The 52867-nt window shown below is 68.9% G+C and carries 60 protein-coding genes, 2 tRNA genes and 1 pseudogene (1 of these 63 cut by a window edge); 24 read left to right on the top strand and 39 right to left on the bottom strand.

Translation table 11 applies throughout. The features are described 5' to 3' along the window. The 4 genes from acs to Q0Q47_RS23115 form a co-directional block, all read right to left on the bottom strand. A protein-coding gene (gene acs / locus Q0Q47_RS23130; protein WP_293865450.1) for an acetate--CoA ligase crosses the window boundary here: on the bottom strand, window positions 1-787 show its 5' portion. Its footprint begins 1157 nt before the window's first position; the window shows 787 of its 1944 coding nt (coding positions 1-787); it begins with the start codon at window positions 785-787; its stop codon lies beyond the left edge, outside the window. A 204-nt stretch (window positions 788-991) separates the two neighbouring features. After that, on the bottom strand, window positions 992-1885 hold the full coding sequence (folD, locus tag Q0Q47_RS23125; protein ID WP_293865447.1) for a bifunctional methylenetetrahydrofolate dehydrogenase/methenyltetrahydrofolate cyclohydrolase FolD: 894 nt from the start codon (window positions 1883-1885) through the stop codon (window positions 992-994). A 10-nt stretch (window positions 1886-1895) separates the two neighbouring features. Continuing rightward, complete coding sequence (locus tag Q0Q47_RS23120) at window positions 1896-2225, bottom strand: DUF167 family protein (protein WP_293865444.1); 330 nt, start codon at window positions 2223-2225, stop codon at window positions 1896-1898. Continuing rightward, window positions 2225-2515: a YggT family protein gene (locus tag Q0Q47_RS23115; RefSeq protein WP_293865441.1), complete on the bottom strand. Its 291-nt coding sequence runs from the start codon at window positions 2513-2515 to the stop codon at window positions 2225-2227. The genes Q0Q47_RS23120 and Q0Q47_RS23115 overlap by 1 nt, the downstream gene beginning before the upstream one ends. 213 nt (window positions 2516-2728) lie before the next feature. Between Q0Q47_RS23115 and Q0Q47_RS23110 the strand changes: the two genes are divergently transcribed. Continuing rightward, window positions 2729-2804 (top strand) — tRNA-Ala (locus Q0Q47_RS23110). Window positions 2805-2837: 33 nt separating this feature from the next. Here the strand turns inward: Q0Q47_RS23110 and Q0Q47_RS23105 are convergent. The 4 genes from Q0Q47_RS23105 to Q0Q47_RS23090 form a co-directional block, all read right to left on the bottom strand. Continuing rightward, window positions 2838-4052: an MFS transporter gene (locus Q0Q47_RS23105; protein WP_293865438.1), complete on the bottom strand. Its 1215-nt coding sequence runs from the start codon at window positions 4050-4052 to the stop codon at window positions 2838-2840. A 67-nt stretch (window positions 4053-4119) separates the two neighbouring features. Next, window positions 4120-5205 carry an ionic transporter y4hA gene (locus tag Q0Q47_RS23100; RefSeq protein WP_293865435.1) on the bottom strand — a complete coding sequence of 362 codons (1086 nt, stop codon included), beginning with the start codon at window positions 5203-5205 and terminating at the stop codon, window positions 4120-4122. Window positions 5206-5547: 342 nt separating this feature from the next. Then, window positions 5548-6384: a universal stress protein gene (locus tag Q0Q47_RS23095; protein ID WP_293865432.1), complete on the bottom strand. Its 837-nt coding sequence runs from the start codon at window positions 6382-6384 to the stop codon at window positions 5548-5550. Window positions 6385-6481: 97 nt separating this feature from the next. Continuing rightward, complete coding sequence (locus Q0Q47_RS23090) at window positions 6482-6616, bottom strand: hypothetical protein (RefSeq protein WP_293865429.1); 135 nt, start codon at window positions 6614-6616, stop codon at window positions 6482-6484. A 204-nt stretch (window positions 6617-6820) separates the two neighbouring features. On the opposite strand from Q0Q47_RS23090, the gene Q0Q47_RS23085 reads away from it, so the two are divergent. After that, the gene (locus Q0Q47_RS23085) at window positions 6821-7258 is read left to right on the top strand and encodes a hypothetical protein (protein WP_293865427.1); all 438 of its coding nucleotides are present in this window, start codon (window positions 6821-6823) and stop codon (window positions 7256-7258) included. Between the two features lie 33 nt (window positions 7259-7291). Here the strand turns inward: Q0Q47_RS23085 and Q0Q47_RS23080 are convergent, their stop codons facing one another. The 6 genes from Q0Q47_RS23080 to epmA all read right to left on the bottom strand — a co-directional run bounded on the left by Q0Q47_RS23080 (window position 7292) and on the right by epmA (window position 11781). Further along, entirely contained in the window at window positions 7292-7630 is a 339-nt protein-coding gene (locus Q0Q47_RS23080) for a hypothetical protein (protein WP_293865424.1), read from the bottom strand. A 42-nt stretch (window positions 7631-7672) separates the two neighbouring features. Next, window positions 7673-8467, bottom strand: coding sequence for a glutamine amidotransferase (locus tag Q0Q47_RS23075; RefSeq protein WP_293865420.1), 795 nt, complete (start codon window positions 8465-8467; stop codon window positions 7673-7675). A 146-nt stretch (window positions 8468-8613) separates the two neighbouring features. Beyond that, window positions 8614-8802, bottom strand: a complete 189-nt coding sequence (locus Q0Q47_RS23070) for a hypothetical protein (protein WP_293865416.1) — start codon at window positions 8800-8802, stop codon at window positions 8614-8616. A 67-nt stretch (window positions 8803-8869) separates the two neighbouring features. Continuing rightward, window positions 8870-9460 carry a L,D-transpeptidase gene (locus Q0Q47_RS23065; RefSeq protein ID WP_293865413.1) on the bottom strand — a complete coding sequence of 197 codons (591 nt, stop codon included), beginning with the start codon at window positions 9458-9460 and terminating at the stop codon, window positions 8870-8872. Between the two features lie 140 nt (window positions 9461-9600). Then, window positions 9601-10656, bottom strand: a complete 1056-nt coding sequence (locus Q0Q47_RS23060) for a lysine-2,3-aminomutase-like protein (RefSeq protein ID WP_293865471.1) — start codon at window positions 10654-10656, stop codon at window positions 9601-9603. A 66-nt stretch (window positions 10657-10722) separates the two neighbouring features. Continuing rightward, entirely contained in the window at window positions 10723-11781 is a 1059-nt protein-coding gene (gene epmA, locus Q0Q47_RS23055) for an EF-P lysine aminoacylase EpmA (RefSeq protein WP_293865410.1), read from the bottom strand. Window positions 11782-11888: 107 nt separating this feature from the next. Here epmA and efp point away from each other — a divergent pair, with 107 nt between their 5' ends. Then, entirely contained in the window at window positions 11889-12455 is a 567-nt protein-coding gene (efp, locus tag Q0Q47_RS23050; RefSeq protein WP_293865407.1) for an elongation factor P, read from the top strand. Between the two features lie 168 nt (window positions 12456-12623). Here efp and Q0Q47_RS23045 read toward each other — a convergent pair whose 3' ends face one another. Next, a complete protein-coding gene (locus tag Q0Q47_RS23045; RefSeq protein WP_293865403.1) occupies window positions 12624-12884 on the bottom strand; it encodes a hypothetical protein in 261 nt (86 codons plus the stop codon). A gap of 240 nt (window positions 12885-13124) precedes the next feature. On the opposite strand from Q0Q47_RS23045, the gene Q0Q47_RS23040 reads away from it, so the two are divergent. The 10 genes from Q0Q47_RS23040 to groL all read left to right on the top strand — a co-directional run bounded on the left by Q0Q47_RS23040 (window position 13125) and on the right by groL (window position 22247). Beyond that, complete coding sequence (locus tag Q0Q47_RS23040; RefSeq protein WP_293865400.1) at window positions 13125-13691, top strand: TetR/AcrR family transcriptional regulator; 567 nt, start codon at window positions 13125-13127, stop codon at window positions 13689-13691. Further along, entirely contained in the window at window positions 13688-14452 is a 765-nt protein-coding gene (locus Q0Q47_RS23035) for an ABC transporter ATP-binding protein (RefSeq protein WP_293865397.1), read from the top strand. Before Q0Q47_RS23040 ends, Q0Q47_RS23035 begins: the two co-directional genes overlap by 4 nt. After that, a complete protein-coding gene (locus tag Q0Q47_RS23030; RefSeq protein WP_293865394.1) occupies window positions 14449-15171 on the top strand; it encodes an ABC transporter ATP-binding protein in 723 nt (240 codons plus the stop codon). The genes Q0Q47_RS23035 and Q0Q47_RS23030 overlap by 4 nt, the downstream gene beginning before the upstream one ends. A 25-nt stretch (window positions 15172-15196) precedes the next feature. Then, window positions 15197-16402 (top strand): ABC transporter substrate-binding protein, encoded by a 1206-nt coding sequence (locus Q0Q47_RS23025; protein WP_293865391.1) that lies wholly within the window; start codon window positions 15197-15199, stop codon window positions 16400-16402. Window positions 16403-16408: 6 nt separating this feature from the next. Continuing rightward, a complete protein-coding gene (locus Q0Q47_RS23020) occupies window positions 16409-17278 on the top strand; it encodes a branched-chain amino acid ABC transporter permease (protein WP_293865388.1) in 870 nt (289 codons plus the stop codon). Beyond that, window positions 17278-18183, top strand: coding sequence for a branched-chain amino acid ABC transporter permease (locus Q0Q47_RS23015; RefSeq protein ID WP_293865385.1), 906 nt, complete (start codon window positions 17278-17280; stop codon window positions 18181-18183). The genes Q0Q47_RS23020 and Q0Q47_RS23015 overlap by 1 nt, the downstream gene beginning before the upstream one ends. After that, window positions 18180-18680 (top strand): GAF domain-containing protein, encoded by a 501-nt coding sequence (locus tag Q0Q47_RS23010; RefSeq protein ID WP_293865382.1) that lies wholly within the window; start codon window positions 18180-18182, stop codon window positions 18678-18680. Before Q0Q47_RS23015 ends, Q0Q47_RS23010 begins: the two co-directional genes overlap by 4 nt. A 16-nt stretch (window positions 18681-18696) precedes the next feature. Next, on the top strand, window positions 18697-19929 hold the full coding sequence (locus tag Q0Q47_RS23005; RefSeq protein ID WP_293865379.1) for an amidohydrolase family protein: 1233 nt from the start codon (window positions 18697-18699) through the stop codon (window positions 19927-19929). 329 nt (window positions 19930-20258) lie between these two features. Next, a complete protein-coding gene (groES, locus tag Q0Q47_RS23000; protein WP_293865376.1) occupies window positions 20259-20573 on the top strand; it encodes a co-chaperone GroES in 315 nt (104 codons plus the stop codon). Between the two features lie 45 nt (window positions 20574-20618). After that, complete coding sequence (gene groL, locus Q0Q47_RS22995; RefSeq protein ID WP_293865373.1) at window positions 20619-22247, top strand: chaperonin GroEL; 1629 nt, start codon at window positions 20619-20621, stop codon at window positions 22245-22247. Between the two features lie 60 nt (window positions 22248-22307). Here the strand turns inward: groL and Q0Q47_RS22990 are convergent, their stop codons facing one another. The 3 genes from Q0Q47_RS22990 to Q0Q47_RS22980 all read right to left on the bottom strand — a co-directional run bounded on the left by Q0Q47_RS22990 (window position 22308) and on the right by Q0Q47_RS22980 (window position 23979). Further along, window positions 22308-22994, bottom strand: a complete 687-nt coding sequence (locus tag Q0Q47_RS22990; protein WP_293865370.1) for a transglutaminase-like cysteine peptidase — start codon at window positions 22992-22994, stop codon at window positions 22308-22310. Between the two features lie 207 nt (window positions 22995-23201). Then, window positions 23202-23606, bottom strand: coding sequence for a PRC-barrel domain-containing protein (locus tag Q0Q47_RS22985; RefSeq protein ID WP_293865367.1), 405 nt, complete (start codon window positions 23604-23606; stop codon window positions 23202-23204). A gap of 13 nt (window positions 23607-23619) precedes the next feature. Continuing rightward, complete coding sequence (locus Q0Q47_RS22980; protein ID WP_293865364.1) at window positions 23620-23979, bottom strand: hypothetical protein; 360 nt, start codon at window positions 23977-23979, stop codon at window positions 23620-23622. A 189-nt stretch (window positions 23980-24168) separates the two neighbouring features. On the opposite strand from Q0Q47_RS22980, the gene Q0Q47_RS22975 reads away from it, so the two are divergent. Beyond that, window positions 24169-24921 carry an SDR family oxidoreductase gene (locus Q0Q47_RS22975; RefSeq protein ID WP_293865361.1) on the top strand — a complete coding sequence of 251 codons (753 nt, stop codon included), beginning with the start codon at window positions 24169-24171 and terminating at the stop codon, window positions 24919-24921. On the opposite strand, the gene Q0Q47_RS22970 is transcribed toward Q0Q47_RS22975, so the two are convergent. The 4 genes from Q0Q47_RS22970 to Q0Q47_RS22955 form a co-directional block, all read right to left on the bottom strand. Continuing rightward, window positions 24903-25790: a MurR/RpiR family transcriptional regulator gene (locus Q0Q47_RS22970; RefSeq protein WP_293865358.1), complete on the bottom strand. Its 888-nt coding sequence runs from the start codon at window positions 25788-25790 to the stop codon at window positions 24903-24905. The two genes, Q0Q47_RS22975 and Q0Q47_RS22970, sit on opposite strands and share 19 nt — an antisense overlap. A 126-nt stretch (window positions 25791-25916) precedes the next feature. Next, window positions 25917-26192 carry a translation initiation factor IF-1 gene (gene infA / locus Q0Q47_RS22965; RefSeq protein WP_293865355.1) on the bottom strand — a complete coding sequence of 92 codons (276 nt, stop codon included), beginning with the start codon at window positions 26190-26192 and terminating at the stop codon, window positions 25917-25919. Between the two features lie 438 nt (window positions 26193-26630). After that, complete coding sequence (locus Q0Q47_RS22960) at window positions 26631-26879, bottom strand: hypothetical protein (RefSeq protein ID WP_293865352.1); 249 nt, start codon at window positions 26877-26879, stop codon at window positions 26631-26633. A 187-nt stretch (window positions 26880-27066) separates the two neighbouring features. Next, window positions 27067-27432 (bottom strand): response regulator, encoded by a 366-nt coding sequence (locus Q0Q47_RS22955; RefSeq protein WP_293865349.1) that lies wholly within the window; start codon window positions 27430-27432, stop codon window positions 27067-27069. Window positions 27433-27618: 186 nt separating this feature from the next. Here Q0Q47_RS22955 and Q0Q47_RS22950 point away from each other — a divergent pair, with 186 nt between their 5' ends. Beyond that, window positions 27619-28620: an MBL fold metallo-hydrolase gene (locus tag Q0Q47_RS22950; protein WP_293865346.1), complete on the top strand. Its 1002-nt coding sequence runs from the start codon at window positions 27619-27621 to the stop codon at window positions 28618-28620. 14 nt (window positions 28621-28634) lie between these two features. Here Q0Q47_RS22950 and Q0Q47_RS22945 read toward each other — a convergent pair whose 3' ends face one another. Then, on the bottom strand, window positions 28635-29330 hold the full coding sequence (locus Q0Q47_RS22945) for an HAD hydrolase-like protein (RefSeq protein ID WP_293865343.1): 696 nt from the start codon (window positions 29328-29330) through the stop codon (window positions 28635-28637). A gap of 17 nt (window positions 29331-29347) precedes the next feature. Continuing rightward, the gene (locus tag Q0Q47_RS22940; protein ID WP_293865340.1) at window positions 29348-30076 is read right to left on the bottom strand and encodes a GyrI-like domain-containing protein; all 729 of its coding nucleotides are present in this window, start codon (window positions 30074-30076) and stop codon (window positions 29348-29350) included. 197 nt (window positions 30077-30273) lie between these two features. Between Q0Q47_RS22940 and dapF the strand changes: the two genes are divergently transcribed. Next, window positions 30274-31143: a diaminopimelate epimerase gene (dapF, locus tag Q0Q47_RS22935; protein ID WP_293865337.1), complete on the top strand. Its 870-nt coding sequence runs from the start codon at window positions 30274-30276 to the stop codon at window positions 31141-31143. Then, window positions 31144-32394, top strand: a complete 1251-nt coding sequence (gene mtaB, locus Q0Q47_RS22930; RefSeq protein ID WP_293865334.1) for a tRNA (N(6)-L-threonylcarbamoyladenosine(37)-C(2))-methylthiotransferase MtaB — start codon at window positions 31144-31146, stop codon at window positions 32392-32394. A gap of 31 nt (window positions 32395-32425) precedes the next feature. On the opposite strand, the gene Q0Q47_RS22925 is transcribed toward mtaB, so the two are convergent. After that, window positions 32426-33154, bottom strand: coding sequence for an RluA family pseudouridine synthase (locus tag Q0Q47_RS22925; protein WP_293865331.1), 729 nt, complete (start codon window positions 33152-33154; stop codon window positions 32426-32428). A gap of 160 nt (window positions 33155-33314) precedes the next feature. On the opposite strand from Q0Q47_RS22925, the pseudogene ftsY reads away from it, so the two are divergent. Further along, window positions 33315-34271, top strand: a pseudogene (gene ftsY / locus Q0Q47_RS22920) (signal recognition particle-docking protein FtsY); the annotation flags it as partial. 10 nt (window positions 34272-34281) lie between these two features. On the opposite strand, the gene Q0Q47_RS22915 reads toward ftsY, so the two are convergent. Next, on the bottom strand, window positions 34282-34983 hold the full coding sequence (locus tag Q0Q47_RS22915) for a fumarylacetoacetate hydrolase family protein (protein ID WP_293865326.1): 702 nt from the start codon (window positions 34981-34983) through the stop codon (window positions 34282-34284). 133 nt (window positions 34984-35116) lie between these two features. Between Q0Q47_RS22915 and Q0Q47_RS22910 the strand changes: the two genes are divergently transcribed. Then, complete coding sequence (locus tag Q0Q47_RS22910; RefSeq protein ID WP_293865324.1) at window positions 35117-35731, top strand: septation protein A; 615 nt, start codon at window positions 35117-35119, stop codon at window positions 35729-35731. A gap of 6 nt (window positions 35732-35737) precedes the next feature. On the opposite strand, the gene Q0Q47_RS22905 is transcribed toward Q0Q47_RS22910, so the two are convergent. From Q0Q47_RS22905 to Q0Q47_RS22890, 4 genes are read right to left on the bottom strand one after another with little or no spacing between them, the layout of a single operon-like run. Further along, window positions 35738-36340: a DsbE family thiol:disulfide interchange protein gene (locus tag Q0Q47_RS22905; RefSeq protein WP_293865322.1), complete on the bottom strand. Its 603-nt coding sequence runs from the start codon at window positions 36338-36340 to the stop codon at window positions 35738-35740. Then, a complete protein-coding gene (ccmD, locus tag Q0Q47_RS22900; RefSeq protein WP_293865319.1) occupies window positions 36337-36495 on the bottom strand; it encodes a heme exporter protein CcmD in 159 nt (52 codons plus the stop codon). The genes Q0Q47_RS22905 and ccmD overlap by 4 nt, the downstream gene beginning before the upstream one ends. Beyond that, window positions 36495-37250 (bottom strand): heme ABC transporter permease, encoded by a 756-nt coding sequence (locus tag Q0Q47_RS22895; protein WP_293865316.1) that lies wholly within the window; start codon window positions 37248-37250, stop codon window positions 36495-36497. Before Q0Q47_RS22895 ends, ccmD begins: the two co-directional genes overlap by 1 nt. A 47-nt stretch (window positions 37251-37297) precedes the next feature. Next, complete coding sequence (locus tag Q0Q47_RS22890) at window positions 37298-38611, bottom strand: class I SAM-dependent methyltransferase (protein ID WP_293865313.1); 1314 nt, start codon at window positions 38609-38611, stop codon at window positions 37298-37300. 162 nt (window positions 38612-38773) lie between these two features. Between Q0Q47_RS22890 and Q0Q47_RS22885 the strand changes: the two genes are divergently transcribed. Next, window positions 38774-38848: transfer RNA gene (locus Q0Q47_RS22885), tRNA-Gly, on the top strand. 183 nt (window positions 38849-39031) lie between these two features. Next, window positions 39032-39763 carry a dienelactone hydrolase family protein gene (locus Q0Q47_RS22880; RefSeq protein ID WP_293865310.1) on the top strand — a complete coding sequence of 244 codons (732 nt, stop codon included), beginning with the start codon at window positions 39032-39034 and terminating at the stop codon, window positions 39761-39763. Window positions 39764-39788: 25 nt separating this feature from the next. On the opposite strand, the gene Q0Q47_RS22875 is transcribed toward Q0Q47_RS22880, so the two are convergent. The 3 genes from Q0Q47_RS22875 to Q0Q47_RS22865 all read right to left on the bottom strand — a co-directional run bounded on the left by Q0Q47_RS22875 (window position 39789) and on the right by Q0Q47_RS22865 (window position 41030). Continuing rightward, complete coding sequence (locus Q0Q47_RS22875; RefSeq protein WP_293865307.1) at window positions 39789-40010, bottom strand: hypothetical protein; 222 nt, start codon at window positions 40008-40010, stop codon at window positions 39789-39791. A 10-nt stretch (window positions 40011-40020) separates the two neighbouring features. Further along, window positions 40021-40284: a hypothetical protein gene (locus tag Q0Q47_RS22870; protein WP_293865305.1), complete on the bottom strand. Its 264-nt coding sequence runs from the start codon at window positions 40282-40284 to the stop codon at window positions 40021-40023. Window positions 40285-40361: 77 nt separating this feature from the next. Beyond that, on the bottom strand, window positions 40362-41030 hold the full coding sequence (locus Q0Q47_RS22865; protein ID WP_293865304.1) for a YggS family pyridoxal phosphate-dependent enzyme: 669 nt from the start codon (window positions 41028-41030) through the stop codon (window positions 40362-40364). 222 nt (window positions 41031-41252) lie between these two features. Here Q0Q47_RS22865 and leuS point away from each other — a divergent pair, with 222 nt between their 5' ends. Genes leuS through holA form a run of 3 tightly spaced genes read left to right on the top strand, consistent with a single transcriptional unit; the run spans window position 41253 to window position 45432 of the window. Beyond that, window positions 41253-43883, top strand: coding sequence for a leucine--tRNA ligase (gene leuS, locus Q0Q47_RS22860; protein ID WP_293865302.1), 2631 nt, complete (start codon window positions 41253-41255; stop codon window positions 43881-43883). Next, entirely contained in the window at window positions 43870-44412 is a 543-nt protein-coding gene (gene lptE, locus Q0Q47_RS22855; protein WP_293865299.1) for an LPS assembly lipoprotein LptE, read from the top strand. Before leuS ends, lptE begins: the two co-directional genes overlap by 14 nt. 3 nt (window positions 44413-44415) lie before the next feature. Then, window positions 44416-45432 carry a DNA polymerase III subunit delta gene (holA, locus tag Q0Q47_RS22850; protein WP_293865296.1) on the top strand — a complete coding sequence of 339 codons (1017 nt, stop codon included), beginning with the start codon at window positions 44416-44418 and terminating at the stop codon, window positions 45430-45432. A 21-nt stretch (window positions 45433-45453) separates the two neighbouring features. Here the strand turns inward: holA and Q0Q47_RS22845 are convergent, their stop codons facing one another. The 6 genes from Q0Q47_RS22845 to rho all read right to left on the bottom strand — a co-directional run bounded on the left by Q0Q47_RS22845 (window position 45454) and on the right by rho (window position 52506). Next, a complete protein-coding gene (locus Q0Q47_RS22845) occupies window positions 45454-46335 on the bottom strand; it encodes a ParB/RepB/Spo0J family partition protein (RefSeq protein WP_293865293.1) in 882 nt (293 codons plus the stop codon). Window positions 46336-46376: 41 nt separating this feature from the next. Continuing rightward, a complete protein-coding gene (locus tag Q0Q47_RS22840) occupies window positions 46377-47216 on the bottom strand; it encodes a ParA family protein (protein WP_293865290.1) in 840 nt (279 codons plus the stop codon). A 25-nt stretch (window positions 47217-47241) separates the two neighbouring features. Further along, window positions 47242-47892, bottom strand: coding sequence for a 16S rRNA (guanine(527)-N(7))-methyltransferase RsmG (gene rsmG / locus Q0Q47_RS22835; protein ID WP_293865287.1), 651 nt, complete (start codon window positions 47890-47892; stop codon window positions 47242-47244). Then, window positions 47892-49751: a tRNA uridine-5-carboxymethylaminomethyl(34) synthesis enzyme MnmG gene (gene mnmG, locus Q0Q47_RS22830; RefSeq protein ID WP_293865284.1), complete on the bottom strand. Its 1860-nt coding sequence runs from the start codon at window positions 49749-49751 to the stop codon at window positions 47892-47894. Before mnmG ends, rsmG begins: the two co-directional genes overlap by 1 nt. 120 nt (window positions 49752-49871) lie before the next feature. Then, complete coding sequence (mnmE, locus tag Q0Q47_RS22825) at window positions 49872-51176, bottom strand: tRNA uridine-5-carboxymethylaminomethyl(34) synthesis GTPase MnmE (RefSeq protein ID WP_293865281.1); 1305 nt, start codon at window positions 51174-51176, stop codon at window positions 49872-49874. A 64-nt stretch (window positions 51177-51240) separates the two neighbouring features. Next, a complete protein-coding gene (gene rho / locus Q0Q47_RS22820) occupies window positions 51241-52506 on the bottom strand; it encodes a transcription termination factor Rho (protein WP_293865278.1) in 1266 nt (421 codons plus the stop codon). Window positions 52507-52867: the final 361 nt, after the last annotated feature.

Raw genomic sequence — 52867 nt, 5'->3', positions numbered from 1 at the left:
CCGAGGTGTAGAGCAGGAACAGCGGGTCTTCCGCGTTCATCGGCTCGGCCGGGCAGTCGGCCGAGACGCCCTTGGCGGCCTCGTCGTAGTAGACGTCGCGGCCCGGCTTCATGGTCACGGCACCGCCGGTGCGCTTCACGACCAGCACCGTCTTCAGGCAGTCGACCTTGTCCGCCGCCGCATCGACATTGGCCTTCAGCGGCACCTTGCGGCCACCGCGCAGACCCTCGTCCGCGGTGATGACGACGGCCGAGGTGGCGTCCTCGATGCGGCTCGCCAGGCTGTCGGGCGAAAAGCCGCCGAACACGATCGAGTGGATGGCGCCGACCCGGGCGCAGGCCAGCATGGCGTAGGCCGCCTCGGGGATCATCGGCAGGTAGATGGTGACGCGGTCGCCCTTCTTCACGCCGTGCTTCTTCAGCACGTTGGCGAACACGCCGACCTCGTGGGCCAGCTCCTTGTAGGTGATCGCCTTCGAGTCGTTGGGATCGTCGCCTTCCCAAATGATCGCGACCTGGTCGCCGCGCTTGGCCAGGTGCCGGTCGACGCAGTTGACGGCCACGTTGGTGACGCCGTCCTCGTACCACTTGATGGAGACCGCGCCCGGCGCGTAGCTGACGTTCTTGACCTTGGTGTAGGGCTTCATCCAGTCGATGCGCTTGCCCTGCTCGCCCCAGAAGGCCTCGGGGTCCCGCACCGAGGCGGCATACATGTCCTGGTACTTGGCGTCATCGACCCAGGCGCGCTTCGCCCATTCGGCGGAAACGGGGTAGACTTTCTCGGACATTCGGGTTCCTCCCAAAAGGCGCGACCGCCCTTGATGAGCGGTCGTTGTCAGCGGGCTGAGGCGAGCGGACAGACGTTTCCATGTGCCTCGGGCCGCCGGGGGCCGACCCGCAATCGGCGCATAGTATGGGAAGTTGGATCAAAGGCTTCAAGGCGGAGAGCCTTTGCACTTTGGTCGCTCAAACTAAGGGCGCAGGGCCACGCCTCACAGGACAGGCAGAACCCAGCCGCGCCGGGCGCAGGCCGCGGTGATCGTGTTCTCCAGCAGGCAGGCGATCGTCATCGGCCCCACGCCGCCGGGCACGGGCGTGATGGCGGCGGCGACGAGCGCCGCTTCGGCGGTGGCCACGTCGCCCACGAGACGCGTGCGACCCTCGCCGAGATCGGGGGCCTCCACGCGGTTGATGCCCACGTCGATGACGATGGCGCCGGGCTTCACCCAGTCGCCCTTGACCATTCCGGGCCGGCCGACCGCGGCCACGAGAATGTCCGCGCGCCGGCACACCGCGGGCAGGTCGCGGGTGCGCGAATGGGCCATCGTGACCGTGCAGTTCTCCTTCAGGAGCAGCTGCCCGATGGGCTTGCCGACCAGGTTGGAGCGGCCGACGACCACCGCCTCGAGCCCCGCCAGATCCGTGCGGACCGAGCGGATCAGGCGCATGCTGCCCCAGGGGGTGCAGGGCACGAGGCCCGGCAGGCCGCTGGCCAGGCGCCCGGCATTGACGGGGTTCAGCCCGTCCACGTCCTTGGCGGGATCGATCGCCTCGATCACGCGGTCGGCGCTGATGTGCGCCGGCACGGGAAGCTGCACGAGGATGCCGTCGACGTCCGGATCGGCGTTCAGCTTGCCCACGAGATCGAGGAGCTCGGCCTCCGACGCCGTGGCGGGCAGCTTGTGCTCGAAGGACCGCATGCCGATCTCGACGGTCTGCTTGCCCTTGTTGCGGACATAGACCTGGCTCGCGGGATCCTCGCCGACGAGCACCACCGCCAGGCCCGGCACCGCGCCGTGGCTTGCCTCGAGAGCGGCGATCGCCTCGCGCATGCGGCCGCGCAACGCCTCGGCCACGGCCTTGCCGTCGATCATCGTTGCCGCCATGGCAGTCTCCTCAGCGCTTGAGCCCCGCGGCCCGCGCCAGTGCCCGGGCCAGGGCATCGAAGTCGCCCTGGACACGCAGGTTCTTCACCCTGGCCGTGGCGCCCGAGGCAAGGGTCACCTGGGCCGGCGCCACCGCGCAGGCGTCGGCCACCAGCTTCATCAACGCCGTGTTCGCCTTGCCGTTCTCCGGCACGGCGCGCACCCGCGCCTTCAGGACGCTTCGGCCGTCGGACAGCGTCTCGACGCCCTCGATGGCGTCTTTGCCGCCACGCGGCGTGAGACGAACCGCGAGTTGCACGCCCTCGTCGCAGGCCTGCCAGGGAAGGAGCTTGTCGGCCATCAGAACACGTACGGGTAGATGTACATCTGGATGATCTGCTCGATCAGGATGATGAGCAGGAAGGCGACGATGGGCGACACGTCGAGCCCGCCCATGTTGGGCAGGCGGCGCCGGATAGGCGCCAGCACGGGCTCGGTGAGCTGGTAGATGCCGTTGTAGATCATGCGCACGACATCGTTGCGCATGTTCACCACGTTGAAGGCCACCAGCCAGCTCAGGACCGCCGACGCGATCAGCACCCAGGTGTACAGTTGCAGGGCGAGGAGGATCACGTTCAGGACGGCACGCATCACGGACTCCGGCACGGGCGGGAACCCCTGACATAGCGCGCCCCCGCGCGCTCCGACAAGCCCGCGCGAGCCAGCGCGTCCGCTGCCTTAAGATGTTACGAATACGTGCGGCAAAAACGCCGCAAAACGGACGGCCGACGACCCGCGTGCGCCGCGCGAGAGAACCCAATTGACGGCCGGCCCGCCGTGGCCTAGAAGGCCCGCACCCGGAAGGGGGCTGTAGCTCAGTTGGGAGAGCGCTGCAATCGCACTGCAGAGGTCAGGGGTTCGAATCCCCTCAGCTCCACCAGGTCTTCCCAAACAGGTCTGACGTCGATGGGCTTCACGGCTGCTGCCGTGGAGCATCCGGCAGGGTCGAGCGCTTCAGGAGGCGGCTCAGCACCACCGCCAGTGGCAGGGTCGCAAGCACCGCCGCGCCCACCAGCATCATCGACGTCGTGAGTCCGAGCCGGTCCGAGAACAGGCCGTAGAATACGGGCGCGACGGCGCCGACCCCGATCGTGCCGGTGTAGAAGATCGCGAAGGCCTGCCGGCGCATGGCGGGGCCGGCGAGTTCGGGAACCGTGCCGTAGAGGGCCGACGACGTGCCGTTGAGCGCGACGCCCAGCAGCGGCAGGACGACGAGCACCGGCACCACGTCGAGGACGGGCAGCGCGACGATCAACGCCGCGGTGAGGGTCTCCGTGAGGAGCACCGTCGGCGAGGGGCCGATGCGCGCCGCCAGGAGGCCGCAGGCGAGCTTGCCGAACGCGCCGCCGGCAAAGACCAGCGACAGGGCGAGGCCGATCGTGGAGGCGCCCGCGCCCTTGGCGGTCAGCAGGAACGGCAGGAAGGTGAGGAAGCCCGTCCGCGTCGCGCTGTCGATCATGCCGATCCCCAGCAGGGCGGCGAAGCCGGCGGGGCTGCGCCAGCGGCCGGATGCGGCATCGGGCGCGGCGTCGGCCTGGCTGCGCGCGGCGATGCGCCCGGGCGCCAGGGCGAGCGCGATCGCGCCGGCCGCCACCAGGCCGAAGACGCCGACCACGGTCGCGGCCGAGCGCCAGGCCATCACCCCCAGCATGAGCGCGACGAGGGAGGGGAAGATCACCTTCCCCACGTCGCCCGCCACGTTGTAGCGGCTCAGCGCCTCGCGCCCGCCGCCATGCTCGTGCTCGGACGCCACGAGGTCGGATGCGATGGGGTGCTGGACGCTGGTGCCCAGCCCCATGACCAGGATCGCCAGCATCAGCATCGCAAAGCCGGCGCTCGCGCCCGCGAGCAGGAAGCCGCACGCCGCCAGCGCCGTGCCCCCCGCCAGCACCGCACGCGGACCGATGGCTCCTGCGAGTCGCGCGGACGGCGTCTGGAATCCCGCCAGCGCGCCGGAGAACAGCGCCTTCATCAGCCCGGTCTGCGTGTAGGTCAGGCCGAATTCGGCCTGGAACAGGGGCAGCAGCACGTAGATGCAGTCGGTGAAGCCGTCGTGCACCATGTGCGCGCCATAGGCGACGCGGGTCGCCGTGAGGCGCAGGCGCGGGACGATGTCGAGGGCCGTCATGGCGCGACTGTGACACGCCCGGGCGAGGCTTGTCACAGCGTCGCGGAGCGAGGCGGACGAGCGCTCGTCAGGGCACCAGGGCGAAGAACAGGAATGCCGCGAAGATCACCAGGTGCACGACGCCCTGGAGCACCGTCGTGCGGCCCGTGCCAAGCGTGATGACGCAGACGAACAGCGTCAGGAACAGGAGCACGATTTCCTTCGGGTCGAGACCCAGCGCCAGCGGCGTGTGGATGACGAGCGACACAACGGCGACCGCCGGGATGGTGAGCCCGATGCTGGCGAGCGCCGACCCGAGCGCCAGGTTCATGCTCGTCTGCAGGCGGTTGACACGGGCCGCGCGCAGGGCCGAGAGGCTCTCCGGCAGGAGCACGAGGGTGGCGATGATGATGCCCACCAGGGCCTTGGGCGCGCCCGCTGCCTCGAGCGCCGATTCCATGGTCGGCGTCAGCGCCTTGGCGAGCCCGACCACCGCCACGAGCGAGGCGACCAGGAGACCGAAGCTGATCGTGGCGGCGCGCGCGGGAGGCTGCGGCGCGTGATCGTCCTCGCTGCCGCCCCCCGGCGGCAGGAAGTAGTCGCGGTGGCGCACGGTCTGGACGAAGACGAAGCTGCCATAGAGTACGAGCGACGCAACCCCGGCGAAGATGAGCTGCGAGGAGGAGAAATGCGGACCGGGCGAGCTCGTCGCGACGTTGGGCAGCACCAGCGTGAGGGTGACGAGCGCCGCCAGGACCGCCAGCGCCGCGAGCGCTCCCTGCAGCTGGAAGCCCTGCTCGCGATGCCGGACGCCTCCGGACAGGAGGCAGATGCCGACGAGGCCGTTGCAGATGATCATCACCGCCGCGAAGGCCGTATCGCGCGGCAGCGTCGCCTTGTCCGGCCCGCCGGCGATCATCATGGACACGATGAGCGCGACCTCGATGACCGTCACGGCGACAGCAAGGACGAGCGTGCCGAAGGGTTCACCTACGCGATGGGCGACGACCTCGGCATGGTAGACGGCCGCGAACACCGTCGCGATCAGCGCGGCACCGGCCAGGACCGGCAGCACCGAGGGAAGGCCGACAAGCAGCGAAACGACAAGGACGGCCCACCCGGCCAGGGGCCAGGCCAGGGCCCACCACGGGGTCCGGTCGGAGATCGTCGCCATGACGGGTCCTCAGACCCGTTCGAGCGTGATGCTAAGCCCGCGCACGGCCGGCGATCCTGCACGCCCCGTCGCCTCGATCGCCCGTTCGAGCGGCCTCGCGGCGGGCTCGGCACATGGGATGACGGCATGGGCAACGGCGTGAGGGCGGGTCAAACGGCACTCCGGGGGATCGTGTGGAAAGGCTAACCTAGCCACGATGACCCCGTGCTGCCAGTGCCTCGGCCGCAGTTTGCGCCGTCCGGACCCCAGGAGGCACGCCGAATCGGGCGGCAAAGGGGCCGGCGTGCGACACCCTTCGATCCCCAGGCGGCCCCGGACGGGCCGGAGCCGGGCCGCGAAGCGTCAGTGCGCCATGAACACGGGAATGCGCGCATGGGCCAGCACGTGGCTGGTCGCGCCCCCGAAGATCATCTGGCGAAGCCGGCTCTGCGTGTAGGCGCCCTTGATCAGCAGGTCCGCGCCGAAGCCCTCCGCATGGGTGAGGATGGCCTCGCCCGAGGTCCGGCCCTTGTCGGAGACGGTCAGCTCTTCGGCGGGGATGCCGTTGAGGCGCAGCATGCGCGCCATGTCGGCGCCGCTCGGCCCCGGCACCGTGCCGCCCTCGACCGTGAGGACCTGCACGCGCTTGGCCCGTTGCAGCATCGGCATGGCCAGCGCGGTCGTGCGCGCCGTCTCGGTGCTGCAGTTCCAGGCGATCACAACGCTGTCGCCGATGGTCTCGGGCTGGGCGTCGGGCGGAGCGATCAGCAGCGGCCGCCCGCTCTCGAAGACGATTGTCTCGAGCAGGGAGAGACGCGGGCCCGATCCGCTCGCCGTGGGACGGCCGACGACGGTCGCGTCGAACACGCGGGCGCGCGCCGCGACGGCGCCGTCGCCGAGCAGGGGCGATTCGTACCAGCCGAAGCTCGGGCCGCCATCGCTCGAGGCGGACTCAGGCGAGAGGCCGGCGCGCATCATCGCGGACTGGAACACGTCGTGAGCCTCGCGGGCGATGTCGCCCATGCTGCGCTGCTGCGGCGGCCAGAGCGGCACCATTTCGCCGACGATGTAGTTGTCGAGCACGGGCACCGTCGCGCCGCTCTCGATGTGCGATCCGAAGCGCCTCGCATAGGCGAGCGCCACCTCGAACATCGGCCGGCACACCTCAGGATCGTCGATCGGAAGGAAGATGGACTTCATGGCTTGTCTCCGCCCGTTGACCCCGGATGAAGATAGCATCGCACCAGCTTCACGCCAGCCCCGGTGAGGACGAATGGCCGAGCTCGCGCCGGGACCGTCAGTGGAGGTTGCCCGCCAGGACGGGCCGGGGTCTCGCCGTCTCCGAACGCGGCCCGGCAGAGGCGTGCAGGCCCCCGATGACGAGCCAGGCGAGGTAGATGAGACCGGCGGTGACGTTCAAAGCGCGTGTCATGGCCCCGAGATCGAAAGTGGACGCAGCGTCGGGTGGGAGAAGTCCATGCAGGCCGCAGAATGAAGGCCCAGCGCGGGCTTGGCCAGATCGGGCTTCCACTTAAGGCGCCGCGCAGGAGGGCAGAGCCATGGCCGAAGCCCGCAACCCGCCCTTGCGGCGGCACGGTGGCCATGATTCTCTGGATGTGCCACCTGGATCTGGACCATGCCCATTCGTCGCATTCTCCTCGGCTTCATCGCCGGGTTCCTGGCCGTCCTGACCGTCCACCAGAGCGTGATCTGGCTCGGCGGCTACTTCGGCATCCTGCCGGGCGGACCGCGGGGATGGCCGGTCACACCGGTCCCACCGTTGGGCGTCTACCAGATCTTCTCGCTCGCCTTCTGGGGTGGCGTGTGGGGCATACTGCTGGCGCTGATTTCGGCGCGGCTCGGCCGCAGCCTCTGGGCCGCCATCGCCGTGGTGCTGATCTTCGGAGCCGCCACCACGGCGGTCGGATGGTATGTCGTGACGCCGCTCAAGGGACGCGTGATCGAGGCCATCACGGTGCAGCGGGCGCTGACCGGGCTCGTCATCAACGGCTCGTTCGCGCTCGGGGCGCTGCTGTTCCTGCGCCTGTTCGAGGGCGGCAGCGCGGAGGGTTGAGCCTCCCCGCGCCGTCCGCTCGCGGGCGCCGCGTCAGCTGGTCTGCTCGCAGCGGTGCCACATCTCCGCCGGCGTCGAGCCGAACGTGGCCGAGATCCGGTTCTCGTTGACGAGCTGCAGCGACGCGGGAGCGCCGGCCGGCGTCTCGGTGTCGGGAATGGTGTAGGCGAAGGTGTGGCGCGAATAGCTGCCCTGCAGCTTCTTGCCGCCAGGTGTCACGATCATCGTGCCGACGATCTGCATCTGCTTGTTGTTGGTGGAATTGCACCAGTTGCCGTCGATGGAATCGGCACGGGCAGCTGTCCCGCCAAGGCAAAGTCCGGCGGCAAGCGCGCCCAGCGCCATCGAGCGCCGCATCGAGCTGTGGGTCATGGTCGTCTCCTCGCGTCGGACGTCGTGACGCGGGGGGAGGCGTCAGGCGCCGACCAGTTCGACTGCAGCACGGCCGACGCCGGCCCCCTGCGCGGCGTCGATGCGTCGCGTGCCCATGGTCTGGGCAGGCGATGAACTCAGCCAGTGGTCGAGGAAGCCGTCCAGGAAGCGCCGGACGGCCGGATCGAACTGGTACCACCCGTCGAGGTGCTCGGCCCGCGGCCGCGCCCCCGGCATGGCCATCCGCTCATGCGCGCGGGTGGTCCACCGGCACATCATGGCGTAGGTCACCTCCGGATGGAACTGAAAGCCGTAAGCGTTGCCGTGGCGGAACGCCTGGATCGGAAAGAGGTCGCCCTCCACCAGCATCTCCGCGCCGGCGGGAAGGTCGAAGCCCTCGCGATGCCACTGGTAGACCTTGTCCGGCCACTGCACGCCGATGTCGGCGGCCAGGGCCTCGCCGGCGGCGGTCGGTCTGACCTGGTAGTACCCGATCTCGGCGCAGCCTTCGGCGTGGGGCTTCACGGCGGCACCCAGGTGCCGCGCCAGGATCTGCGCGCCCAGGCACAGGCCGAGATAGGGCGTTCCGTTGGCCAGGACCGCGCCGATCCAGTCGGTCTGGCGGCGCAGCCAGTCATGCTCGTCGTTGGCGCTCATGGGCCCGCCGAACACGACCACCCCGGCATAGCCGTCGAGGCATTCGGGCAGGACGCAGCCCAGCGGCGGTCGCTTCACGTCCAGCCGGTAGCCCCGCTCGGTGAGAAGGCGCCCGACGCGCCCGGGCGTCGAATGTTCCTGATGGAGGACGGTCAGGATCGTCTTGTCGCGCATCGGCATGAGTCGCTTGCAGTCAAACCGGGTCGGCACGCTTCGAGGCAGAAAACGTGCCACAGCCGTCGCGCCGCGTCGAGGCCACGCTCCTTGCGGGAACGCCGAATTCCTCTTGTGGAGGAGGCGATTGCCCCCTCGGCGTCAGCGTGAGGTCACCGCGGCGAGACGGAGCACACCTTTCGCGCCGCCTCGAAGCAGTTCTGGATGCGGCTGGCCCGATGGATCGACTCCACGAGGTAGAGCCCAGCCCCGATGAGCAGCAGGCATACGATCACGACCAGCAGATTGACTGTCGTCTGCCTGGCCCGTTCGTCCTCTTCCTCGCTGATCCAGCCGCGCATCGCCGTCTCCCGGCGCGCAGTCTAGCCTATTCGCGAGGTCGTCGCACCTGCGTGACGCGAACCGGGGTCAGCGCAGGGTCCAGTGCGCGGGATCCTTCGCCCACACGTTCAGCGGCGGCGCGCTGCGCCCCACGGGCGCGTAGCCCAGGGCCACCGGCCCAACCTTGCGCTTGGCGGAGGCGATCTTCACGGCCTTCGACTTCGCCTTGGCGTTGGAAGCGATCATGGTGCCGTGGGGCGGCGTGCCGTCGATGCGGATGACGGCGCCTTCGGCCTTCACCATCGCGAAGAGCTTGGCGGCGTTCTCCTTCGACAGCCGCACGCAGCCGTGCGACGCGGGCCGGCCGAGCGCGCGGGCCTCGTTGGTGCCGTGGATGGCCCAGCCCGCGTGGAAGAAGATCGAATGGGGCATAGGCGACATGTGGTACTTGCGCGAATAGTGCATCGTGGCGAGCCGCTGCGGGGCGTAGGTGCCGCGCGGCGTCACGAAGCCCTTGCGCGCGCTCGAGATCGGCCAGGTGTAGGTCTCGCCCGTCCCGTTTTCGACCCGCATCGTCTGCTTGGCCAAATCGACCGAGATGTTGACCTTGGCCTGGGCAGGAGCGGCTCCTGCAACCCAGACGAGAAAGAGAGCGGCGATAACGGCCCAGATACGCATGGCGGAAACCCCTTCAAGGCGGCCTCCCGGCCGCGTCGGCTCTTCCCGTCGCATGCCACCGGTTGCGGCCGCCTTCACGCGCCCATGGTCTTGACGGTTGTCGTGGGGTCAATCGTCACACGTGGTGAATGGGTCGTCACTCACCCTTCGGCATCAGCGGCCGGAGGATAGGCGTGCAGCCCGCCGCGCCAGTCCCGCACGGCCGCGCCATCCGGCGACAGCGCGTCCGGGGCGATCGGGGCCTTGCCGTAGCCGCCGGGAATGTCGAGCACGTAGTGCGGCTGGCAGAGGCCGGAGACCGCACCGCGCAGGGCCGCCATGAGGGCGCGGCCCTCCTCCAGCGTCGTGCGCAGGTGGGACGTGCCGGGCGCGAGGTCGCCATGGTGGAGGTAGTAGGGCTTCACCCGCGCCTCGACGAACGCCCGCATCAGCGCCGCCAGCGTCTCCACGTCGTCGTTGACGCCCTTGAGCAGCACCGTCTGGCTGACCATGGCGACCCCGCCGTCGATGAGCCGGGCGCAAGCCGCCCGGGCTTCGCGAGTCAGTTCGCGCGGATGGTTGGCGTGCAGGGCGACATAGGTCGTGAGGTCGGGCGACCGCAGCGCCGCCACCAGTTCGGGCGTGACGCGCTCGGGCGCCACGGCGGGAACCCGGGTATGCCAGCGCATGATCCTGACATGCGGGATCCCGGCGAAGGCCTCGACGAGCGACGCGAGCCGCCGGGGCGACAGCACCAGGGGGTCGCCCCCCGTGACGATCACCTCCCAGATGGCGGGACGTTCGCGCACATAGGCCACCGCCGCGTCGATCTCGTCCTGGGTCAGCCCGCCCGCGCCGTCCGGGCCCACGGTTTCCCGCCGGAAGCAGAAGCGGCAATAGACGGCGCAGACATGCACGAGCTTGAGCAGGACCCGGTCGGGGTAGCGGTGGACGAGCCCGGGGATGGGACTGTGGGCGTCGTCGCCGATCGGGTCGGCCCGCTCCTGCTCGCCCCTGTCGAGTTCGCGCCCGTCGGGCAGGAACTGCCGCGCAATGGGGTCGTTCGGGTCATTACGGTCGATGAGCGCCGCCATGGCGGGCGTGACCGCGACGGCATAGCGCTCGGCAACCGCCTCCAGCGCCGGCGCGGTCTCCTTCGACACGAGGCCGGTCCCCACGAGCTCGTCCACGCTGCGCAAGGTGCGCGGCAGAGGCAATCGGACGGGTTCGGGCGAACGCATGGCAACGGTTCCGGGAGGGTGTCGGCTGTCGCGGGCTTCCTCTCACGAAACCGCAACCGGCGTCCACATCACCTGCTCGATCCGGTGCGCGCCCGTCGCCAGCATCACGAGCCGATCGAGGCCGAGCGCGATGCCGCTGGCCGGGGGCATCGCGGCGAGCGCCGCGAGGAAATCCTCGTCGATGGGATAGCGCTCCCCGTAGACACGCTGCTTCTCGTCCATCTCGGCACCGAACCGTCGGCGCTGCTCCGCGGCGTCGGTGAGTTCGCCGAAGCCGTTGGCGAGCTCCACGCCGCAGGCATAGAGCTCGAAGCGTTCGGCCACGCGCGGGTCGTGCGCCGCGGGGCGGGCGAGGGCGGCCTCGCTCACCGGGTATTCGCACAGGATCGTCGGGCGGCCGAAGCCCAGGCGCGGCTCCACCCTCTCCACCAGCACGCGGCTGAAGATATCGGCCCAGGAATCGTCCGCCGCGCTTCGAATGCCGGCCGCGGTGGCCGCCGCGGCCAGGGCGGCGCGATCCGTGGCGCCGTCCGGGGCGACGGTGGCCAGGAGATCGATGCCCGCGAAATCGCGGAACGCTCCGGCCAGCGTGACACGGTCCGGCTCCTGCCGCGGATCGCAAGTACCATTCCGAAAGACGAATGCATCGACGCCCGTCGTGTCGGCGGCCATCTGCAGCAGGGCGGCGCAGTCCTGCATGAGAATCTCGTAGGGGGCGTGCGCCCGGTACCATTCGAGCATGGTGAACTCGGGGTGATGCAGCGGGCCGCGCTCCCGGTTCCGGTAGACCCGTGCCAGCGCGAAGATGCGGCTTTCCCCCGCCGCCAGCAGCTTCTTGCACGCGAATTCGGGCGAGGTGTGAAGGTACAGCGGCGACGACGAGCCGTCCGGCGCGAGCGCCGACGTGGAAAAGGCGTGCAGATGCGCCTCGTTCCCCGGGGAGACCTGCAGGGCGGCCGCGTCCACCTCGACGAAGTCCCGGTCCGCGAACCAGGCCCGCAGGCCGGCGACGATCCGGTTGCGAGCCATGAGGAACGGGCGCCGATCCGCATGGACGGACGGCGTCCACCACGGAGACGGCGTGAGCGAGGGGCTGGTCATTTTCCACATTCCGTGCTGAAAGGCTGCAACCTCGGCCCAGGGTGCCGCTGCGCCGACGGCGGCGCGCAGTCCCGGCCGCTTGCCATTCGCTTCAGAGGGTCACCGCCGTGAAGGTCATCGCCAGCTCGCTCCGCAAGGGCAACATCGTCGAACAGGACGGCAAGCTCTACGTCATTATCAGCGCCGAGAACATTCATCCCGGCAAGGGCACGCCGGTGACCCAGCTCGACATGCGCCGCATCAGCGATGGCGTGAAGGTTTCGGAGCGCTACCGGACGACCGAGCAGGTCGAGCGCGCCTTCGTCGAGGATCGGGACTTCAACTTCCTGTACAGTGACGGCGAAGGCTATCACTTCATGAACAACGAGACCTACGACCAGATCGTGGTCCCGACCGACGTCCTCGGCAACATGTCGGTGTGGCTGCAGGAAGGCATGACCTGCGTCGTGAGCATGCACGAAGGCGTGCCGGTGGCCATCGAGCTGCCGCAGCGCGTGGTGCTCGAGATCACCGAGACCGAGCCGGTCACGAAGGGCCAGACGGCCTCCTCGTCCTACAAGCCCGCGATCCTGTCCAACGGCGCCCGCACCGCGGTGCCGCCGCATGTCACCGCCGGCACGCGAGTCGTGATCATGACCGAGGACGGTTCCTACGTGGAACGCGCCAAGGACTGATCAGCCCCCAACCGGGCCGACGTCTTTTCTTGAAAGCCGCCCGACTTCGGGCGGCTTTTCTGTTCTAAGGGAAGGTTGTCCACAGGACTGGACACACAACGTCGTTTGGATTTGCAAACGCCAAGAACTGAAACGACACTTTACGAACGACAGAAATGTGTCGGGAGCTCATTCGTTCGGGGGAACGCCGTGCTCGTGTCGCTTGACCTTGGTGACGTTGCGGTTGTCGTGGCTGAACTCCAGGCCGCACGCCGCGAACATCTCGAACAGGCCGATGCCACGGACGACCCGGGCACCGCCGCACGCTTTCGCGCCGCCGCCGATCGCTTCGCCCGGATCGCCGACACCCTGGCCGGGACGGTGCACCAGTGGCACGAATTCGGCCGCAGCCACCGCACGTTGACCGATCTCTCCCTCGTCGACGTCCATCTCTGAGGCTTGACGCGCGTGTCGTCGCCCGGACGCGGTGACAGGGCCGCGTCCGCCAGGCTTGCTAGGACCTTAACAAAAACAGGATTGACTGTTTGTAAGTGATGCCACACCTTTCGGCATGGATCCGGCTGGTGCCGGCCCCCTTGGCCTTGGAGCGCGGCGCCGGTGGCGGACAGTGAAGGGGTGTCGCGTCGCAGGACGCAGAGACAACGCTCCGAGGAGACCTCCCGGCGGCTCATGGAAGCCACCGTAGACCTCCTGCACGACCGCGGCTTCTGGCGCATGTCGACCCCCGACATCGCCGCCCATGCCGGGGTTTCGCGGGGTGCCCTGACCCATCACTTCGAAAGCCGCGAGGAGATCATCGTCCGCTCGGTGCAGGACATGCTCGAGAAGGTCACCGCCGGACTGCATCGCTTCGCGCACGACTTCGCCGAGCGGGAGGGCACCAGCGACGAGATCGTCGACTACCTGTGGGACGTGCTGGCGGATCGCCTCTTCTACGTCACGCTCGAGTATCTTCCCGAGGCGCGGCACAACGCCGACTTCCGGGCGCGGCTGATCCCCGTCGTGCGCGAGTTCCACGCCGGGCTGGATGCGGTGTGGTCGGTGCTGGCCCGCCGCAACCGCGTCGAGCCGGAGCATGCCCGCATCATCCTGAACGCCACGATGTGCCTGTTCCGCGGCATGATCGCCCAGACCGTGCTGCGTGACGATCCGCCCTACTACGCCGCGCTCCGCGACTTCTGGAAAGGCCAGGTCCGGCAGCATTTCCCCGCCTCCGCCAGGGCGGTGCCGGCATGACGGCGACGCTCGCCCTGGAAGACCTGCGCCTCGGCTTCTACGGCGTCGAGGTCCTGCGCGGCGTGTCGCTGCAGATCGCCGCGGGCAGCCTGACGGGCCTCATCGGCCCGAACGGGGCCGGCAAGTCGACCCTCTTCAACGCGGTGACCGGGCTATACAGGCCCACCGGGGGCAGTATCCGGTTCGATGGCGCCGACGTGACGGGCGCGACGCCCGACCGTCTGGTCCGCGCAGGCCTGGTCCGGACCTTCCAGCTGGCCCGCGGCTTCCCGAAACTGTCCGTCTTCCAGCACCTCATGCTCTACGGCCGCAGCCAGCCCGGCGAGGGCCTGGTCGCCGGCATCCTGGGAAGCCGCGCCGCGCGGGAGCGGGAGGAGGTGCTCGGCGAACGCGCCCTGGCCATCGCCCGCCGGCTGCGCCTCGACCATGTCCTGGACAACCCGGTGGTGGCGCTGTCCGGCGGCCAGAAGAAGCTCGTCGAGATCGGGCGGGCGCTGATGACCGAGCCCCGGCTCATCCTGCTGGACGAGCCCATGGCCGGGGTGAATCCCACCCTCGCCGAGGAAATCGCCGGCCATCTCATGGGTCTGCACGCCGACGGCATCACGATCTGCCTGATCGAGCACGACATGGGCCTGATCCGGCGGCTGTGCGACCCCGTCATCGTCCTCGCCGAAGGACGGCGGCTGGTCCAGGGCAGCTTCGAGGAGGTGGTCGCCGACGGCCGCGTCCAGGAAGCCTATCTGGGGAGGCGCCAATGACGGCCTCCGGCGAGCGGATCTTGCACGCGACGGGTCTCGTCGCAGGCTACGGCGCGGCCGAGGAGATCCTCAAGGGCGTCGAGATCGCCGTCGGCGCCGGCGAGATCGTCACCGTCATCGGACCGAACGGGGCCGGCAAGTCCACGCTGCTCAAGGTCGTGGCCGGCCTGGTCCCCGCCCGCAAGGGCACCATCACCCTGCTGGGCGCGGACGTGACCCGGCAGGGCGCCATCCAGCGGGCGCGCAGCGGGATTGCTTTCGTCCCGCAGGAGAAGAACGTGTTCGGCACCATGACGGTCGCCGAGAACCTGCAGATCAGCGCCTTCGCCGACCCGTCGGGCGCCCGGCAACGCGCCGAAGCCCTCTACGAGCGCTACCCCGTCCTGGCGGCCCGCCACGGCGCCCTCGCCCGCACGCTGTCGGGCGGCCAGCGCCAGATGCTGGCCATGGCCATGGGCCTGATGGGCGAGCCCAGGCTGATCCTGCTCGACGAGCCCACGGCGGGGCTGTCGCCCAAGGCCGCGGACGAGCTCTTCGAGGCGGTGGTGGCGCTGAACCGGTCCGGGCTTCCGGTCCTGATGGTCGAACAACATGCGGTGGAGGCGCTCGCCGTCTCCCACCGCGGCTATGTCCTCGTCGCCGGACGAAACGGGGTCGAGGGGGAGGGTCCGAAGCTCGCTTCGGACATGGACGTGCGCCGCCTGTTCCTGGGCGGCTGAGGGGAAACGAGGAACGGAGTTTTCGATGTCATTGACGAACCTGAACCGGCGCCACCTGCTCGCGGGCAGCGCCGCCATCGCGGGCCTCGGCCTTCTGCCGCGCACCGCCTTCGCCCAGGGCGCGCCGATCAAGATCGGCACGCTCACGCCGCTCACCGGCTCGGGCGGCCCCTACGGCCCCGTGATGGTGAAGGCCGTGAAGGCCGTCGCCGACGAGGTCAACGCCGCCGGCGGCGTTCTCGGCCGCAAGGTCGAGATCGTCTCGGAAGACGACCAGACGAACCCGGATGCCGGCGTCCGCGCCGCGCGCAAGCTGATCGACGTCGACAAGGTGTCGGCCATCGTCGGCACCTGGGCCTCGGCCGTGACCACCGCGGTCGCACCGCTGTGCTGGGACTCCAAGACCTTCCTGGCGACGGTCTCCGGCGCGGATTCGATCACGCTGCTGCCGCACCAGGGCTATCTCGTCCGCACGCAGCCGAACACGACCCTCCAGGGCCGCAAGTTCGGCGAGTTCGCCGTGGAGCAGGGCGGCAAGAAGGTGTTCTTCCTGACGCCGCAGACTCCGTTCGCCAAGAGCCAGTTCGACAACATCACCGCCGCGGTCGAGAAGGCCGGCGGCAAGACCGGCACGCTGATCTACGACGACAAGAAGCCGGCCTACCGCACCGAGATCGACGAGGCGCTGCGCTTCGACCCGGACACCGTCATCCTCGGCGGCTACACCGCCGACACCAGCGTCATGGTCAAGGACCTGTTCCGCGCCGGATTCAAGGGCAGGAAGATCGCCTTCGCCTATTCGGTGAACCAGCAGATGCTGACCGGCATCCAGCCTGAAGTCGTCGAGGACATCTTCACCATCGCGCCGTCGACGGCCGAAGGCTCCAAGGCATATGAGCGCCTGGCCAAGCTCATCGGCGTGGCGAGCCTCGATCCCTACACCTGCCAGGTCTACGACCAGATCAACCTGATCCTGATGGCGATCGCCATCGGCGGCTCCGACACCGGCACGGCGATCAAGGACAACATCCGCAAGGTCGCCCAGGCGGCCGGCGGAGCCAAGGTCGACAATGCGCTGGACGGTCTCAAGGCGATCGCGGCCAAGCAGCCGGTCGACTACGACGGCGCCAGCGGCCCCTGCGACTTCACGGACATCGGCGACATCTCCGACGCCAAGTTCCGCTACGAGCAGGTGAAGGGCGGCAAGCTCTCCCTCGTGAAGATCGCCTGATCCGCGATGTCCGCGACGGCGATCCTCCAGGCGCTGCTCAACGGGCTGATGACCGGCACGCTTCTGGCCGTGCCGGCCGTCGGCTTCACCGCGATTTTCGCGGTGCTGCGCTTTCCGAATTTCGCCGTCGCGGCCTACGCCACCATCGGCGCCTTCGCCGCCTGGTGGGTGAACACCCGCTTCGGGCTGCCCATCATTCCGGCCCTGGCGGTCGCCTTCCTGGCGGCCGGCCTGGCCGGGGCGGTGGCCGAGAAGCTGGCTCTCGATGCCCTGCGTCCGGCCGGCGCGCTCACGGTGGCCATCGCCTCCATCGCGCTGAACCTCGTCCTCGAGAACGTGGTGCGCTTCGCCTTCGGCAACGATCTGCGCGGCTTCGACCTGCCCATCGTGGCCGACCTGCGCTTCGCCGGCCTGCGCGTCGGGCCGCAGCAGATCCAGAGCCTCGTGCTGGCGCTGGCCATCATGGCGGCACTGTTCGCCTTCCTGCGCTGGACGCGCTTCGGGCGCGCCATGCGGGCCGTCGCCGACAACGCCGACCTCGCTCGCCTCAAGGCCATCGATCCGGCCCTCGTGGCCACCGTGACCATCTTTCTGGGCGCCGGCCTGTCGGGGGTCGGCGGCGTGCTGATCGGGCTCGACACCTCGATCGACCCCCTCACCGGCTACCGCGTCCTGCTCGCGGTCTTCGCCTCCGCCGTGCTGGGCGGACTGGGCTCGATCCCGGGAGCCGTCGCCGGCGCGCTCATGCTGGGCATCTCCGAGGAGCTCGCCCTGCTCGTGTTTCCGGCCACCTACCGCTCGGCGGTCGGCTTCGCCGCGATCCTCCTGATGCTGACCTTCCGGCCCCGCGGCCTCCTGGGCGAAAGGGCCGCCTGATGCTGTCCTACCTCGTCTTCACCCTCACCATCGGCGGGCTCTACGCCCTGCTCGCGCTCAGCCTCAACCTGATCTGGGGCGGGGTCGGGATGGTCAATCTGGGGCTCGCCGGGTTCTTCGGCCTCGGGGCCTACGCCACCGCGATCGCGACGGGCGCCGGCGCCCCCCTCGTGGTGGGGCTGGCGGCCGCCCTCCTGGTGGGCGTCGCGGCGGGCGGCCTCGTCACCTTCGCGACGCTGAGGCTGCGGGACGACTACCTGGCCATCGTGACGCTCGGCTTTGCCGAGGTGGTGCGCCTGGTCGCCCTGAACGAGCGCTGGCTGACAAAGGGCTCCGACGGAATCTCGGGCATCAGGGCGCCGTTCAAGGCGGAGCTCGGAACTGCCGGCTTCGCCTGGTTCTACCTCGCCTTCGTCACGGCCATCGTCATCGCGGTCTGGCTGCTGATGCGCCGCCTGGACCGCGCGCCGATCGGCCGCGCCATGAAGGCCGTGCGCGAGGACCAGGAGCTGGCCCGCTTCGCCGGGAAGGACGTCCTGCGGCTCAAGTTCCAGGCCTTTGCCGTCTCGGCCGCCATTGCCGGCCTGTCCGGCGCCCTTTACGCCCATTTCCAGTCCTACGTCGCGCCGGACCACATCCAGCCGCTGATCACCATCTACATCTTCCTCGCCGTGACCGCCGGCGGCGTCGGCCGGCCGGCCGGCGCGGTGCTGGGAGCCTATGCCGTCGTGATCTTCCTGGAGGGCACGCGCTTCGCGGCCGAGATCGTGCCGGGGCTGCAGCCGGTGCAGCTGGCGGCGTTGCGCGAGATCATGGTCGGGATGGCGCTGATTCTCATCCTGCGCCTGAAGCCGCAGGGCGTGCTGCCCGAACGCAATCCACCAGCCCCGAGGCCTGCCGCATGACGTCCTCTTCCCACGAACCGCTCGCCACCCTCGCCGCCCTGCTGGCGCAGCCGGGCCAGCCGGACACGCTCTTCAAGGCCGTGGACGAGGCGACGAAGACGCTCGTCGGCCACCGTCTGTTCACGCTTCTCTACGTGGACGGCCAGGAGGTCGCGCGCATCTACTCCAACCGCCCCGCGGAATACCCCGTGTCCGGGCGCAAGCCCATGGGGCCGACCCCCTGGGGGGCGCATGTCCTGCAGGGCCGGCAGCCCTATCTCGGCCGCGACGTGGCCGGCATCCGGTGGGCCTTCTTCGACGCACCCCTCATCGAGAGCATGGGCCTCGGCTCGGTCATCAACGTCCCGGTGCTCTACGACGGCCAGACCATCGGCACGATGAACCTGCTCGACGTCGAGTATCACTACCGCGAGGAGCACGTGGCGCCGGTCGTCCGCCTGGCGCCGCTCCTCGTGCCCGCCTTCCTCGCCGCCCGTTTCGCCGCCCGCGCCGCCTGAGCATCGGAGACCTGCCGTGACCCTGACCCTCTTCGCCAACGCCCGCATCGTCGACGGCACCAGCGCACACCGACCCGACCCCGTGGACGTCCTCGTCGAGGACGGGACCATCCGCGAAGTCGGCAGGATCACGTCGGAGAAGGCGAAGCGGATCGACCTCGCCGGTCGCACCCTGATGCCCGGCCTGATCGACGCGCACGTGCACGTGGTGGCGGCCACCGCCGATCTCGGCCGCAACGCCATGCTGCCCGACAGCCTCGTCACCATCCGCTCGCTGGCCATCATGAAGGCCATGCTGATGCGCGGCTTCACCACGGTGCGCGACGTCGGGGGCTGCGACCAGGGCCTGCGCGTCGGCGCGGCCGAGTGCGAGATCCCGACACCGCGGCTCGTCATCTCGGGCAAGGCGCTGAGCCAGACCGGAGGCCATTGCGACTTCCGCGGCCGCTACGACGACCGTATGCCGCCGCAGCGCTCCTTCCGCCTCGGCGCGCTCGGCCGGATCGTCGACGGGGTCGACGAGATCCGCCGCGGCGCACGCGAGGAGATCAAGGGCGGCGCCGACTTCATCAAGATCATGGCCAACGGCGGCGTCGCCTCCCCGACGGACCCGATCCACTTCCTCGGCTTCTCCCGCTCCGAGCTCGACGCGGTGGTCGAGGAAGCGCGCATGGCCGGCACCTACGTCTCGGCGCACCTCTACACCGACGAGGCCATCCGGCGCTGCGTCGAGGCCGGCGTCCACTCCCTCGAGCACTGCAACCTGATCAAGCCCGACACCGCGAAGCTCGCGGCCTCCAAGGGCGCGGTCGCCGTGCCGACGCTGGTCACCTACGACAAGCTCGCCTCGGAGGGCGCCAGCCTCGGCTTCCCGGCGACGTCCGTCGCCAAGATCGACACGGTGCGGCTCGCGGGCCTGGAGTCGCTGTCGATCATGCGGGAGGCAGGCCTCACCATGGCCTACGGCTCCGACCTGCTGGGTGAAATGCACCGCCACCAGTCTGAGGAGTTCGTGATCCGCGGCCGCGTCCTGCCGGCCCACGAGGTCATCGCCTCGGCCACCCACGTGGCCGCGACGCTTCTGAACCTGTCGGGCAAGGCCGGCACCGTCGCCCCGGGCGCCTTCGCCGACCTGATCGTGGTCGACGGCGACCCGCTGGCCGACCTGTCGCTGCTGACGAAGCAGGGCCGGCACATGCCCATCATCATGAAGGACGGCGCCTTCGTGAAGCGCACCCGGCTGGATTGACGGCACTGAAGTCCCTGACGTCACAAAGATCCTCGTCCTGAGCAGGCTGCGCAGCAGGCGTGTCGAAGGACGCACAATGGCGCCGCCGCGGCACCGTGCGTCCTTCGACACGCGGCCTTTGGCCGCTGCTCAGGATGAGGACGTCGGGGGCTGAAAAGATGCCATCGAACGCAGATGTCGAGCTGCAAAAAAAATCCGCGCGCCATCCCTCTTGAACGGAAAAAAGGGCGCACCTAACTCATCCGCCGGACGGCTGCGCCCGAGGCTCGATGGGCCGGGTACCGGCCGGTCCCTTTGACAAACTGACCCGTTCAACGATGGAGGAACTGATGAAGTTTCGGCCGCTTCACGATCGTGTCCTGGTCCGCCGCATCGACGCGGAAGAGAAGACCGCCGGTGGGATCATCATCCCCGACACGGCCAAGGAGAAGCCGCAGCAGGGCGAAGTGCTGGCCGTCGGCGCCGGCACCCGCGACGAGACCGGCAAGCTGACCCCCCTCGACGTGCGGCCCGGAGACCGGGTGCTGTTCGGCAAGTGGTCCGGCACCGAGGTCAAGATCGACGGCGAGGACCTGCTCATCATGAAGGAGAGCGACATCCTCGGCATCGTCGAGGACACCGTCGCCCGCAAGAAGGCCGCCTGACCGGGGCCTATTCGATCCCATCACGTCTCACAGGAGTGATGTTCCATGGCTGCAAAGGACGTCAAGTTTTCCCAGGACGCGCGCGAGAAGATGCTGCGCGGCGTCGACATTCTCGCCAACGCCGTGAAGGTCACGCTGGGCCCCAAGGGGCGCAACGTCGTGATCGAGAAGAGCTTCGGCGCGCCCCGCATCACCAAGGACGGCGTCACCGTCGCCAAGGAGATCGAGCTCTCCGACAAGTTCGAGAACATGGGCGCCCAGATGGTGCGCGAGGTGGCCTCGAAGCAGAACGACGCCGCCGGTGACGGCACCACCACGGCCACGGTGCTGGCCCAGGCCATCGTGCGCGAGGGCTCGAAGGCCGTGGCCGCCGGCATGAACCCCATGGACCTCAAGCGCGGCGTCGATCTCGCCGTCGAGGCCGTCGTGAAGGACCTGCAGAAGAACGCCCGCAAGGTCACCTCAAACGACGAGGTCGCCCAGGTCGGCACCATCTCGGCCAACGGCGACGCCACCATCGGCGCGATGATCGCCCAGGCGATGCAGAAGGTCGGCAATGAGGGCGTGATCACGGTCGAGGAGGCCAAGACCGCCGAGACCGAACTCGACGTGGTCGAGGGCATGCAGTTCGACCGCGGCTACCTCTCGCCCTACTTCATCACCAACTCCGAGAAGATGGTGGTGGAGCTCGAGGACCCCTACGTCCTCATCCACGAGAAGAAGCTCTCGGGCCTGCAATCCATGCTGCCGCTGCTCGAGGCCGTGGTGCAGACCGGCAAGCCCTTGCTCATCATCGCCGAGGACGTCGAGGGCGAGGCACTGGCCACGCTCGTCGTGAACCGGCTGCGCGGCGGCCTGAAGGTCGCGGCCGTCAAGGCGCCGGGCTTCGGCGATCGCCGCAAGGCGATGCTCGAGGACATCGCCATCCTGACCGGCGGCCAGATGATCGCCGAGGATCTCGGCATCAAGCTGGAGAGCGTCACGCTCGGCATGCTCGGCCGTGCCAGGAAGGTGCGGATCGAGAAGGAGAACACCACGATCGTCGACGGCGCCGGCAAGAAGAAGGACATCGAGGGCCGCGTCCAACAGATCAAGGCGCAGATCGAGGAAACGACCTCGGACTACGACCGCGAGAAGCTGCAGGAGCGCCTCGCCAAGCTCGCCGGCGGCGTGGCCGTCATCCGGGTCGGGGGCGCCACCGAGGTCGAGGTGAAGGAGAAGAAGGACCGCGTGGACGATGCGCTCAACGCCACCCGCGCCGCGGTGGAAGAGGGCATCCTGCCGGGCGGTGGCGTGGCCCTGCTGCGTGCGCTCAAGGCGCTGGACGGCCTGAAGCCGCACAACGACGACCAGAAGACCGGCATCGAGATCGTCCGCAAGGCGATTTCCGCGCCGGCCCGCCAGATCGTCGACAACGCCGGCGAGGACGGCTCGGTGGTGCTGGGCAAGCTCCTGGAGAAGCCTGACTACGCCTGGGGCTACGATGCCCAGAACGGTCGCTACGGCGACATGTACAAGCTCGGCATCATCGACCCGGCGAAGGTGGTCCGCACCGCGATTCAGGACGCCGCGTCGGTGTCCGGCCTGCTGATCACGACCGAGGCGATCGTCGCCGAAAAGCCGAAGAAGGACGCCCCGATGCCCGCGGCGCCCGGCGGCGGCATGGACTTCTGAGCCACCCAGGCTCCGGTCTCAGGAAAGGGCGCCCTCACCGGCGCCCTTTTTTCACGTGAATCACCGCGCTGCCGTGGAGGCGACGCCGCTGACATGGTTGAGGCTGGTCCAGGCCGTCTCGGTCTGGCTCTCCCGCTTCACGTAGACGTAGCCGGTCCTGAGCCAGGGCAGGACGTCGTTGCGCTTGTTGTCCAGGATGAAGTCCCCGCGATCCGTCCGGATCATCAGCACCGCATGGCCCTCGTTGCGCTCGTCCAGCACGACGGTCATCGGCATGGCGCGGCGGGGCAGGCCCAGCGCCACCAGGCGCTTGCGCTTGAGGAGCTGGTAGTCCTCGCAGTCGCCGTAGCCGTCCTCGGCGAAGTCCCACTTGTCCACGACCCCCCAGTGCTCGAGGTCGGTCATCGGCCGCACGAACGCGTTGACCTCACGGTTGACGGTGACGATGTCGCGCCACAGCGAGGGCGTGAGCCGGATGGTGTCGGGTTCGGACAGATTGACCCGGCATTCCTCGGTATAGGCCTGGCAGAACGTGATCCACGCCGCCATCGGGCGAGCCGGTCCGGTGGCCGGGACCGACACCGTCGTCGCGGGCAGGGATGTCACGGAGTCGCCCAGCGACACCGGCATGATGGAGGAGCCGGCGAGCGTCTGGGTGCGCCGTGCATCGCCGGCGGCAAAGGCGGGCACGACCGCGAATGCCACCGCGGCTGCAGCTGCCAGGACGAGGAAATGGTGTACGCGCATGATCTTCACCCTTGATCGGGTGAGATCCTGGCGGCCGGATTGCCGTGAACTGCTGATCGAATAGCGTCAAATTTGACGGGTTGCGCCGGCTTGGCCGCAGCCGATGAAGTTGTGGTCATCGGCAGATTGGGCCGATGACCACGTTTTTGCGCTAATCAACCGAGAGTTTGTTTTGAATTGTAGGGATCGTCCTCGTCGCGGCCCCCCTCAGAAGTACCAGGGGACATTGTAGTAGTCGTAGACGCTGCGCCCGAACTGGGGATCGCTCCAGGGCGAATCCGCCGCGACGTAGCTCGGCGCGGCCTCGAGCTGGTCCTTGGTGATGTCGACGACGAAGCCGCCCAGCCGGGTGTCGTAGGTCAAGGTGCGCCAGGGCAGCGGATGGTAGCGCTCGCCGAGCCCCAGGAACCCGCCGAAGCTCATCACGGCGTAGGCGACCTTGCCGGTGAGCTTGTCGATCATGACCGTCGAGACGGTGCCGAGGCTGTGGCCGTCGCGATCGTACACGCCCGTCCCTTCCACCTTGTCGGCGGCGATCAGGCGCTCGGTTTCCTCGATCGGGAGTTCGCCGCGGCGGCCGGCATCGTGCGCGAGCTGGTGAGGATCGGGCATGGGGGCTCTCCCTTCAGCGCGGTTGGACGGGAATGGTGCTGCCGGGCGATCCCGGCGGCGGGATGACCTTGGTGGTGCCCGGATCAGGGACGGGCGCCGGCACGTGGATCTCCGGATCGACGTTCGCCGGGGGCTTGATGACCCCGTTGGAGTTCTCGAGCTGCCGGCTCAGGCTCCCCGTGGGCGGATCGTCCGAGGGCTTGGTGCCCAGCGGCGGGTCGACCTTCTCGGGGACCGTGGTCTGCGGATTGGGCTTGGCCGGCAGCGTCGGCGGTTGCGACGCCTCCTGGGCCTGGATCGAGGTGGCCCCGAGGCCGATGAAGAGAACCGTCGCCGCTGTGGCGACGAGGGTCCGTTTTCCAATGGCAGGCATGGCACTCCCCGGACTGCGACGCCGGGGCCTGCGGCCGGCCCGGCCGCCGCTCCGCGGCTTCCGGCGTCAACGGCGCAGCGCGATGCCGGTTCCCCCCGGCCAAAACGGCTTGCAGCGCGAGCCCGGCCTGACCAAAGTGGCGCCCGACGTCATGCCGCCCGAAAGAGCGGCCACAGCAGGGAGACGAGAATGTCGTCAGCACGCAAGATCGCGATCGTGACCGGAGCGGGCAGCGGCGTGGGCCGTGCGGTCGCGCTGACGCTGGCGCGCAACGGCTACGCGGTTGCGCTGGCCGGACGCCGGCGGGAGCCGCTGGAGGCGGTGGCCGCGACGATCGGCGCCGGACAGGCCCTGGCGGTCCCGACCGACGTGGGCGACCCGGCCTCCGTGCGCGCGCTGTTCGACAAGACCGTCGACGCTTTCGGCCGTATCGACGTGGTGTTCAACAATGCCGGCAGCGGCGCCCCGGCCATTCCGGTGGAGGAGCTGTCTTTCGAACAGTGGAAGGCCGTCGTCGACGCCAACCTCACTGGCACCTTCCTGTGCATCCAGCAGGCCTTCCGCGTGATGAAGGCACAGACCCCGCAGGGCGGCCGCATCATCAACAACGGCTCCGTCTCCTCGCATGTGCCCCGTCCCAACTCCATGCCCTACACGGCGACCAAGCACGGCGTGCTCGGTCTCACCAAGACGGCAGCGCTGGACGGCCGGCCCTTCAACATCGCCGTCGGCCAGATCGACATCGGCAACGCCGCCACCGACATGACGGAACGGATGAAGGCCGGGGTGCTGCAGGCGAACGGCACGGTGGCGCCGGAACCCACCATGGACGCGCAGCACGTCGCCGACGCGGTGCTCTACATGGCCGGCCTGCCGCTCGACGCGAACGTCTTCACCATCACGGTGATGGCGACGCAGATGCCCTACGTCGGCCGGGGCTGACCCGCCTCTCCCGTGCCCCGCACCGGCTTGCGGGCCGGCGCGGGGGCCGTGACGCGCTCCCCCGCGGCAACCGCCAGCGTCATCGCCAGGCACATCGTGGCCGAAAGCGAGCGGAAGGCCCCGTAGTCGGACTCGACGACCTCGAACCAGATCCGCGCGTGCGGCTGCAGGGGGCTGAAGACGCTGTCGGTGATGACGATGACGGGCGTGCCGCGCTCGGCCGCGAGGCGGGCCTGCTCGACCGTGAACGGCGTGTAAGGGGTGAAGCTCACCGCGATCATGGCATCGCGAGGGCCGGCATTGGCGAGCTGCTCGGGCCCGAGGCTGCCGACATTGTCCACCAGCACGCCGCGCAGGTTCAGCTTCGGCATGGCGTAGGCCAGGTACGCGGCGATGGGAAAGGCCCGCCTCTGACCGAGCAGATAGATCGAGTCGGCCCGCGCCAGGATGTCGATCGCCGTCTCGAGATCGCTCGAAGACACCGTCTGGCGCATCCGGTCCAGCGAGGCTGCGGCCGTTTCCGAGAAGCCGAACAGCAGGCGCAACGGGTCGCGGCCGGCCGTGCCGGCATCGTTGAGCGTGCGCAGGCGATCGGCATAGTCCGGCCAGCCTTCGCGCAGGCGATGCCGGAAGACGCTCTGGAGGTCCGAGAAGCCGGCATAGCCCAGCGCCTTGGCGAAACGGACCAGCGTCGAGGGTTGAACGGCGGCGAGCGTCGCGATGCTCGCGGCCGTGCCGAAGGCGACCTCGTCGGGATGCTCGACGGCAAAGGCCGCCACCTGCTGAAGGCGCCGCGGAAGATCGCCACGACGCTCGGCAAGCACGGCCTTCAGGCTCTCGAAGTCGCGCGGGGTCGTCGGGTCGGGCATCCGGCTCTCCGGAACGGGGGAGCCGTCATCAAATCATGCCGGAACGGATTTTCCAACAAAGTCGCGTTTCGGCAGTTTCATTCCGCCGCCGGCGCAGGATTCTGGTCTTGCGCCGGCCGGACCCGCTCAGCGGCGGCGGAAATTCGGACGTGCGGGACCACCGGGCGCCGACGAAGCCCGTTCGTCCTTGTGACGGAACACGAGACGCGCCTTGTCGAGGTCGTAGGGCGACATCTCGACCGTCACGCGGTCGCCGGCGAGCGTCTTGATGCGATTCTTCTTCATCTTGCCCGACGTGTAGGCGACCACCGAGTGGCCGTTGTCGAGCTGTACGCGATACCGCGCGTCCGGGAGGAGCTCGGTCACGAGCCCTTCGAAGGCGATGGTTTCTTCCTTGGCCATCGAGTCATCCACGTTAGGGTACAGGAGCGACACCCGCCGGTCGGCGATCGACGCGTCACGCTGCTGCCACGAGGGCGCGCACACGCGACGACGCCGCTTCTCAGCGGCCCGCTGCCCGGTCCCTACTCCTCCTGAGGCCGATGCTCAAGGGCAGGCCTCGAAAAAATGAAGGACCGGGCGCTCCTTCCCGTCTGTGTCCGGCGACTCCCGGCCGGGAAGCCGTTCAGACCGTTTCCCGCGTGACGTGGACGGGCTCGTCGGTACGGGAGCGGGCAAGGCGTGGAGGACCCATGCGATCGGCAATGTAAAGGCCCAGGCAACTTCCGCCCACGATCCAGAGAAACAGAACAAGACCCATGTATTCCATGACCGATCTCCTTTGTAAGGATGCAATGGTCACGGAAACGACGGCTGGGGGGTAATGTTCCTGGGACGACGCTACAGGGGCGGGCGGTCTGGCGTGGGGGAGGCCGGGTCGAGCATCCCGGGGATCGGCAGGCGCTCCATCGCGGCGGCGTAGGCCGCGGTCCGGCGACGGCGCCGGGCCTCGGCGAGCACGTGGGTCATCACCCCGAGCAATCTCACGTTGCGGGCCAGAGCCTTCAGGTCCTGTTTCGTGTCGGGCTCCGGCACGTCGTCGGCCAGCCATTCCAGCTGACGCGCGACCGCCTGGTAGTCGGTATGCATCAGCGCCCCCGGGCGTCGAGAGCTTCGCTGCAATGGTGGGAGGACGCGTCCTACACGAAGGCCCTTGGACTGACTCTCACCGGAATTGCATCAGCTTTCATAAGGCAAAGTCCCCGCTTCTCCAACGTATTTCGGCCGTGTCGCGGGATGAGTGAAATTGACGAATGCACGACCACGGGCCGTCATCTTACCGAGGCCTGGACGGATTCTGCACGAGGCGTGCGGCGGCCTCGGCCAACTCGCGGGGGTGGAAGGGTTTTTCCATCACGATCGTCGGTTCGTCGGGCATCAGGAACGCCTTCGCGGCATAGCCCGTGATGACCACCACCGGGAGGCCCGGCCGGATCTGCCGGCAGCGCCGCGCCAGGACCAGCCCGCTCATGTCCGGCATGTCGATGTCGGTGATCAGCGCGTCGAAATCCGGCCGCAGCGTGAAGGCCGACAAGGCCTGCTTCCCCGACGTCGCGCTTTCGGTGACGATCCCCTCGTCCTCGAGGAAGTCGCAGAGCGTCTCCGCGATCATGGCTTCGTCATCGACGACGAGAAACTTCATCACCCGGGCCTCCTTGGGCAGACCTGGCGCAACCAAGTGGGCTCGCGCGTGCGTTGATCGACCGCGATGGTAATCCACTCGCGGCGCCTTAACATTTGGGAGATTGCTTACCGGGGAATGCTTAGGCCCCGATCATCCGCTGTTCCCACCGCCTGAAAGAGGCCGGGCGACGAGCCCGGGTGACGCATGCCGGCAAGGCGCAACGCCTACTACCAGGGTCCCCGGTCGGACCACTTCGACGGACGGGTCTTCTTCAATCCGGGTCGCCCCTGGACGAAGACACCCCTCGACCTGCTCAAATGGAACCTGTCACGCGAAGGCAAGGAACCGTGGCCGGCACAATGGCCCGCGACCCGGGCGCCCCGGCCCGAGGCGCGGGTGGAGGGCGACAGGCTCGTCCTCACGGCCATCGGCCACGCGAGCTTCCTGCTGCAGACGGCCGGGCTGAACATCCTGCTCGATCCCGTCTGGTCCCCACGCGTCTCTCCCGTACGCTTCGCCGGGCCGCAGCGCGTCAACGCGCCGGGTGTCGCCTTCGAGGAACTGCCTGCGATCGACGTCGTCCTGCTCACCCACAACCACTACGACCATCTGGACGTGGACACGCTCGGCAGGCTCGGCCGCGAGCACGCGCCGCGCCTCGTCACGGCGCTGGGCAACGACAGCATCCTGCGCAAGGCGGGCATCGCCATGCCCATGTCCGCGCACGACTGGGGAGAGCAGATCGCGCTCGCGGACGGCGTGAGCGTCACCTTGGCCGAATGCTACCACTGGTCCGCCCGCGGGCTCTTCGACCGCCGCCACGCGCTGTGGACCGCGTTCGTGCTGGAGACGCCGGGAGGCGTGATCTACCACATCGGCGACACGGGCTATGGCGACGGCCGGCCCTTCCGGGCCGTGCGGGAGCGTTTCGCGGCACCGCGCCTCGCCATCTTGCCGATCGGGGCCTACGAGCCGCGCTGGTTCATGAAGGACCAGCACGTCAACCCCGACGAGGCGGTCCGCATCATGCTGGACACCGGCGCGGTCCATGCGGCGGGCCACCACTGGGGCACGTTCAAGCTCACCGACGAAGGCATCGAGCGGCCGCCGCAGGCTCTCGAGGTGGCCCGGCGCCAACACGGCGTGGCCGCCGAACGCTTCCGGCCGATGGCGCCGGGCGACGTGTGGGAGGTTCCGCCCGCCTGAAAGCGGGACAGGCGTCAGCCGGGAGGCAGCCCCAGAACGTGGCCGAGTTCGTCGGGGGTGCCGACGATGGCGGCCGCGCCCGCGGCCGTCAGCTCGGCATCCGATCCGTAGCCCCAGCGCACGCCGATGGTGGCCATGCCGACGGCGGCCGCGCCGATCGCATCATGCTCGCGATCGCCGACGATGACGCTGTCGGCGGGGTCGAGGCCTTCGGTCGCGAAGAGGAAGCGCAGCAGCTCGCGCTTGTTGGCGCGGGTGCCGTCGAACTCGGAGCCGTAGATGCCCTCGAACCGCGCCGCCAGGCCGAAATGCTCGAGGATGCGGACCGCATAGACCCGCACCTTCGACGTGGCCACGAACAGCCGCCGGCCGTCGGCCTCGAGCCTCGCGAGGAGGGCGGGAATGCCGGCGATCACCTCGTTCTCGAACAGCCCGACGACACCGTAGCGCTCCCGGTAGAGCGCGACCGCGCGGTCGGCCTCGGCATCCGACCCGAGCAGCTTGACGAAGCTCTCGCGCAAGGGCGGGCCGATGACCCATTCGAGATCGTCCGCCGAGGGAGGCGTCCGTCCGAGCCTTTCCAGCGCCACCTGGAACGACCGGGTGATGCCGGGCTTGGGATCGGTGAGCGTTCCGTCGAGGTCGAAGATCACCACGCCGGGCCGCGGGGGCAGGGCGCGGCGCGGCGGATCCGCGGGATCGTGGGACATGGGGGAGCGAACGGGGGTTACTTCGGCTGCACGTAGATGAAGAGTTCCATGCCGGTGTCCCCGGCATCCTTGCCCGGGTTCACGTATTCCTCGGTGAAGGACTCCTTCACCTCGATCCCCTTGGCGTCGAGATAGGCCGAGATCGCCTCGTAGGTGGAATCGATGTCGTCGTAGGGCGCGCGGTGCACGAAGCGGATGGCCCGGCCCTCGGGCGTCTTGCCGACGCCGATCTCCGGCGCGAGGCCGCCGGGGCGGCCCGCCGGGGCGGCGGCCAGGGGCAGCTGGGCCTCGAACTTGAACCCGGTGTCGTCGGTCTCCAGGAACGAGGCCAGGGGAACGCCGGCCGCCTGCAGCCCGGCCTTGCCGGCTTCGGTCTTGAGCTTGTCGAAGGCCTTGATGAGGACGTCGTAGCCGTCGTCCCAGGTGGACTGGCCACGCACCGTCAGGGCCGGCCGGGAGGACAGGACGACCTCGTCCGGCATCGAGGGATCGGCCGGCGCGGGCGTCAGCGTGAGCGGGGCGGGCGTGCCCTGCGCCGCCGGAGGGACGGGTGCGGGCACGGTCGGGGCCGGAGCCACGGGCGCGGCCGGCGCGGGAGAGGCCGGGGCCGGCGTGGCGGGGGCCGGCGCGGCGGGCGCGGGGGTCTGGGTCTGGGCCTGGGCCACCGTGAGCCCCACCCCCAGCACGATCGCGGCGATGGCCGGACCGCGCTTCCACACCGGGTTACGAACGCATGTCCTGGCCATCGCGACGCCTCCGGACGCCTTCACAGGGCAGCCCGAATCGGCCGCCATCATGATCCGATTGTAGTGTCCACCCCCCACCCAAGTCGACCGTGAGCCATGCTGGGCGGCCCCGCGGAACAAGCCGGACTCGTCGAGATTGCGATCCGGGGCTATATGAGCGCCATCCGCGCACCGGCGGACCCGGAGACGAGACGAGCATGAGCGCGCTGAACGGCCGCCCGTATCTGAAGATGAACGGCGCGGGCAACGAGATCGTCGTCCTCGACCTGCGTGGCTCGACCGTTTCCGTGACCCCCGCCGAGGCACGGGCTATCGCGCGGGCACGCGAGTCCCATTTCGACCAGCTGATGGTGCTCCACGACCCGGTGACGCCGGGGACCGACGCGTTCCTGCGGATCTACAACACCGATGGCTCGCTGTCGGGGGCCTGCGGCAACGGCACCCGCTGCGTCGCCTGGGCGGCGCTGCAGGGCACCGACCGCCGGAGCCTTGTGCTGGAGACGCAGGCGGGCCTGCTGCCGACCACGCGGGACGGCGACGTGGTGTTCACGGTCGACATGGGCAGGCCCCGTCTGCGCTGGGACGAAATCCCCCTGGCCGAGCCGTTCGAGGACACGACGGGCATCGAGCTGCAGGTCGGGCCGATCGACGCCCCGGTCCTGCACACGCCATCCGTGGTGAACATGGGCAACCCGCACGCGATCTTCTGGGTCGCGGACGTCGAGGCCCATGACCTCGCCCGGGTCGGGCCGCTGCTCGAGAACCATCCGATTTTCCCAGAGCGCGCCAACATCTCGCTCGCACAGGTCACGTCGCCGACAACCATTCGGCTGCGGGTGTGGGAGCGTGGCGCCGGGCTGACGCGCGCCTGCGGATCGGCCGCCTGCGCCGTCGCCGTCGCCGCCGCCCGCAAGGGGCTGACCGGACGCCGGGTGGTGATCTCCCTGCCCGGAGGCGACCTGACCATCCATTGGCGCGAAGAGGACGACCACGTGCTGATGACCGGCCCGGTCGAGCTCGAGCACCAGGGCACGTTCCGCGCCGACCTCTTTGCGGGAGCCGCCTGAATGAGCGTCGAGGTCCTCACCTTCGGCTGCCGGCTCAACACGGTCGAATCCGAAGCCATGCGCCGCGAGGCCACGGCGGCCGGGCACGAGGGTCTCGTCATCGTCAACACCTGCGCCGTGACGGCCGAGGCGACCCGCCAGGCCCGCCAGGCCATCCGCCGCCTCAAGCGCGAGCGCCCCGACGCCAGGATCGTGGTCACCGGCTGCGCGGCGCAGGTCGAGCCCGAGCGCTTCGCCGGGATGGCCGAGGTCGACCGCGTCATCGGCAATGCCGAGAAGACCGCCGCCGCCACGTGGCAGGCGCTGGCCGATCCGGCCGCTTCGACCGAGCGCGTGCAGGTGGCCGACATCATGGCCGTGCGCGAGACCGCGCCCCATCTGCTCGACGGCTTCGAAGGCCGTACCCGGGCCTTCGTGCAGGTGCAGAACGGCTGCGACCATCGCTGCACCTTCTGCATCATCCCCTACGGCCGCGGCAATTCACGCTCCGTGCCGATGGGCGCGGTGGTCGACCAGGTGGCCCGCCTCGCGGACAACGGTTATGCCGAAGTCGTCCTCACCGGCGTGGACATCACGAGCTGGGGCGCCGACCTGCCCGGCACGCCGAGGCTCGGCACCCTGGTCAAGGCCGTCCTGAGGCACGTTCCGGCCCTGCGGCGCCTGCGGATCTCCTCGATCGACTCCGTCGAGGCGGACGACGACCTGCTCGAGGCCCTGGCCGACGAGGAGCGGCTGATGCCGCATCTTCACCTGTCGCTCCAGGCCGGCGACGACCTGATCCTCAAGCGCATGAAGCGGCGTCACCTGCGCGACGACGCCATCCGGTTCTGCGCCTCGGTGCGCGCGCGTCGGCCGGACGTCGTGTTCGGGGCCGACATCATCGCCGGCTTCCCCACCGAGACGGAAGCGATGTTCGAGCGCTCGCTCGATCTCGTGGAGGCCTGCGGGCTCACCCACCTCCACGTCTTCCCGTTCTCGCCCCGACCGGGCACTCCGGCCGCGAAGATGCCGCAGCTGGCGCGCGACGTGATCAAGGACCGCGCGAGGCGCCTGCGCGAGGTCGGCGAGGCCGCGCTGGAGCGCCATCTCGCCGCGCAGGTGGGATTGCGGCGCAGCGTCCTGGTGGAAACGGAGTCGCTGGGGCGCACCGAGGGTTTCACGCCGGTCCGGCTCAATGCGCCCTTCGAGCCCGGCGTGATCGTGGACCTGCCGATCGCCGGCCACGACGGGCGCATGCTGCTGGCGGCCTGACCGGATCCCGTTTCGAAAGACGTGGAGCCTCTCAACCGCTCCAGCCGCAAGCCTTGAGCCTGTCGGTCATGTGCACCGGCACGGGCGCCTCGACCCGGATCGGATCCTTGTTCTTGGACAGCGGAACCACCACCTCCCGGGCATGCAGCTGAAGCCCCGGCCCCCCCGAGCGCGGCCCGGACCCGTAGACGGGGTCGCCGACGATCGGCCAGCCGGAGGCGGAGCAGTGAACCCGCAGCTGATGGGTGCGGCCGGTGAGCGGCTCCATCGCGAGCCAGGCGATCGGGGAGCCCGCGTCCGGGTCGACGCCCCGGCCCATGACGCGCCAACGGGTCTGGGAGGCCTGGCCCTCATCGTCGACCTTCATCCACCAGCCACGCCCGGGATCGAGCCGGCCGAGCGGCAGGTCGATCAGGCCTTCGTCGGCGGCGGGACCACCGTCCACGACCGACCAGTAGGTCTTGCCGACCTTGCCCTGCTTGAAGAGCTTGCCCAGCGCCTCGAGCGCCTTGCGGTGGCGACCGAGCACCAGGCAACCGGAGGTGTCCTTGTCGAGGCGGTGGGCGAGCGCCGGAGGCCGCGGCAGGCCGAAGGTCAGCTGGTCGAAGAACTGCTCGAGGTTGATCTCGCCCGCGGCGGCCTTCGGGCCCTTGTGCACGGGAACGCCCGCCGGCTTGTCGATGACGAGCATCAGCCCGTCCCTGTAGAGCAGGCGCGGGAGCAGATCGAGCGCGGGCGAGGGAGCGGGAACGGTGGTCATGGCCGACGCTTAGAGGATTTGGGGCCCGGCGCAAACCGCTTCCGGTCCGGCCGGGAAACCGGTAAGCGAGGGCTGCAACGGTGAAGGATCCATGAGCGACACCAACGGCGACGACGCCCCGAAGAAAGCCGGCCTTCTGTCGCGCCTGTTCGGACGCGAGGCTCCCGCCCCGCAGCCGGCGAGCCCGGCGGCCGAGCCGCGCCTGTCCTGGTGGCAGCGGCTGAAGCAGGGGCTGTCCCGCTCGTCGGGCGCCATCGGCACCGGCATCACGGACCTCTTCACCAAGCGCAAGCTCGACGAGGACACGCTCGAGGGTCTCGAGGACATCCTCGTCCAGGCCGACCTCGGCGTGGACGTGGCAGGCAGGATCGTCGAGGCCGTCGGCAAGGGCCGCTACGGCAAGGACATCGCGCCGGAAGAGGTGAAGGCGATCCTCGCCGCCGAGGTCGAGCGCACCCTGGCACCGGTCGCGCGGCCCCTCGTCGTCGACGACCGGACGAAGCCCTTCGTCATCCTGATGGTGGGCGTCAACGGCTCGGGCAAGACGACCACGATCGGCAAGCTCACCTCCAAGTTCCGCAGCGAGGGACGCTCGGTGATGCTGGCGGCCGGCGACACCTTCCGCGCCGCGGCGATCGAGCAGCTCAAGGTCTGGGGCGAACGCAACGGCTGTCCCGTCGTGGCCCGTCCCCAGGGCGCCGATGCGGCGGGCCTGGCCTTCGATGCGCTGACGCAGGCGCGCGAAGCCGGGACCGACGTGCTCCTCATCGACACCGCCGGCCGGCTTCAGAACCGGACCGAGCTGATGGCCGAGCTCGAGAAGGTCGTGCGCGTGATCCGCAAGGTCGATGCGCAGGCTCCCCACGCGGTGCTGCTCGTGCTCGACGCGACCGTCGGCCAGAACGCCATTTCGCAGGTGGAGATCTTCGGAAAGGTCGCGGGCGTGACCGGGCTCGTGATGACCAAGCTCGACGGAACCGCGCGCGGCGGCATCCTGGTGGCGCTGGCGGCGCGCTTCGGCCTGCCGGTGCACTTCATCGGGGTGGGCGAGGGCATCGACGACCTCGAACCCTTCGAGGCCGCCGACTTCGCCAAGGCGATTGCCGGGATCGACTGATCCCGATCGCTCACTCCACCTTGAGGACGATGCTGCCCAGGCCCTCGACCGAGCCGGTCATGGTCTGGCCGCGGCTCACCGCGCCGACGCCTTCCGGCGTTCCCGAGAAGATCACGTCGCCGGCCTTGAGCTCGAAGTAGGTGGACAGGATCGCGATCTGCTCGGCCACCGACCAGATCATGGCCGAAAGGTCGGAGGTCTGCTTCACCTGCCCGTCGATGAGGAGCTCGATCTTGCCCTTGGCGGGGTGGCCGACCTTAGAGGCCGGATGGATGGGCCCCACGGGCCCGGAGAAATCGGCGCTCTTGGCCACCTCCCAGGGGCGGGCCAGCTTCTTGGCCTCGTCCTGCCGGTCACGGCGGGTCATGTCGAGGCCGACCGCATAGCCGAACACGTGGTCGAGCGCCTTCTCGACCGGGATGTCCCGCCCGCCCGAGCCGAGCGCCACCACCATCTCGATCTCGTGGTGATAGCTGGAGGTCTGCGGCGGGTAGGGATGCACCGCGGCGACGCCGTCGGGCACGGGCTGCAGGGCGTCGGCCGCCTTGGCGAAGAAGAACGGCGGCTCGCGGGTCGGGTCTCCGCCCATCTCGCGGGCATGGGCGGCATAGTTGCGGCCGATGCAATAGACCCGGCGAACCGGAAAGAGCTTGTCGGTGCCCACCACCGGCAGGGCGGGGCGGGGATCGACGGAGATGACGTAGGACGACATGCGAGCCTCGAACGGCAGGACCCGGCACCCGGGATGGCGCCGCGGGGGACTGCTCTGCTAATAAGTTCGCACCATAACGGCCGTTGGCGCTCCGGCAAGGCCGGGGGTGGCGCGGCGGAAGGACGGATGCGGCATGGCTGAACCAGGCAAGGGCGACACCGGGCTCCTCGAGGGACGTGCGATGCGCTCCCTGAACCCGATCCTGAAGCTCGTGCTGGAGCTCGGCCCGCTCGTCGTCTTCTTCCTGGCCAACCAGAAGGCGGGCATCTACGCAGCGACCGGCCTCTTCATGGGCGCGGTGCTGATCTCCCTGGTGGTGTCCTACGTCCTCACCCGCCACCTGCCGGTGATGCCCATGGTCTCCGCCGTGGTCGTGCTGGTGTTCGGCGGACTGACGATCTGGCTGCACGACGACCTGTTCATCAAGCTGAAGCCCACCATCGTGAACAGCCTGTTCGGCGCGGTGCTCCTCGGCGGCCTGGCGTTCGGGCGGCCGCTGCTGCCGCTCGTGCTGGACACCGTGTTCCAGCTGACGGACGAGGGCTGGCGCAAGCTGAGCTTTCGCTGGGGCGTGTTCTTCTTCGTGCTGGCGGCGATCAACGAGGTCGTGTGGCGCACGCAGACGACCGACACCTGGGTCAACTTCAAGGTGTTCGGCATCATGCCGCTGACCATGGCCTTCGCGCTGGCCCAGACGCCGCTGATCCTGCGGCACGAGGCCAAGAGCGAGGACGGCGGCCAGGCCTGACCGGCCTCAGGGCTTCAGCTCGGCCCCGGCCTTGAGCAGCGCCTGGCGGAAGGGTCCCGCCAGCGCCTGCTCCGTCAACGGGCCGACGTGCTTGTAGGCAATCGCGCCGTTGGCATCGACGATGAAGCTCTCGGGAACGCCGTAGACGCCCCAGTCGATCGCGGCACGGCCCGCGGTATCGGCTCCGACGGCGCTGAACGGGTTGCCGAGCGCCCCCAGGAAACGGCGGGCGTTCTCGGCCTGGTCCTTGTAGTTGATCCCGACCAGCCGCACGCCCTGCATGCGCGCGAGCTGCATGAGGACGGGATGCTCCTCGCGGCAGGGCGCGCACCAGGACGCCCACACGTTCACGACCGTGACCTGGCCCTTCAGCGACGCGCTGTCGAGACCGGGCATCGCGGCCCCGTCTCGCTGCAGCCCGGCCACCGGCGGGAGCGTGAAGGCCGGCACCGGCCGGCCGATCAGGGCCGACGGCAGCTTGGAGGGATCGCCCGACTGCAGCCGGAAGAAGAACAGGAGCGCCAGCGCCGCGAAGGCCAGCAGCGGGATGGCGAGGAGCCAGCGGCGGGAGGGCGCGGCTGCGGCACCCGAGGCGGGATTGTCGGTCACGCGTCGCGCTCCGACCGGCGACGCACGCCGCGGCTCTCGAGCTGCGCCAGGGTCGCCTTGAGGCTGCGATGATCGAGCAGGGTGCGCACGACGAGCGCTCCGATCACGAGCACGGCCGCAGCGTAGGCCGCGATGATGTAGCCGGCATGGGTCATCAGCGGGCCGTCTCCAGTCCGGCTTCGACGCCGCCGTCACCCTGCGCGGCCAGGAGGCCCAGGGTGCGCACCCGGCGGCGCAGGATCTCGTTGCGCATTCCCGCCAGGTGCAGGGCGAAGAACAGGGCCGTGAACGACACGGCCATGATGAGGAGGGGATAGAGCATCGAGCTGTCGATGGTCGGCCCGCCCATGCGCAGCACGCTGGCGGGCTGGTGCAGCGTGTTCCACCAGTCGACCGAGAACTTCACGATGGGGATGTTGACGAAGCCGACGAGCGTCAGGATGGCGACCGACCGGCCGGCCCGCACCGGATCCTCGATGGCGTTCCAGAGCGCGATGACGCCGCAATACATCAGGAACAGCACGAGCACGGAGGTCAGGCGCGCGTCCCAGACCCACCAGGTGCCCCACATGGGCTTGCCCCACAGCGAGCCGGTGACGAGGCACAAGGCCGTGAACGCGGCGCCGAGCGGGGCCGCGGCCTTGGCCGACACGTCCGCCAGCGGGTGGCGCCAGACCAGGGTGCCGAGCGCCGACAGGGCCATCACGCTGTAGCAGGCCATGGCCAGCCACGCCGACGGAACGTGGATGTACATGATCTTCACCGAGTCACCCTGCTGGTAGTCGGCGGGCGCGACGAAGAACACGAGCCAAAGGCCGGCCGCTCCCGCGAGGAGAGCCAGGGCCCAGAGCACCGGAATGGCTTTCCCGGCCAGGCGCAGGAACACGGTGGGGTTTGCATAGCGCAGCATGGCTGTCTTCTACTGTCGGGCGAGCACGGCGGCAATGCGGCAGGCTATCAAAGCCCTTCGTAGAGGCCCGCCCGCGTCGGGGGCAGCCCAGCTGGTCCTCGCGTCCTGCGCGAGGCGACGGTCTGGAAGATCCCGACGGCGCCCCGCTCGAAGGCCAGGGAGCAGCCGGCCAGATAAAGCAGCCACATCCGGGTCTTCTCCGGTCCGACCTCGGCCTCGGCCTCCTGGCGGCGGGCCACCAGCCTGTCGCGCCAGAGGCGCGTCGTGCGCTGGTAGTGCTCGCGCCACCCCTCGACATCGTGAACTTCGAAGCGGGCGCGCTCGAGGTTGGAGACGGACATGCCGAGATGGTCGAGCTCGCCGCCGGGGAAGATGTAGCGCGTCAGCGCCTTGTACTCGGCCCGCATCTTCCGAAACGCCTTGTCGCTGCCCTTGGCCGGGCGCGCGATGCAATGATGCAGGTAGAGCCCGCGCGGCCGCAGGAGACGATGGATGGTGGCGAAATAGGCCGGGTGATTGTCGATGCCGACGTGCTCGAACATGCCGATCGACGCGATCTTGTCGAAGCTGCCTTCCAGCGCCCGATAGTCCTTGAGCTCGATGGTCACCCGGTCCGAAAGACCCAGGGCCGCGGCCTTGTCGCGGGCGAGCTTGGCCTGCTCCTCCGACAGCGTCACGCCATGGGCATGCACCCCGTAGTGCTGCGCGGCATGGCAGACGAGCGCGCCCCAGCCCGAGCCGATGTCGAGGAAGCGGTCGCCGGGCTGCAGCCGGAGCTTCCGGCAGATCATGTCGAGCTTGTCGCGCTGGGCCCGGTCGAGGTCGTCGTGCCAGTCGGGCTGGAACCAGGCGCAGGTGTAGACCATCTCCGCATCCAGAAAGAGCCGGTAGAAGGCATTCGAGACGTCGTAGTGATGGGCGATGTTGCGCTTGTTGACGGCGGCGTCGCCGGAGCGGGCATCGGCCTGCTCGCGGATGCCGTCCAGCGGCTGGGGCGCGTCGGCGGGGGCCCGCAGGAACAGGACGGCGGCCTTGGCGAGGCGTCCGAATTTCAGCCGGCGCAGCAGCCGGCCGATCTTGCCGGCGGGGCGAGCCGCCGCCAGGTCGAACAACGTGCCGTTCTCCAGGTCGATTCGGCCCGCCACATGGGCGTTGATGAGCGTGTCGAGGCTCGGCTTGCGCAGGAGCCCGGCCACGACACCCTCGTCGCGGAGAACCATGCGCAGGTCGCCGGGCGAACCGCCGGCCGGCACGGTGGTTCCGTCCCACAGGCGGAAGCCGAAAGGCAACGCGAGCACCGCATGGGCGTCTTCCAGCACGGCGCGGAACGCATCGAGCCGCCGCTGTCGAGCCTGGTCCATGCGCACTCCCATGCGTCGCGAATGCTGGCCTCCCGACTGTAGTGCACACAAACGTCTCCGCAACCACGACGAGCCGCCCCATCGAGAAGCCGACAGATCGCTGTTGCATCCCGTCCGGACTTGCGGCATATACCGCCCCGTCGGCGGCAACGCCGGTCGGATGCGGGTGTAGCTCAGGGGTAGAGCACAACCTTGCCAAGGTTGGGGTCGAGGGTTCGAATCCCTTCGCCCGCTCCAATTTCCCTCCTTCCCCAGAGGGTATCGAAAGGCCGCCGCGAGGCGGCTTTTTCGTTTTCGGGATTCGACTCGCCGTTCCAATCGGTCCGCAGGGACGGCCGCGACGGGCGCCCGGGGTGTTCCCACAACGGTGATGACGGGCGGTCTTCGGCGGGGCTAGGCTCCTCGAAGACGGAGGATCTCATGAAGCGCACGATGACCATCACCGCCGCCGATGGACGTTGCCCGGTGGGGCTGTTCTCGACGGGTCCCGGCAAGGGACCGAAACCCGGCGTCATCCTCTACATGGACGCGTTCGGACCCCGGCCGGGGCTCGACGTCATGGCGGAACGGCTGGCCGGCGAAGGATATGTCGTGCTCGTGCCGGACCTGTTCTACCGGCAGGGCGCCTACGGACCGTTCGACGCCAAGACGGCCTTCACCCAGGAAGACACCCGCAACGCGCTACGCGGAATCATGGCGGCCACCCCGCAGGAAATGACGCGCCGCGACACGGCCTACTTCCTGGACGTGCTGGCGGGCGAGGCCGGCGGCCGCGTCGGAGCGGTGGGCTACTGCATGGGCGGGGCCCGGGCCCTCACGGCGGCCGGAGCCTACCCGGACCAGGTCTTCGCGGCCGCGAGTCTGCACGGCGGCAACCTCGCCAGCGACGCCCCCGACAGCCCGCACCTCCTGGCCCCCCAGATGAAGGGCCGGATCTACGTGGGGGTGGCCGGCGTCGACAACAGCTTCCCGCCCGAGCAGTCGGCCCGCCTCGCGCTGGCTCTGCGCGAGGCGGAAGTCGACCACCTGATCGAGAACTATGTCGGCAAGCTGCACGGCTGGTGCGTGCCCGACCACGGCGTCTACGACGAGGCCGGGGCGGAGCGCCACTGGAAGCGCCTGCTGACCTTGTTCGACGAGACCCTGCGCTGATCCTGGACCTGCGCTGCGGTCGCCCTCAGGCGTCGCCGGTGCGCGGGTTGTGGCTGCGCTTGAGGTTGGGGGTCTGGGTCGGCTCCCTGCCGACCGCCGTGTCCGTCATGCCCACCTGGGGTCCCCTGACGCCGCCCTGCTTGGCTGAGCGATGCGGGGGTGTCGAGGCCTCGGGCCCGGCATCCTTCTTCATGCGCAGGGCCTTCTCGGCCGCCTTGTGGAGATCGCTGTCCTTTCCGCCGGTCATCGTCGCCTCCTCAGCTGTGGCCGCCATGGCCGCGGTTCTGGTGCCCGTGGTGGCCGCCCTGGCCCTGGACCTTCGGAGCGCCGCCCGCCCCGTCGCCGCCGCCATTCTGGCGTCCGCGGCCGTCATGCCGCTCGTCCGTGCCGCTGCGGTCCTGTGTTCCGCCACGCTCGCGGCCCTGGTGGCCCTGACTGGCAGGGTTCTCCTGGCCCGTCATGTCGAGGGGCTGATGGCCCTTCTGCTTCTCGGATCGGTTGTTGTGGTTGCGCACCGTCACGGCATGCCTCCTGCGTTGACCTCATGGGGGAGGATCAACGGCGCAGGGCGGCACCGGTTCGCGCGAAAACGCCTGCGTCAGCCGCGATGGCCGAAGATCGCGCTGCCCACACGCACATGCGTCGCGCCGAGCTGGACGGCCGCCTCGAAGTCCGCGCTCATGCCCATCGAGAGGACGGACAGCCCATTGCGCCGCGCGATCGTGGCCAGCAAGGCGAAATGCGGCGACGGCGGCTCGTCCACCGGCGGAATGCACATCAGCCCCTCGACCGGCAGCTCCCAACGCTTCCTGCAGGCCGCCAGGAAGGCATCGGCGTCCGCGGGGGCGACACCGGCCTTCTGCTCTTCCTCTCCCGTGTTGATCTGGACGAGCAACCGGGGAAGCTTGCCGCGCTTCCCGCGCTCCTGGGCCAACGCCACCGCGAGGCTTTCGCGGTCGACCGTTTCGATGACGTCGAACAGTGCGCAGGCCTCGCGCACCTTGTTGGTCTGCAGCGGCCCGATCAGATGCAGCTCGATGCCGGGGAAGTCGGCACGCAGGCCGGGCCACTTGCCGGCGGCTTCCTGGACGCGGTTCTCCCCGAAGATGCGCTGACCAGCGTCCAGGACCGGCCGGATGTCGTCCGCGCCGAAGGTCTTGGACACGGCCACGAGCGCGACGGCATCAGGCTTTCGACCGGCGTCCTCGGCCGCCCGACGGATGGAGTCCTGCACCTGCGCGAGGCGTTCGACGGAGGCGGCGGTCATGGACGGAGATCTCCACGGGATGGGCGTCCGCGTGGATAGCCAACGGGGCGTCCGCTGTCATCCCGACATGTCAGGCGGCGGGGCGCCGTTGACCGGCGCAGGCATTCGTGTCCTAGTCCGGCCGAGCGCGCCGCACCCTCGGCGCGAACGCGATTGCGTGTCCGCGCAGTCCTGTGACCGACGAGCCGAGCCCCTTTTTCGATACCCGAGCCTCTCTTTGCGATGACATCCGAGCGCTACAACGCCCGCGAGGCGGAGCCCAAGTGGCAGACTATCTGGGACGAGCGTGAGCTGTTCCGCACACGCAACGACGACCCCCGCCCGAAATACTACGTGCTCGAGATGTTCCCCTATCCCTCGGGGCGCATCCACATGGGGCACGTGCGCAACTACGCCATGGGCGACGTGGTGGCACGCTACAAGCGGGCCCGCGGCTTCAACGTCCTGCACCCGATGGGCTGGGACGCCTTCGGCATGCCGGCCGAGAACGCGGCCATGGCGAACAAGGTCCATCCGGCCCAGTGGACCTACGCCAACATCGCCACCATGCGCGGCCAGCTCAAGAGCATGGGCCTGTCGCTGGACTGGCACCGGGAGGTCGCGACCTGCGATCCCTCCTACTACCGCCACCAGCAGCGCATGTTCCTGGACTTCCTGTCCGCGGGGCTGGTCGATCGCAAGACGGCGAAGGTCAACTGGGATCCCGTCGACCAGACGGTGCTGGCCAACGAGCAGGTGATCGACGGCCGCGGCTGGCGCTCCGGCGCGCTGGTGGAACAGCGCGAGCTAACCCAGTGGTTCTTCAAGATCACCGACTACGCGCAGGACCTGAACGACGCGCTGGATGGGCTGGAACGCTGGCCCGAGAAGGTGCGGGTCATGCAGAAGAACTGGATCGGCCGGTCGGAAGGCCTGTCGGTGCGGTTCGCGCTCGACGCCGCGACGACGCCGTCCGGCGAGACCGAGGTCGAGATCTACACGACGCGACCCGACACGCTGTTCGGCGCGAAGTTCATCGCCATCGCCGCCGACCATCCGCTGGCGCGGGCCGCCGGCGCGCGTGACCAGGCGCTCGCCGACTTCATCGCCGAGTGCAAGCGCACCGGGACCGCGGCGGAACTGATCGAGAAGGCCGAGAAGAAGGGGTACGACACCGGCATTCGCGCCGTCCACCCCTTCGATCCCTCGTGGACCCTGCCGGTCTACGTCGCCAATTTCGTGCTGATGGAGTACGGCACCGGCGCCATCTTCGGCTGCCCGGCCCACGACGAGCGCGACCTGGAATTCGCCAACGCCTATGGCCTGGGGAACACGGTGGTGGTCTGTCCCGCCGGGGTGGATCCTGCGGGCTTCGTCGTCACCGACAAGCCCTATGTCGAGGACGGCCTGCTGGTGAATTCCCGATTCCTGGACGGCATGACCACCGCCCAGGCGAAGGACGAGGTCGCGCGGCGGCTGGAGGCCGAGACCCGTGGCAACGCTCCCGTGGGGCGCCGCAAGGTCAACTTCCGCCTGCGGGACTGGGGCATCTCGCGACAGCGCTACTGGGGCTGCCCGATCCCGATCATCCACTGCGACGCGTGCGGCGCCCTCCCCGTGCCGCTGGCGGACCTGCCGGTGAAGCTGCCGGACGACGTCACCTTCGACGTTCCCGGCAATCCGCTCGATCGCCATCCCACGTGGAAGCACGTCGCCTGCCCGCAATGCGGCGCCAAGGCGCGTCGCGAGACGGACACGATGGACACCTTCGTGGATTCGTCGTGGTACTTCGCGCGCTTCACCGATCCGTGGATCGAGACGAGCCCGACGGACCGCGGCGCCGTCGACGGCTGGCTGCCGGTGGACCAGTACATCGGCGGCATCGAGCACGCGATCCTGCACCTGCTCTATTCGCGCTTCTTCACCCGGGCGATGCGCAAGACGGGCCATGCCGGCGTCGACGAGCCCTTCGCGGGCCTGTTCACGCAGGGCATGGTGGTCCACGAGACCTACAAGGGCCCTGACGGGGCGTGGGTGTCGCCGGCCGAGGTCCGGATCGAGAGCGACGGCGCGGCGCGCAAGGCCAGCCTGCTGTCGAACGGCGGGACGGTCGAGATCGGCCCCATCGAGAAGATGTCGAAGTCCAAGAAGAACACGGTGGACCCCGACGACATCATCGGGACCTACGGCGCCGACACGGCCCGCTGGTTCATGCTCTCCGACTCGCCCCCCGAACGCGACGTCATCTGGACCGAGGAGGGCGTGCAGGGCGCCGCCCGCTTCGTCCAGCGCCTGTGGCGCCTCACGGGCGAACTGGCCACCCTGGCGGCCCCCGTGGGGACGGCCGCTCCGGCCGCCTTCGGGCCGGAGGCGCTGGCTATCCGCAAGGCGGCCCACCGGGCGCTGATCCGGGTCGAGGAGGACGTCGAGCGGCTGCGCTTCAACCGCTGCGTCGCTCACATCTACGAGCTGTCGAACGCGCTGTCGGCGGCCATCGGCGCGGTGACCACCGAAACCAGGCCCGCCGACGTCGCCTGGGCCTTCCGCGAGGCTGCCGACATCCTGATCGCGCTCGTCTCGCCGATGATGCCGCATCTGGCCGAGGAGTGCTGGCAGGCCTTGGGCCATGACACGCTTGTCGCCGACACCCGGTGGCAGGAGCCGGACAGGGCCCTCGTGGTCGAGGACACGGTCCTCATGCCGGTGCAGGTCAACGGCAAGAAGCGCGCGGAACTGACCATTGCGCGCGATGCGAGCAACGACGTGGTCGAGGCCGCGGCCCTGGCTCTCGAGCCCGTGCAGCGCGCCCTCGAGGGCCGTCCCGTTCGCAAGGTCGTGGTGGTGCCCCAGAGGATCGTCAATGTCGTCGGCTGATCACAAGACCTCCCGTCGCGGCGCGCTGCGGGCCCTCGCGCTGGCATCGACGCTTCCCCTGGTCCTGGGCGGCTGCCTGCGCCCCCTGTACGGAACGGCGGCCGACGGCTCCAACGTGGTGGCCGACATGTCGGGCATCATCGTCGACGACCTGCCGGACCGCCTCGGCCACTACCTGGTCCAGGAGGTGCGCTATGCCCTCGACGGGTCCGGAAACGAGACCACCTCGCCGCGCTACCGCTTGACGATGTCGGCGACCGAAACGGTCCAGTCGGCCATCGTCAACACCTCGACCGGCCGTGCCACGGCGGCGACGCTGTACGTCAAGGTAACCTACACGCTGAAGTCGCTCCCCGGCGATGCTCCCATCCACGCCGGCACCGCCACCATGACGGCGAGCTACGATCGCGGGCCCCAGCGCTTCGCGTCCGTGCGCGCGGCCCGCGATGCCGAGATTCGGATCGCCAAGACCCTCGCGGACCAGATCCGGACGCGGCTCGCCGCGTATTTCGCCACGCGCCGCAGCTGAGCCGTGGCGGCGTGCAAGGCCCACGAGGTCGAGGCGTTTCTCCAGCGTGGCACGGGCTACCCCGTGTTCCTGGTGTTCGGCCCCAACACCGGTCTGGTGCATGAACGGGCCCGCGGCCTCGCACACCGCGCGGTCTCGGACCCCTCCGACAGCTTCCAGCTGATCAGGCTGGAAGGCGACGAGGTCGCCGGCGATCCGCTTCGCCTCGCCGACGAGGCCAACACCATCGGGCTGTTCGGCGGCAAGCGCGCGCTGTGGGTTCGCGCCGGCAGCAAGAACCTCGTCCCGGCCCTGCAGCCGCTCCTCGCCACCCCTTCGCAGGATGCCACGGTCGTGGTCGAGGCCGGCGACCTGCAGGCCCGCAACCCCCTGCGAACCGCCGTGGAAGGCTCGCGCAACGGCATGGCCCTGCCCTGCTATGCCGACGAAGGCCGGGATCTCGCCGCCCTCGTGGACGGCATGCTGCGCGAGGCCGGCGTCGCCATGGCCCGTGAGGCGCGCGACGCCGTCCTCGAGCTCGTCGGCGCCGACCGGCTGCTGACCCGGCGCGAGATCGAGAAGCTCGTGCTCTACGCCACGCCGGGCCAGACGATCACTTTGGCCGACATCGAAGCCATCATGGCCGATGCCTCGGCGCTGGCCGCCGATTCGGTCATCGACGCCGCCTTCACGGGACAGCTCGCCGCGCTCGACGCCGGTGTGACGCGCCTGTTCGCCGAAGGGGACGACGCGGGAATGGTCGCGGGAAGCGCGCTGCGCCACGCCATGGCCTTGCACAAGACGCGGGCCGCGATCGACCGGGGCACGCCGGCCGACACGGCCATGCTGCAGGCGCGCGTCTTCTACAAGCGCAAGGCGTCCTTCCAGCGGCAGATCACCTTGTGGTCGGCGAGCGCGCTGGAAGGCGTCATCACGCTCCTGCGCGACGCGCAGGTGCTGACGAGACGGCAGCCGTCGCTGGGCGAGACCCACCTCGCCCGTACGCTCCTGATGATCGCCACGCGCGTCGCGAAGCGATAGACGGTGGGCTGGCCGGGACCGTCAGGTCCTCAGCCGGCGGCACACCGTGTCGAGCTGCTCCAGCGTCTTGTAGCGGATCCGCACCTCGCCACCGCGGGCGCCGTGGCGGATGTCGACCACCATGCCGAGCACGTCTTCCAGCGCCTTTTCGAGAGCGCGGGTGTCCGGATCCTTGGACGACTTGACCGAGGCGCTCGCGGGAGCGGCGGGCACGGGCTCGGCCGCCTCTTCCTGCGCCATGCGCTCAACGTCGCGGACGTTCAGGCCCTTCTCGATGACCCGCCGCGCGGCCTCCTCGGGATTGGAGACCGAGAGCAGCGCGCGTGCGTGCCCGGCGCTGAGTTCGCCCTTCTGGACGTAATCCTTGACCGAATCCGGAAGCTTCAAGAGCCGCAGGGTGTTGGCGACGTGGCTCCGGCTCTTGCCGATGATCTTGCCGAGATCCGCCTGGGCGTAGCTGAACTCCGAGATCAACCGCTCGTAGCCCAGGGCCTCGTCGAGGGGGTTGAGGTCGGCACGCTGGACGTTCTCTATGATGGCGAGCTCGAGCGCTTCGCGATCGCTGGCCTCGACCAGGATCACCGGCACGTCGTGCAGCCCCGCCCGCTGGGCGGCCCGCCAGCGGCGCTCACCGGCAATGATCTCGTAGACGTCGGCGAGCCCGGGAAGGGTGCGCACCAGGATGGGCTGGATGATGCCCTTTTCGCGGATGGACGACGCGAGATCCTCGAGGTCGCCCTCTTCGAAGCTCCTGCGCGGATTGCGCGGGTTGGGGCGGAGGAACTCGACGGGCACCTTGCGCTGGCCGCGGGCGCGCTCGACAGCGGAGACCTCGTCGCCGACATCGCCGATGAGGGCCGCAAGGCCGCGGCCGAGACGGGAACGGGAAGGTTCTTCGGCCATGATGGTCTCCTGCATGCGCATTGAAGCAACTCCAGCCATGGTCAGGCCGCCTGAAGGGCGCGTTCGCGCTGGATGATCTCGGACGCGAGACGCAGATAGGCCTGCGCTCCCGAGCACTTGAGGTCGTAGAGAAGAACCGGCTTGCCGTAGGACGGCGCCTCCGACACCCTGACGTTGCGGGGAATGACCGTCTCGTAGACCTTCTCGCCCATGAAATCCCGGACGTCCTTGACCACCTGGGTCGAGAGGTTGTTGCGCGGATCGAACATCGTCAGCACGACGCCGTGGATGCTGAGGCGCGGGTTGAGCGCCGAGCGAACCTGCTCCACGGTCTTGAGCAGCTGGCTGAGACCTTCAAGCGCGAAGAACTCGCACTGCAGCGGCACCAGCACCGCGTCGGCGGCGCTCATCGCGTTGATGGTCAGCAGGTTGAGGGACGGCGGGCAATCCACCAGGACGTAGCTGAAGCTTTCCTGCCCGCGTTCGATCCGCTCGGCATGCAGGTGCCGGATCGCGTTGCGCAGGCGGTAGGCCCGGTCCTTCTCGGACGCGATTTCCAGCTCTACCCCGAGCAGGTCCAGGGTCGACGGCGCGACGCTCAGGCGGGGCACCGCGGTTTCGAGAACGGCCGAGCCGAGCGTCTCCGCACCCACCAGGACGTCATAGGTGGAGATGCGGCGGCTCTTGCGATCGATGCCGAGACCGGTCGAGGCATTGCCCTGCGGATCCAGATCCACGATGAGGACGCGCTCTCCGATCGCGGCCAGCGCCGTCCCGAGATTGATGGCGGTGGTGGTCTTGCCGACCCCGCCCTTCTGGTTCGCCAAAGCCAGCACACGAGGAGTGCTGCCAGCCTGGCTGACGCGCATGGAATCCGACATGAGTCCGCCGCCTTGATTTGATCGGTTACGAAACGATCCGTGGCTCAGCGCTTTCGACGACGACGATCCTGGCCTTGGGATCGGTCTTGCTGGCCACCGTTGACGCTTGAATCTTCCAATATTTAGCGGCGTCGGTCAATTCGAGATCTACATCTTGGCCCTTCGGAAAGATGCCGACGGCCCCCGTTGTCAACAGGTTTCGGCTCAGGCGAAGGAGGTCGGGGAGCGGTGCAAGGGCCCGGGCGCTGACGACGTCGACGGCTCCGGACCATCCCGCGACGACGTCCTCGATCCGCCCGTCATGCACCTTCGCAGGGAGCTTCAACGCCCGAATCGCCTCCCGCAAGAACGCGCATTTCCGGCCGTTGCTCTCGACCAGGTGCACCATCATTCCGGGCTTGTCGCGCTGGAGGCAGGCCACGACCAGACCCGGAAAGCCCGCCCCGGAACCGAGATCGACCCACCGTCGCGCGTCGGGTGCCAGGGACACGAGTTGCGCGCTGTCCGCGACGTGCCGTGTCCAGGCGTGCTGCAAGGTTGCCGGCCCTACCAGGTTCTTGGCGACCTGCCAGCGCGTGAGCAGTTCGACATACCGGTCGAGTAGCTCGGCTGTTTCACGTGAAACCGGAACGAGCCGAAGGGCTCGTTCCCGATCTGAAGGGTCTTGGGCGGCCATCACGCGGCACTCGCGTGCGCGCGCCTGGCGTGAGCCGCCAAGAGCGTCAGGGCCGCCGGCGTCATGCCCTCGATTCGGCCTGCCTGTCCGAGCGAGCGCGGCCTGATCGCGTCCAGCTTGGTCGCAAGCTCCGCCGACAAACCCGGGAGACCGCGGTAGACGAGCGCTTCGGGCAGGAGCAACGACTCATCCCGCCTGAACGCCGCGATGTCGGCATCCTGCCGATCGAGGTAGACCGCATAACGCGCATCCGTTTCCACGCGATCGGCCAACCACGCATCCACGCCTGAAAGCTCGGGCCAGAGCCGGGACAACGAAGCCAGCGATTGATCGGGATAGGACAGCAACTCGAACGCGGTCCGCCGCACCCCGTCCCTGTTCAGGACAAGGCCATGGCGCCCCGCCTCAGTCGGCGTGACCGACAGGGCCTGGAGGCGACCGGTCAGAGCTTCGATCCGGCTCTGGCGCTGGCGGAACCGATCATGGCGCAGCGACCCGACGACGCCGATCTCCCGACCCCACTCGGTCAACCGCTCGTCGGCGTTGTCACAACGCAGCGACAGTCGGTATTCCGAGCGAGACGTGAAGATGCGATAGGGCTCGCTCACGCCGCGCGTCACGAGGTCGTCGACCAGCACGCCGATATAGGCCTTGCTCCGGTCCACCGTCACGGGCAGCCCGCCACCGGCCAGCTTCGCCGCGTTGACGCCGGCGAGCAGCCCCTGGGCAGCGGCCTCCTCGTAACCCGTGGTCCCGTTGATCTGGCCGGCCAGAAAGAGCCCTTGGACGCCCTTGACGGCCAGTGTCGGGTCCAGAGCCCTCGGATCCATGAAGTCGTACTCGATCGCGTAGCCTGGGCGAAGGATACGGGTCTCCTCCAGGCCGGGTATGGTCCGCAGGAAGGCGTGCTGGACGTCTTCAGGCAATGAGGTCGAGATGCCGTTCGGGTAGACTGTCGTGTCCTCCCGACCCTCCGGCTCCAAAAAGATCTGGTGACTCGTTCTGTCGGCGAATCGAACGACCTTGTCCTCGATCGAAGGGCAATAACGAGGCCCCCTTCCCGTGATGTCGCCCGAGTACATGGGCGCCCGGTGGAGGTTCGCGCGGATGAGGGCATGCCCTTCTTCCGTCGTTCGCGTGATGCCGCAGGCGATCTGTTCGATGGCGATTCGATCGGTGAGCGCGGAGAAGGGCTCCGGCTGGTCGTCGCCCTGCTGCATCTCGAGACGGTCCCAGGCGATGGTCGTCCCATCCAGCCGCGGTGGCGTGCCGGTCTTCAGCCGGCCAAGCGGAAGCCCGAACGCGGCAAAACGCGCCGAGAGCCCGCGCGACGGGGCCTCCCCGACCCGCCCTGCGGGGATCTTCTTTTCGCCGATGTGGATGAGTCCGTTGAGGAACGTGCCCGTCGTAACGACGACGGAGCGACACCTCAGCTGGCGGCCATCAGTTAGGACAAGGCCCGTGACCTGGCCAGCATCGACGACGAGATCGTGGGCTTCGCCCTCGAGCACCTGCAGATTGGCCGTCTCGAGAAGGAGCTCCTGAACGGCTGATCGGTAAAGGGCGCGGTCTGCCTGAGCACGCGGCCCCCTCACCGCGGGGCCCTTGCGGCGGTTCAACAGCCGGAACTGAATCCCACCCCGATCGGCCGCGCGCGCCATGATGCCGTCGAGCGCGTCGATCTCGCGAACCAAATGCCCCTTGCCGAGGCCGCCAATGGCGGGGTTGCAGGACATCTCGCCCACGGTCGCCCAGCGATGGGTGACGAGCGCCGTCCGCGCCCCCATGCGCGCGGCCGCGGCCGCCGCCTCGGTGCCCGCGTGGCCGCCGCCAATCACGATTACGTCGAAACCAGTCATGATGACACTCCACGGGTGGAGATAGACGACGCCGGAACGGGCGTCAAAGCCCGCTTTCAGTGAGAGGTGAGGGTGGTCACCGGCCGGTTCGCGTCCGAATCGAGCGTTTCACGTGAAACGCTACTTTCCGATGCAGAAGCCAGCGAAGAGGGCGTCGAGGACATGATCCACGTCGACGCGTCCAACGAGCTCGTCGAGAGACCGAACGGCCAGCCGAAGGTCCTCTGCCACGAGCTCGAGCCGATCGGCCTTCAGACCACCAAGCCCACGCCCCAGATCGTCGATCGCCCGTTCGATGCAGGCGCGGTGGCGCGCGCGTGTGACCAGGGCGGGCTCTCCCGCGGACTCTTCCGTAGCCCAGGAGCTCAGGGCAGCGACCAACCGAGCCATCCCCTGGCCGGAACGAACGGAGATGCCGAAGCCGCCGGGCGGCACCACCCGATCCGGATCCGAATCGAGCTTGGTCAAGACATGCCACTCGGCCGGAACCGTGCCCATGTCCGCCGCACTCTCGGGAGGGACCAGCCGCAGCACCAGGTCGGCGCTTTCGGCTCTGGCGCGCGCCCGCCGGATGCCCTCGGCCTCGACGGGGTCCGACGTGTCCCGAAGCCCCGCCGTATCCACCACGGTCACGCGCACTCCATCGAGATCGAGGTCGACCTCGATGGCGTCACGGGTAGTTCCGGGAATGTCGGTCACGATCGCCACGTCACGGCCGGCGAGGGCGTTCAATAGGGAGCTCTTGCCGGCGTTGACAGGACCGGACAGAACCACCGTCAGGCCGTCTCGCACCCGCTCGCCTCGGCTGGCGGAGGCCAGTGCCTGATGCAGCTGATCGCGGACAGTCTCGATCGCAGTTCCGATCGCCGCGATCGCACCGTCCTCGACGACGTCACCTTCGTCGGCGAAGTCGAGATGCGCCTCCACGAGCGCCATCGCATCGATGAGAGCTTTTCGCCAGAGGCCCGTCGTCCGGGTGAGGGCACCTCCAGCCTGCATCACAGCCTGGCGGTGCTGCGCTGCGGTCTCGGCCTCCAGCAGATCGGCGAGACCCTCGACTTCAGGGAGCGACATCTTGCCGTTCGCGAGAGCGCGGCGCGTGAACTCGCCCGGCTGCGCGGGGCGCATGCCCAATCGGACCAGAGCACGGACGACCGCAGCCGTCACCGCGCGCCCGCCGTGGCCCTGGAGCTCGGCCATGTCCTCGCCCGTGAAGCTGGCAGGACCGGGGAACCAGAGAACGAGGGCCTGGTCGATAGGCTCACCATCCGCCGTCAGAGTGCGGAGGGTGGCGCGTCGGGGCGGAGGAATGGAGCCGGCGAGAGTTTCGAGTCCGAATCGAGCCAGTGGTCCACTGATGCGGATCACGCCGACCGCTGCGCGGCCGGCCCCGCTCGACAAGGCGAAGATCGTGTCCGCGCTCACGGGCCCGACCTCTCTCGTTCAGGGATGCGCCCGATCGTTGCGGATCCGAATCGGGCGCATCGGGTCAGGTGTTCATGGAGTCGAAGAAGTCGCCGTTCGTCTTCGTCTGGCGCAGCTTGTCCAGCAGAAACTCGATCGCGTCGACCGTGCCCATGGGATTGAGGATGCGGCGCAGCACGTACATCTTCTTCAGCACGTCCGGCGGCACCAGGAGCTCTTCCTTGCGGGTGCCGGAGCGGGTGATGTCGAGCGACGGGAACACGCGCTTGTCGGAGACCTTGCGGTCGAGAATGATTTCCGAGTTACCGGTGCCCTTGAACTCTTCGAAGATCACTTCGTCCATGCGGCTGCCGGTATCTATGAGGGCGGTCGCGATGATCGTCAGCGAGCCACCTTCCTCGATGTTGCGCGCGGCGCCGAAGAATCGCTTCGGACGCTGCAGGGCGTTGGCGTCGACGCCGCCGGTGAGCACCTTGCCGGAGGAGGGGACCACGGTGTTGTAGGCGCGGCCCAGGCGGGTGATCGAGTCGAGCAGGATGACCACGTCGCGGCCATGCTCCACGAGGCGCTTGGCCTTCTCGATGACCATCTCCGCCACCTGCACGTGGCGCGACGCCGGCTCGTCGAAGGTCGACGACACGACCTCGCCCCGGACGGAGCGCTGCATGTCGGTGACTTCCTCCGGCCGCTCGTCGATGAGCAGCACGATCAGATAGCACTCGGGATGATTGGTCGTGATCGACTGCGCCACGTTCTGGAGCAGGACGGTCTTGCCGGTGCGCGGGGGCGCCACGATCAGGGCGCGCTGGCCCTTGCCGATCGGCGACACGATGTCGATGACGCGGGCCGAGAAGTCCTTGCGCGTCGGATCCTCGAGCTCGAGCTTCAGTCGGCTGTTGGGATAGAGCGGCGTCAGGTTGTCGAAGTTGACCTTGTGGCGGGCCTTCTCCGGGTCCTCGAAATTGATCGTGTTGACCTTGAGGAGCGCGAAGTAGCGTTCGCCTTCCTTGGGGCTGCGGATCTGACCCTCGACCGTGTCGCCGGTGCGCAGGCCGAAGCGTCGGATCTGCGAGGGCGACACGTAGATGTCGTCCGGCCCGGCGAGATAGTTGGAATCCGGCGAGCGCAGGAAGCCGAACCCGTCGGGGAGCACCTCGACGACGCCTTCGCCGATGATCTCGACCTCGTTGGACGCAAGCTGCTTGAGGATGGCGAACATCAGCTCCTGCTTGCGCATGGTGCTGGCGTTCTCGACCTGCAGCTCTTCGGCGAAGGACAGCATCTCGGTCGGCGACTTCGCCTTGAGATCCTGGAGCTTGATTTCCCGCATGAGGAGATCCTGGAAGGTGCCGCGGGCCCGCCGGGGGCGGCACGGAGAAGCGTGGGAACGAGGAACGTGGCCCCGGTCACGCCGGTTCCACGAACCGGGCTGGCCTGATGTGGCTTCGATATAGCGAAGCACTCGCTGGGCGGGCCGACCGGTGATGAGGAGGGACGAGTGTCGATAAACCTTTTCTCGGCCGGAGACAACCCCCGCGGCTCATCGCGCCCTTTGTCCTTTGGGGCAGGCCGATTTGGACTGGTGCCAAAGCCGAGGCACCCCTGGGAGCTTGTGAATCGACGGGCTTCTCCAAACGTCCTCATCCTGGAGACCTTTGCACGAGCGGGACGGTTCTGATTCACTGACGACG

This window comes from uncultured Alsobacter sp., assembly GCF_945952055.1.
GTDB lineage: Bacteria > Pseudomonadota > Alphaproteobacteria > Rhizobiales > Beijerinckiaceae > Alsobacter.
The sequence above is the reverse complement of the archived record's forward strand: the minus strand, read 5'-3'. Positions and strand labels throughout refer to the sequence as shown.

Bases quoted from the DNA above. Each gene is read 5' to 3' on its own strand.
- folD (WP_293865447.1), bottom strand. From the start codon at position 1,885: ATGGCGGCAACGATGATCGACGGCAAGGCCGTGGCCGAGGCGTTGCGC.
- Q0Q47_RS23120 (WP_293865444.1), bottom strand. From the start codon at position 2,225: ATGGCCGACAAGCTCCTTCCCTGGCAGGCCTGCGACGAGGGCGTGCAA.
- Q0Q47_RS23115 (WP_293865441.1), bottom strand. From the start codon at position 2,515: ATGCGTGCCGTCCTGAACGTGATCCTCCTCGCCCTGCAACTGTACACC.
- Q0Q47_RS23105 (WP_293865438.1), bottom strand. From the start codon at position 4,052: ATGACGGCCCTCGACATCGTCCCGCGCCTGCGCCTCACGGCGACCCGC.
- Q0Q47_RS23100 (WP_293865435.1), bottom strand. From the start codon at position 5,205: ATGGCGACGATCTCCGACCGGACCCCGTGGTGGGCCCTGGCCTGGCCC.
- Q0Q47_RS23095 (WP_293865432.1), bottom strand. From the start codon at position 6,384: ATGAAGTCCATCTTCCTTCCGATCGACGATCCTGAGGTGTGCCGGCCG.
- Q0Q47_RS23090 (WP_293865429.1), bottom strand. From the start codon at position 6,616: ATGACACGCGCTTTGAACGTCACCGCCGGTCTCATCTACCTCGCCTGG.
- Q0Q47_RS23085 (WP_293865427.1), top strand. From the start codon at position 6,821: ATGCCCATTCGTCGCATTCTCCTCGGCTTCATCGCCGGGTTCCTGGCC.
- Q0Q47_RS23080 (WP_293865424.1), bottom strand. From the start codon at position 7,630: ATGACCCACAGCTCGATGCGGCGCTCGATGGCGCTGGGCGCGCTTGCC.
- Q0Q47_RS23075 (WP_293865420.1), bottom strand. From the start codon at position 8,467: ATGCCGATGCGCGACAAGACGATCCTGACCGTCCTCCATCAGGAACAT.
- Q0Q47_RS23070 (WP_293865416.1), bottom strand. From the start codon at position 8,802: ATGCGCGGCTGGATCAGCGAGGAAGAGGACGAACGGGCCAGGCAGACG.
- Q0Q47_RS23065 (WP_293865413.1), bottom strand. From the start codon at position 9,460: ATGCGTATCTGGGCCGTTATCGCCGCTCTCTTTCTCGTCTGGGTTGCA.
- epmA (WP_293865410.1), bottom strand. From the start codon at position 11,781: ATGACCAGCCCCTCGCTCACGCCGTCTCCGTGGTGGACGCCGTCCGTC.
- Q0Q47_RS23045 (WP_293865403.1), bottom strand. From the start codon at position 12,884: ATGGACGTCGACGAGGGAGAGATCGGTCAACGTGCGGTGGCTGCGGCC.
- Q0Q47_RS23040 (WP_293865400.1), top strand. From the start codon at position 13,125: ATGGAAGCCACCGTAGACCTCCTGCACGACCGCGGCTTCTGGCGCATG.
- Q0Q47_RS23035 (WP_293865397.1), top strand. From the start codon at position 13,688: ATGACGGCGACGCTCGCCCTGGAAGACCTGCGCCTCGGCTTCTACGGC.
- Q0Q47_RS23030 (WP_293865394.1), top strand. From the start codon at position 14,449: ATGACGGCCTCCGGCGAGCGGATCTTGCACGCGACGGGTCTCGTCGCA.
- Q0Q47_RS23025 (WP_293865391.1), top strand. From the start codon at position 15,197: ATGTCATTGACGAACCTGAACCGGCGCCACCTGCTCGCGGGCAGCGCC.
- Q0Q47_RS23020 (WP_293865388.1), top strand. From the start codon at position 16,409: ATGTCCGCGACGGCGATCCTCCAGGCGCTGCTCAACGGGCTGATGACC.
- Q0Q47_RS23015 (WP_293865385.1), top strand. From the start codon at position 17,278: ATGCTGTCCTACCTCGTCTTCACCCTCACCATCGGCGGGCTCTACGCC.
- Q0Q47_RS23010 (WP_293865382.1), top strand. From the start codon at position 18,180: ATGACGTCCTCTTCCCACGAACCGCTCGCCACCCTCGCCGCCCTGCTG.
- groES (WP_293865376.1), top strand. From the start codon at position 20,259: ATGAAGTTTCGGCCGCTTCACGATCGTGTCCTGGTCCGCCGCATCGAC.
- groL (WP_293865373.1), top strand. From the start codon at position 20,619: ATGGCTGCAAAGGACGTCAAGTTTTCCCAGGACGCGCGCGAGAAGATG.
- Q0Q47_RS22990 (WP_293865370.1), bottom strand. From the start codon at position 22,994: ATGCGCGTACACCATTTCCTCGTCCTGGCAGCTGCAGCCGCGGTGGCA.
- Q0Q47_RS22985 (WP_293865367.1), bottom strand. From the start codon at position 23,606: ATGCCCGATCCTCACCAGCTCGCGCACGATGCCGGCCGCCGCGGCGAA.
- Q0Q47_RS22980 (WP_293865364.1), bottom strand. From the start codon at position 23,979: ATGCCTGCCATTGGAAAACGGACCCTCGTCGCCACAGCGGCGACGGTT.
- Q0Q47_RS22975 (WP_293865361.1), top strand. From the start codon at position 24,169: ATGTCGTCAGCACGCAAGATCGCGATCGTGACCGGAGCGGGCAGCGGC.
- Q0Q47_RS22970 (WP_293865358.1), bottom strand. From the start codon at position 25,790: ATGCCCGACCCGACGACCCCGCGCGACTTCGAGAGCCTGAAGGCCGTG.
- infA (WP_293865355.1), bottom strand. From the start codon at position 26,192: ATGGCCAAGGAAGAAACCATCGCCTTCGAAGGGCTCGTGACCGAGCTC.
- Q0Q47_RS22960 (WP_293865352.1), bottom strand. From the start codon at position 26,879: ATGCATACCGACTACCAGGCGGTCGCGCGTCAGCTGGAATGGCTGGCC.
- Q0Q47_RS22955 (WP_293865349.1), bottom strand. From the start codon at position 27,432: ATGAAGTTTCTCGTCGTCGATGACGAAGCCATGATCGCGGAGACGCTC.
- Q0Q47_RS22950 (WP_293865346.1), top strand. From the start codon at position 27,619: ATGCCGGCAAGGCGCAACGCCTACTACCAGGGTCCCCGGTCGGACCAC.
- Q0Q47_RS22945 (WP_293865343.1), bottom strand. From the start codon at position 29,330: ATGTCCCACGATCCCGCGGATCCGCCGCGCCGCGCCCTGCCCCCGCGG.
- Q0Q47_RS22940 (WP_293865340.1), bottom strand. From the start codon at position 30,076: ATGGCCAGGACATGCGTTCGTAACCCGGTGTGGAAGCGCGGTCCGGCC.
- dapF (WP_293865337.1), top strand. From the start codon at position 30,274: ATGAGCGCGCTGAACGGCCGCCCGTATCTGAAGATGAACGGCGCGGGC.
- mtaB (WP_293865334.1), top strand. From the start codon at position 31,144: ATGAGCGTCGAGGTCCTCACCTTCGGCTGCCGGCTCAACACGGTCGAA.
- Q0Q47_RS22925 (WP_293865331.1), bottom strand. From the start codon at position 33,154: ATGACCACCGTTCCCGCTCCCTCGCCCGCGCTCGATCTGCTCCCGCGC.
- Q0Q47_RS22915 (WP_293865326.1), bottom strand. From the start codon at position 34,983: ATGTCGTCCTACGTCATCTCCGTCGATCCCCGCCCCGCCCTGCCGGTG.
- Q0Q47_RS22910 (WP_293865324.1), top strand. From the start codon at position 35,117: ATGGCTGAACCAGGCAAGGGCGACACCGGGCTCCTCGAGGGACGTGCG.
- ccmD (WP_293865319.1), bottom strand. From the start codon at position 36,495: ATGACCCATGCCGGCTACATCATCGCGGCCTACGCTGCGGCCGTGCTC.
- Q0Q47_RS22895 (WP_293865316.1), bottom strand. From the start codon at position 37,250: ATGCTGCGCTATGCAAACCCCACCGTGTTCCTGCGCCTGGCCGGGAAA.
- Q0Q47_RS22890 (WP_293865313.1), bottom strand. From the start codon at position 38,611: ATGGACCAGGCTCGACAGCGGCGGCTCGATGCGTTCCGCGCCGTGCTG.
- Q0Q47_RS22880 (WP_293865310.1), top strand. From the start codon at position 39,032: ATGAAGCGCACGATGACCATCACCGCCGCCGATGGACGTTGCCCGGTG.
- Q0Q47_RS22875 (WP_293865307.1), bottom strand. From the start codon at position 40,010: ATGACCGGCGGAAAGGACAGCGATCTCCACAAGGCGGCCGAGAAGGCC.
- Q0Q47_RS22865 (WP_293865304.1), bottom strand. From the start codon at position 41,030: ATGACCGCCGCCTCCGTCGAACGCCTCGCGCAGGTGCAGGACTCCATC.
- leuS (WP_293865302.1), top strand. From the start codon at position 41,253: ATGACATCCGAGCGCTACAACGCCCGCGAGGCGGAGCCCAAGTGGCAG.
- lptE (WP_293865299.1), top strand. From the start codon at position 43,870: ATGTCGTCGGCTGATCACAAGACCTCCCGTCGCGGCGCGCTGCGGGCC.
- Q0Q47_RS22845 (WP_293865293.1), bottom strand. From the start codon at position 46,335: ATGGCCGAAGAACCTTCCCGTTCCCGTCTCGGCCGCGGCCTTGCGGCC.
- Q0Q47_RS22840 (WP_293865290.1), bottom strand. From the start codon at position 47,216: ATGTCGGATTCCATGCGCGTCAGCCAGGCTGGCAGCACTCCTCGTGTG.
- rsmG (WP_293865287.1), bottom strand. From the start codon at position 47,892: ATGGCCGCCCAAGACCCTTCAGATCGGGAACGAGCCCTTCGGCTCGTT.
- mnmG (WP_293865284.1), bottom strand. From the start codon at position 49,751: ATGACTGGTTTCGACGTAATCGTGATTGGCGGCGGCCACGCGGGCACC.
- rho (WP_293865278.1), bottom strand. From the start codon at position 52,506: ATGCGGGAAATCAAGCTCCAGGATCTCAAGGCGAAGTCGCCGACCGAG.